The organism is Pseudomonas sp. 2024-210, assembly GCF_045062345.1.
Taxonomy (GTDB): domain Bacteria; phylum Pseudomonadota; class Gammaproteobacteria; order Pseudomonadales; family Pseudomonadaceae; genus Aquipseudomonas.
Genome location: NZ_JBJGEJ010000018.1, coordinates 1 through 57,671 on the forward strand (window position 1 = coordinate 1; position 57,671 = coordinate 57,671).

Here is a 57,671-nt window from a genome sequence, read left to right on the forward strand (position 1 = left end):
ACTACTGGGACACCGACGCCCACCTGTTTGACGACCTCAAGGCAGGTCGCGACAAGGGCTTCGGCCCTTGGCAAGACATCTCGATGAAGGTCACCGGCCCGGTACTGGTCGACCTGAGCCACAACTTTGCACAAGCCTGGGACCTCGAAAACCCTTGGTACACACGCTGGTTTGCCGCTACATCGCTGCGAAAAGAACGCGACGCCCTGCCCATCCCCGACGTAGTCACCACCACCGCCCACAGCGTGGCGCAGGTGTGCCGCACACAGCCGCAGTACGGCGAAAAGTCCATTCTTGAGCACTACATCAAGGCCATTGGCAACGCCCGCGACTACGTGTACATGGAAAACCAGTATCTCCGTTACAGCGACTTTGCCAAGCGCTTGAGCACCATCGCCAAAACCCGCAAAAACCGGGGCGCAAAGGGCGACATCTACCTGTTCGTAGTCACCAACACACCCGACACAAAAACCGCCTCGGGCACTACCTACGAAATGCTTCAGGCGCTGGGCCAGGAACAGCTCATGCCCCAAGTTCAACGGGATCTGGCTCAAGGCCTGACGGAGCATCTGGAAGACATTGAGTACTTTAAAAACAACCCGCCTTTTCAGCCCTACCAGCTTCCCGCCCACCAGGAGAAAATCCAGAAACTGCAAGCCAAGGTCGATACCTTGCTTGAGCAGGGCATCACCCCTGAAGTGGGTGAACGACTGGACGGCCTGACCCCGGAACAGATCGCCGAACTGGCCGCGAAAACGGATGCGGACAAAAAGCCGTACGAACTCAGGGAAATCCCCGGCCTGAAAATCATCATTGCGACCCTCGCCACCAGCGACCCGGCTCCGGGCAGTGCACCGCCTCAGCCCATGTCGGCCGAGACTGAAGTACAGCTCAACGCACCAGTAACTAAAGTCCGATATAAAAACATCTACGTGCATTCAAAACTGCTGTTGGTGGATGACGTTTATACCTTGCTCAGCTCCGCCAATATCAATATCCGCAGTATGCACAGCGACTCGGAATTGGGGATTGCGCACCCACATCCGGTGTTGGCGAAGTCGTTGCGGGAAAAGTTGTGGGGGATGCATGCGGGCGAGGTTAAATCGACAAGTGAACTAAATTTTTCACTATGGAATAAGCAGATGGATAAAAATTGGAAAGCTCGGATAAAAGGCATCCCCCTTGAGTCACATCTACAGCGTTTCTGGGACATAACCACACCCTACAGCCCTGCATTTACGGTGGACTGATGCGATTATTAAATAATATCGCCCTGATTATTTTATTGACTTGCGGAGTTCAAGTGATGGCTGATTCCAAACCTTTTGTGTGCGCCCATGAAAAGGACTACTTGCCTTCACTGGACCCTTTAGCCGACGCTTGGTACAGAGAAGCCGCACTACTGGCGAAGCCGGACACTTTGCGACCATGGGATCGCATCGTTGAGTTGTATAGCAAAGCTGTAGAGCGAGATCACTGGAAAGCCATGCATAACTTGGCCGCCCTCTATCGAACAGGTTGGCCCGGAGGTGTTGAAAAAAACACTCAAAAAGCCATCGACCTGTATCAGCGCATGATTGATCTTAATATCCCACAAGGTTTTTATAATATGGGGGCAATCATTGGGAATAGGGCTGGCGTTAAAAATCCATCCACAGATGGTCTTACATTTCTGGACAAGGCCGCGAGAATGGGCAATCCTGCTGCCCTCACAGAACTCGGCAAGCAGTACATATATATAGGCAATAAAGACGCACTCGGAATGCAGTATACGCAGTGCGCTGCCGACCAAGGATATGGCCAAGCCAATTATGAGCTTGCTACCTACCACCAACTAATTAGACATAACTTTCCACTCGCATTAAAGCATTACCAAATAGCACTTTCACAAGGAAATAAATACAGTGCACTTCAAATGACGACGACCTTTGAGAAAACTAGCGCTCGACATAATGCGATGTGGTACGAACCAAATGATCAACTCGCTGAAATCTACAATGACTTATTGAATAAACTCTTCGCCGACCCCGACTTACGCTTTCCCACTTTAATGAAAGACTACCCGCTCCCACCCCATCCAACCCAAGGTTATGACGCAGAGAGACCAGACTGGAAGCCCGATCAATAAGCACCCTTTTTTATACATCCAGGCACTGGAAATATCATGACCTCCCTCGTTACAAGCAACCCGATTTCCGGCAGCGTACGGCGCATATAGGTGTCTGCCGAGACTGAAGCCTCATTCGTATGTTCGTTCAGTTGGAATGAGTAATGCCCATCAGAAAAACTAGTCGGGACGTAAACACCAACCCAGTACATCCAGCAAGTCGCAGCCATCACGCAGCAGAATCATTGCAACGATGGCGACTTGTTTGAGGCCGGCCGTATCGGCCAGTCCAAGATCACGATGGGCCAGGGTTTTCATCAACTGAGTCGCAGCCAGTATGCGGGCTGCCGCATTGGCATGGAGGACATCAACCGGGGCAATGCGGTCAATTAATAAAGCGGGATAAGCGGAGATTATTCCAAGTCGCCTAACCCGGTCGCCCTAAAGCGAGGGCTGAACATAAGGGCAGCCAAGACTGCCCTGCAATTGGCAAACACGTACGAAACATCCCGAATTCATATGTCAGGCTCTACGAAACCGCAAAACCCACTGCCTCTTATCAGTCCACCCGTTTAAAAACAGGCGACTGCAACAAAAAGGAGTAACCTGCCGTCCGGCTTTATTTCCCCGCCCCATGGAACCCCTATGTTTCCCAACGCTGAGCGCTACAACCACTCCACCGAATACGCCAACAAACTGGTCGACCGTATCGGCCAAACCCCCGCCTGGATTGCCCAGCGCATCGGCGTCACCGAGAAACGCATGCGCTATATCCTCGCCGGCGAGCGCATTATCAAAGGTGAGAGCACCGAAATCTTGATGAGCTACGCCGAGCAGTTTTGCATGGAGTGCCTGGCCGCCGAAGCCAAAGCTGCCAAAGACCGCGCCCGCTCAAAGGCCGCTACTCAGGATTAAAACAACCCCATCTGGCCGCCCACCAAGGCGCTGAAGTCGTCGTCAACGAACACCAGAATGGCATCCGCCACCGGTTGCAATTGACGCGTCAGATAGTGGTCGTAGTCCAGTTCAGCAGTACGATTTTCCAGCGGCTGCGGCCCGGCCAGGGTGATCACGTAGCTGATATACCCACCCCTCTGGTATTGGCGCGGACGCTTTTGCTGGTCGTTGAATTCATCGGCCAACCGCGCCGCACGCACGTGGGGCGGCACATTGCGCTCGTAGTCACTGAGCGGACGTCGCAGGCGTTTGCGATAGATCAGCAATTCGTCGTGTGCGCCCGCCAAGGTATCGCGCACAAACTCGCGCACGTAGTCTTGATACGGCTCGCGGTTGAAGATGCGCAGGTATAACGCCTGCTGAAACTGCTGGGCCAGCGGCGACCAGTCGCTGCGCACGGTTTCAAGCCCTTTGTAGACCATCTCGCGCTGCCCGTCCGGGCGCACGACCATGCCTGCGTAGCGTTTTTTACTGCCCTCCTCGGCGCCCCTAATGGTAGGCATCAAAAAACGGCGGTAGTGGGTTTCAAACTGCAGTTCCAACGCACTGGTCAATCCGTACTCGTCACGCACGTGGGCTTGCCACCACTGGTTGACATGTTGCACCAGTTCGCGACCAATACGCGCAGCGTCGGCTTCGCTGTGTTCGCTGCGCAGCCAGACGAAGGTAGAGTCGGTGTCGCCGTAGATCACGCTGTAGCCCTGCGCTTCGATCAGGGCACGGGTCTTGAGCATGATTTCATGCCCGCGCAAGGTGATGGACGACGCCAGACGGGTGTCGAAAAAACGGCAGCCGCTGGAACCTAACACCCCGTAAAAGGCATTCATGATGATTTTCAGGGCTTGCGACAACGGCGCATTTTTTTCGCGCTTGGCCACTTCACGGCCGTTGGCGACGCGCTCGATGATCGCAGGCAAACAATGCCGAGTGCGCGAAAAACGCGCCCCGCGAAAACCCGGTACCGAGGTTTCATCGCCCGGCTCACGCAGCCCTTCAACTAATCCCAGCGGGTCGATCAGGAAGGTGCGAATGATCGACGGGTAGAGGCTCTTGTAATCGAGCACCAGCACCGACTCGTACAAACCCGGCGCCGATTCCATGACAAAGCCACCGGGGCTGGCCTGCGGCGGGTTGGCGCCGACGTTCGGCGCGACGAACCCCTGACGGTGCATCAGCGGCATGTACAAATGGTAAAACGCCGCCACCGAACCGCCGCTGCGATCAACCTCCAGCCCCGTCACTGAGGCGCGTTCGAGTAAAAAGGTCAGCAGTTGGGTTTTCTCGAAGATGCGCGTCACCAATTCGCAATCCTTGAGGTTGTAACGCGCCAACGCGGGTTTGTCCTCGGCGAACATACGGTTGATTTCATCCATGCGCTGGTACGGCGTGCTGATGTCCTTGCCCTCGCCCAGCAGTGTTTGGGCGACGTTTTCGAGACTGAAAGAGGGAAACGACCAGGTCGCTGAACGCAAGGATTCAATGCCGTCGATAATCAGGCGGCCCGGGGCACTGGCAAAGAAGTGATTGTTGCGCGTGCCGTGTTCGCGCCACTGCATCTCGCTGCCACCACGCCCCAGCAGAAGCGGGATGCCCAAGCGTCGTGCATGCTCGTGCAGGACGCGCATGTCGAACTGCACCACGTTCCAGCCAATGATGGCGTCGGGATCATATTCGGCCATCCACTGGTTCAGCTTGAGCAGCAAGTCACCGCGGGTGGCGCAGAATTCAAGGTCGAAATCGACCGCTGTGTCGGTATCAAGGGCTTTGCCCAGCATGTACACCTGACGCTGACCGCAACCTTCCAGCGCAATGGAGTACAGGTCGCCGTGGGCGCTGGTCTCGATGTCCAGTGACACCAGTTTCAACCGCGGCCGGTAGTCGGGATGTGGTTTTATCCGGGTGTTGAGTAATACGCCATCGGCCTCAGAGCCCGCGCCAAAGCTGACAGGCGCGGTGATAAAGCGCTCCATCAGGAAACGCTCCGGTGGGCGCACGTCGGCTTCGTAGACGTCGACACCGGCGCGGCGTAGACGTTGGGCAATATCGAGCAGTTGGGCGTATTGACGGCAATAGACGCCGACCACGGGCCGCGACTGAAAATCACACAGCGCCAGCTCACGCAGCTCGATATCACGCTCATCGCTGAGCAGCGCGCGTGCCTGATCACGCTGCGCCAGCGGAATAAACGCATTGCAGGTTTGATAAGGCAGCCGCACATGTTGCGGCCCGGCATCGGTGGCAAGCCAGAATTCAACCTCGATGCCTGACGGGGTATCGCGCCAGTGCCGGGTCAGTACAAAGCCGTGTCTCAGGCCCATTGCACAGCGATTACAGGCATGTGGCCAACATCGCCAGACGGCGCATGGCGAAACTGTCGTCAGGTTGTTTAGCGTAATAACTGACCGCCGTGCCCGTGCCTTGTGGCAGCAGGTCGGCAAAGGATTCGGCGTTACGGGTATAGACCGTCAACTGACCCGATTTTTCAGTGTTGATGTAGGCGCTGGCGTCCACGCCGAAGACGTTTTCGTCCTGCCATGAAAACTTGATGCATTCGGCGACCAGTGGCGTGGGTTTGGCAGACGCCAAGACCCGCGTTGCAGGCTTGGCACGTGCATCATCCATTGCCGGTGAAACACAGCCGGCCAGCAAGGCCAGGCTCATCACGCCCATCAGCATTCGCATTGAAAATCCCCCTGAAAAAAGGTGAGCACGATAGCACGCGCATGTGTCGGATTATTCGAACGCGCCCGCCACGCACACATACCGTTTGTCATTAAACAGTGATATAGCCCACAGAACTCGTCTGCGATGAATTGCTTCGGCACGCCCATCGGCCCTACCTGGCTGGAGATCAATACCTGGGTGTCATTATTCGGTGACAACGACACCTATCAGGGCGACAGCAAGCTTGAGCAAAAGCCGTTGTATGCCATTGAGGGTCATTGAAGTGACCGCCGCCCTCACCCCATCCCTCTCCCAGAGGGAGAGGGAGCTGATGGGTGGCGTTGCGCAAATCTGCTTTTGCCTTTAATCCCCTCTCCCTCTGGGAGAGGGTTAGGGTGAGGGGCTTTTGATCGAGCATTCCTGCGCACTCATGCGCTCAAGGCTGTTGCTCAGGTGCAGCAGCATGGCCGCTCGGGCCGCATCGGGGTCTTGCCGGCGGATCGCCTGCAAAATGGCTTCATGCTCGATTACGGCCATCTGCCCCAGTTGCGTCAAATCGACATCCCCCCGCTCATCGGCATCGATGCGGGTACGCGGAATAACCGAGCGGCCCAGCTGACCGATGATGTCGGTGAAGTAGGTATTGCCGGTAGCTTGGGCAATCAGCGTGTGAAAGCGTATATCCGCCTCGACACTGCTGTCGTTGTTGGCCAGCGATCGCTGGTAATCATCCAGCGCCTCACGCATGTGCATCAATTGCACCTCTGTGCGCCGCCGGGCCGCCAGTGCCGCCGCCTGGGTCTCAAGCCCCATACGCAACTCAAGGATCCCGCGCACGCTGTCTGCGGTATCGCGCTTGAGGTGCAAGCCCTGACGCGGATCGCGTGCCAGTACAAAGGTGCCAATCCCGTGCCGGGTTTCAACCAGTCCCGAGGCCTGCATTCTGGAAATAGCTTCACGCACCACCGTTCGGCTGACGCCATGCTCGCGCACGATGGCCGATTCGGAGGGCAGTTTCTCTCCTGCCGCCAACTGACCCAACAAAATACGTTGCGTCAACTCAGCCACGATGTCATGGGCAAGGCCTTGCGGGCGTTTGCGAATCAAGGCGTCGTCCATAGAGGTTCCCTGTCTGTGATACAGGCCATTCAAACCCGCCCTAACATGTATGACAAGTAAAAATAACTTAACCCCTGCGGCACCTTTTTAGTCAGCGCACAGCCCTGAATAGAGCAAAAAAGCCTATCAAGCGCTTTAAAAGGGCATTGCTTGGCTAAAAACCAAGTCGTATGATGTCCGTCAACTGAGGGCTTGACCCTCAGCACATACCAACCCGCATAAAAATAATCAGTGGGGTTAAGCTCTGTGAATACTGCCGAAAACGTGTCTGCTGCGCCCGCCAACGACCCCGTTCTGGCGCGCGCGATCCACAAGGTGAAGCGCCATATCCTGCCGCTTTTCGTCATCATGTTTATCGTTAACTACATCGACCGGGTCAACATCGGCTTTGTGCGCACGCACATGGAGCATGATCTGGGGATTGGCGCAGCGGCCTATGGCTTTGGTGCCGGGTTGTTTTTTATTGGCTACGCACTGTTTGAAGTGCCCTCCAATATGCTGCTGCAAAAGGTCGGCGCGCGCATCTGGCTGACCCGCATCATGTTCACCTGGGGTATCACGGCCACGCTGATGGCCTTTATCCAGAACGAAACCCACTTCTATATCCTGCGTTTTTTACTCGGTGTGGCCGAGGCCGGGTTTTTCCCGGGGGTGATTTATTACTTCACCCGTTGGCTGCCCGGTGCTGAACGCGGCAAGGCGATTGCGATTTTCCTCAGCGGTTCTGCGCTGGCCTCGCTGATCTCTGGCCCGCTGTCTGGCCTGTTGCTGCAAATCACCGGCATGGGCCTGCACGGCTGGCAGTGGATGTACATCATTGAGGGCATGGCTTCGGTGCTGCTGTGTGGCTTTGTCTGGTATTGGCTGGACTCCAAACCCCACGACGCCAAGTGGCTCAGCCGCGCCGAGCAAGATGCGCTGGTCAATGAAATTGACCGCGAACAGCGCGAGCGCGATGCCGTGAACACGGTCAAGCCGGGCGTGCTCAAGTTGCTCAAAGACCGCCAGATCCTGCTGTTCTGCGCGATCTATTTCTGCATTCAGTTGACCATCTACGCCGCGACTTTCTGGCTGCCGAGCATCATCAAGAAAATGGGCGACCTGAGCGATATGCAGGTCGGTCTTTTCAACTCGATACCGTGGTTGATTTCAATCCTTGCCATGTACGCATTCGCGTCGCTGGCCAGCCGCTTTAAATACCAGCAGGCGTGGATTGCCGCGGCCTTGCTGATTGCCGCGCTGGGCATGTTCCTGTCGACCACCGGCGGGCCGATCTTTGCCTTTATCGCGATTTGCTTCGCCGCCATCGGTTTCAAATCGGCTTCGGCGCTGTTCTGGCCAATTCCACAGGCTTATCTGGATGCGCGCATCGCTGCGGCGGTGATCGCGCTAATCAATTCGGTGGGCAATCTGGGCGGATTTGTGGCCCCCACCACGTTCGGCTTTCTGGAACAGACCACCGGTTCAATTCAAGGCGGTCTTTACGGGTTGGCCGGTACGTCTATTCTGGCGGCAATCATTGTGTTCTTTGCCAAGACCAAACCCAAGCCTGCGGACGATGTTCGCGCCGTCTTGCAACCCGCTTAGCACCTGACTCTAATAAAAAATTCAAGGAACACGCCATGAATGCCGAACATCAGCACCACGCCAGCCATGCACCCGTGATAACTAGCCTGCAAGTGATTCCAGTGGCCGGGCATGACAGCATGCTGCTCAACCTCAGCGGCGCCCACGGGCCGTTTTTCACCCGCAACATTGTTATTCTTAAAGACAGCAGCGGCCGTACCGGGGTGGGCGAAGTGCCGGGCGGCGAGCGCATTCGCGAAACCCTGGAAGATGCCCGCAGCCTGGTCGTGGGCCAGCCAATTGGTAACTACCAAAGCATTCTCAACGCCATGCGCCGCACCTTTGCAGCACGGGATTCGGCGGGCCGGGGCCTGCAAACCTTCGACCTGCGCATCACCATCCACGCCGTCACGGCCATGGAAGCCGCCCTGCTCGACCTGCTCGGTCAATTTCTGGAGGTGCCAGTGGCCGCCCTGCTCGGTGAAGGCCAGCAACGCGATGCGGTGAAGATGCTCGGCTATCTGTTTTATATCGGTGACCGTCAACAGACCGATCTGGCCTATCGCACTGAAGCGGATGGCGATGACTGGTTTCGCCTGCGCCATGAGCAGGCGATGACCCCGCAAGCCGTGGTCCGCCTGGCCGAAGCGGCACACGCCCAATACGGGTTTAACGACTTCAAGCTCAAGGGCGGCGTGTTGCGCGGTGCGGAAGAAATCGAAGCCGTAACCGCGCTGGCTGAACGCTTCCCCGAGGCCCGCATCACCCTGGACCCCAATGGCGCCTGGTCACTCAAAGAGGCCGTGGCCCTGTGCCGCGACCAGCATCATGTACTGGCCTATGCCGAAGACCCCTGCGGCGCCGAAAACGGTTACTCGGGGCGTGAGGTCATGGCCGAGTTCAGGCGCGCCACCGGCCTGCCGACCGCTACCAACATGATCGCCACCGACTGGCGCGAAATGGGCCACGCCATTCAATCGCAAGCCGTGGACATTCCACTGGCCGACCCGCATTTCTGGACGATGCAAGGCTCGGTACGCGTCGCGCAGATGTGCCATGAGTGGGGCCTGACCTGGGGCTCGCACTCCAACAATCACTTTGATATTTCCCTGGCCATGTTCACTCAGGTCGCCGCCGCCGCACCGGGCGACATCACTGCCATTGATACCCACTGGATCTGGCAGGACGGCCAGCGCCTGACCCGTGAACCGCTGAAAATCGTCGACGGCCATATCAAGGTACCGGCCCGCCCCGGCCTGGGCGTGGACATCGATATGGACGCCGTGGCCAAGGCCCACGAACTGTACAAAGGCATGGGACTGGGCGCGCGGGACGACAGCGTCGCCATGCAGTACATTGTTCCGGGCTGGAAATACGACAACAAAAAACCCTGTCTTGTGCGCTGATCCCCCCATGCGCGCTTTAAGCCTATCTAGCGAGGATTGAAACCATGTCGACCGTAACCGGCCACAACTTTATCGGCGGCCGCCGCAGCGCTGCTGGTACCACAACCCTTGAAAGCCTTGACGCCAGCACCGGCCAGGCGCTGCCTTATCGCTTTTATCAGGCCACCCCCGAAGAAGTGAATGACGCCGCCAATGCTGCCGACCAAGCGTTCGTTGCCTTTCGCCAGTTGAGCCCTGAACGTCGCGCTGAATTTCTGGATGCCGTCGCGGACGAAATCGACCAGTTGGGCGATGACTTTGTTGCCATTGTCTGCGCTGAGACGGCGTTGCCGGCCGGGCGTATTCAAGGTGAGCGCGGCCGTACCAGCGGGCAGATGCGTCTGTTCGCCAAGGTGCTGCGACGCGGCGACTTTTTGGGGGCGCGTATTGACCTGGCCCTGCCGGATCGCAAACCGCTGCCTCGGGTTGATTTGCGCCAATACCGCATCGGCGTCGGCGCTGTGGCGGTATTTGGCGCCAGCAACTTCCCGCTGGCCTTCTCAACGGCCGGTGGCGACACTGCTGCCGCCTTCGCCGCCGGCTGCCCGGTGGTGTTCAAGGCGCACAGCGGCCATATGGCCACGGCCGATCTGGTGGGCTGCGCGATTATCCGCGCGGCGGAAAAAACAGGCATGCCTCAAGGCGTGTTCAACATGATCTTCGGCGCAGGCGTGGGCGAAGCGCTGGTCAAGCACCCGGCCATTCAAGCGGTCGGCTTTACCGGCTCGCTGAACGGCGGCAATGCCTTGAGCAAAATGGCCGCTGAACGCGAACAGCCAATCCCGGTATTCGCCGAAATGTCGAGCATCAACCCGGTGATTCTCCTGCCTCAAGCACTGGCAGCGCGCGGCACTCAAGTGGCCAGCGAACTGGCGGCCTCGGTGACCATGGGCGCAGGGCAGTTCTGCACCAACCCCGGCCTCGTCATCGGCCTGCGCTCCCCTGAACTGACCGGGTTTATCGAACAACTGACGCAGAACATGGCCGCACAGGCCCCTCAGACCTTGCTCAATGCGGGCGGTCTGCGCAGCTACGCCAAAGGCGTCGAGCACCTGATCAATCATGCGGGCATCACCCATCTGGCAGGCCATGCGCAATCGGGCCAGCAAGCCCAACCGCAACTGTTCAAGGCTGACGTCAGCCTGCTGCTGAACAAAGACCCGCTGCTGCAAGAAGAAGTGTTCGGCCCGGCGACCATCGTCATCGAGGTGGAGGATGACGCACAGCTCAAAGCCGCCTTGCTGGCCTTGCGCGGACAACTCACCGCCACCCTGATCGGTGAACCGGCTGATCTGGAGCAGCACCAATGGCTGGTGCCGATTCTTGAGCAAAAGGTCGGGCGCATTCTGGTTAACGGCTACCCGACCGGTGTCGAAGTGTGCGACGCCATGGTTCACGGCGGCCCGTACCCTGCTACGTCGGATGCTCGCGGCACGTCGGTGGGCTCGCTGGCCATCGACCGCTTCCTGCGCCCGGTGTGCTACCAGAACTACCCCGATGCCTTACTGCCGCCAGCCCTGCAAAACAGCAACCCGCTGGGCTTGCAGCGTCTGGTTAACGGCGAGTGGAGCGCGAACGCGATTGCTTGAAACACGCTGAGTGAATGAATAACGGCGCCTGCAAATGGCGCCGTTTTCGTTTCTGCGCCGCCCTGCACAGGGGGCCACCTCAAATTTCAGGCAAAAAAAATCCCAAGTAGCTGATGGAAACTTGGGATTTAAAAATGCATTAACCGTGGTAGGTGAACGCCGGGCGATAATATCCCATTGTCATAACCAGTAACAACCCATTGTGAGGGGTTTGTCACGGTGCGGTACTGACCCACGTCAGTGAATCAAGCACTCACCATGGGACTGCCGACCTATTGCGGATTACTCCGGAAAATTGGCTTTCAAGGCTTGCAATCCCCCCTCGTACACACCTTTGAACAAGGCATGGGCCTCGTCGTCGCTGACGCCCACCGGCGTGAAGCTGCCCGACCAAGTGACCCGCGCGCCCTCACCGTGGACTTCGACTTTCAAGGTCGCCAAGTAATCGGCCACCGGAAACGGCGACTCTACGATCGAGTAGCTGTAGGTTCGGGCTGTGTTGTCGAAGGTTTGCAGGCGCTCGACGATGGCGGCGTCTGCGGTCTTGAGGTGGCGCAAGCGCCCGCCTTCACCCGCCTCGCTGCTGACAATGAACGGCAGCCAGTCGGGCAGCGAGTTGAAACCACCCACCAATTGCCACACCTGATCGGCTGTAACGGGAATATCGATAAACGCTGATGCAGTTGCCATGTGATGTGTGCCTCTGGATTTTGAAAATTAAGCGACCGGCAGTTTACTCCAGAGGATCACTGACCGATCAATCCGGCCTGGATTTTACCCACGACCTCGTGCATCGCTGGCAGAAAACGCCGCGCGGCTTCTTCAACCGGCATGGCTTTGGCGATATACACCAGGTTCAGGCAGCCCATGACCCGCGCCTCGTGCATCACCGGGATGGCAATGGCCGCGATTTTGCGCTCTTCGCCCCAATGGGCGTTGTTTTCGCCATAGCCTTTGCTGCGCGTGTGTTCAATCAGGCGCTCGACAAAACGGCTGTCTGCCGCCAGCGCAGATTGCGCATCGCCACGGCTGATCATCAGGTCTACCAACTCCTGGCGCTCGGCAGGCGGGCAAAACGCAAAGTAGACACGCCCGGTCGCAGTCATCAGCAACGGCAATCGTCGCCCAACCATCGAGCGGTGAAATGACAGGCGACTGAAGCGATGGGTGGTTTCACGGATCACCATAGCGTCGCCATCCAGGGTGCAGAGGTCAGTGGGCCACGCCACTTGTTGCAGTAACTGGCCGAGCAAAGGTGCGCCAATGGCAGAAATCCACTGTTCATCGCGGTAGCCTTCGCTGAGTTCGCGCACTTTGAGCGTCAGCCGGTAACTGTCATCCGATTCACTGCGCCGCACATAGCCTTCAGCCTGCAATGTTTCCAGCAAACGGCGCACGGTGGTGCGGTGCAAGCCGCTCTGCTCAGCCAGTTGCGCCGTGCTGGCACCCCCATCAAAACGGTTCAGACCGTTGATCAATGCCAGCCCCCGGATCAAGCCACGCACGGCTTTGTATTCGGTTTCGCTCATGTGTCTTCCGTTATTTTTATTGGTAAATCAACGATGTGCACTCTGTGCACCCTAACAAGGGTTGTCGTTGTTCACCAGCCTTGCGATTTCCATACTGCGCGCAACAAGAAATCCAAAAAGCGCTGTACGGAGATACCCATGAGTTCTGCCCACCTGTCTTGCCCTGTGGAGCTGTCCACTGATGTCGCCATTGTTGGCGCCGGCCCTGTCGGACTGATGATCGCCAACTACCTGGGCCAATGTGGTGTAAACGTCACACTGGTAGAAAAACTCGACAGCCTGATCGACTACCCCCGCGCTATTGGTCTGGATGACGAAAGCCTGCGTACCTTTCAGGCAGTCGGTCTGGCCGAGAACGTGTTGCCGCACACCACCCCCTGGCATGCCATGCGTTTTATGACACCCAAGGGTCGCTGTTTTGCCGACATTCAGCCCAAGACCGATGAGTTTGGCTGGTCGCGCCGCAACGCCTTTATCCAGCCGCTGGCCGATCGTGTGCTGTTTGAGGGGTTGGCTCGTTTTGACAACGTCAAGGTGCTGTTCGGTCGCGAACTCGAAGGCTTTGAGCAAAGCGAAAGTGGTGTGCAACTGACGTTGAAAAGCGCTGACGGTCGCCGTGAATGCTTAAAGGCCCAGTACCTGATTGGTTGCGACGGTGGCAACAGCCTGGTGCGCCGCAGCCTCAATATCAGCTTTGAAGGCAAGACCGCGCCCAACCAGTGGATTGTGGTGGACATTGCTAATGACCCGTTGAGCACGCCGCATGTGTACCTGTGCTGCGACCCGGTACGCCCGTATGTGTCCGCCGCCCTGCCCCACGGCGTGCGCCGCTTCGAATTCATGGTCATGCCCGGCGAGACCGAGGCCGAACTGAGCCAGCCCGAAAACATGCGCAAGCTGCTCGCCAAGGTGCTGCCCGACCCGGACCGCATCGAGTTGATCCGCAGCCGCGTTTACACCCACAACGCGCGACTGGCAGGACGGTTCCGTGAGGGCCGCGTGCTGCTGGCCGGTGATGCTGCGCACATCATGCCGGTCTGGCAGGGGCAGGGTTATAACAGCGGCATGCGCGACGCCTCCAATCTGGCCTGGAAATTATCCCGGGTGGTCAAAGGGCTGGCCCACGACAGCTTGCTGGATAGCTATGAACTGGAACGGCGCGACCACGCCAAGGCGATGATCGACTTGTCGGTCATGGCCGGGCATGTATTGGCGCCACCCAAGCGCTGGCAAGGCACCTTGCGGGATGGTGTGTCATGGCTGCTCAACTATGTGCCACCGATCAAACGCTACTTCGTTGAAATGCGCTTCAAGCCGATGCCGCAATACACCCGAGGCGCGTTGATCGTACCCAGTGAAAAAGGCTCGCCGGTGGGCAAAATGTTTATTCAGCCACAGGTGCTCACCGACGCCGGGGCCACGGTGCTGCTCGATGAAGTGATCGGTGAAAACTTCGCGATTATCGCGTGGGGTTGCGACCCTACCTGGGGGTTGAGCGCCGCGCAAATCGCCCACTGGCAAGCGCTGGGTACGTGCTTCATTCAAGTACTGCCGGATGTTCAGCTCAGAGCGCCGAGCGACGCGGGCCACGAGGTGATTCGTGTGGGTGATAGCACCGGTCGCTTGCGCGAATGGTTCGCTCGCGGTGCATCTTCCATCGCCCTGCTGCGCCCTGACCGTTTTCTTGCCGGGCTGGCCACCCCGCAAACGCTGGGTCGTACCTGCGATGAGTTGACGCTGGCACTCAACGCCCAGCCGCTCGCCAGCGTGACACCTGTCGTCAGCAAGGTGGCTTGAGATGAGCGCTTATCTGCATTGCTTGTCGCATACCCCGCTGGTGGGTTTCGTTGATCCGGCCCCTGAGGTGCTGGCCGAAGTCGACGCCATGATCGGTGAGGCCCGCGAGCGTATCGCCCGTTTTGATCCACAACTGATCGTGCTGTTCGGCCCGGATCACTACAACGGTTTTTTTTACGACGTGATGCCGCCGTTTTGCATTGGCATGGCCGCCGAGGCCATCGGTGATTTCGACACCGCCGCCGGGCCGCTGGACGTGCCCAAAGCGCTGGCCCAAGACTGCGCACAGGCGGTCATGGACGCGGGTATTGATACCGCCGTGTCCTACCGCATGCAGGTCGACCACGCCTTTGCGCAACCGCTGGAGTTGCTGCTGGGCGGGTTGCGCCAGTGCCCGGTGATTCCGGTCTTTATCAACTCGGTGGCAGTGCCGTTGCCGGGTTTCAAGCGGGCGCGATTGCTCGGTGAGGCCATTGGCCAATGGGCCAAATCGCTGAACCTGCGCGTGCTGTTTCTGGCCTCCGGCGGCCTGTCCCATCAGCCCCCCGTGCCGGAGTTGGCCAAGGTCGATGCGCGCATGGCCGACCGTTTGATGGGCAGCGGCCGCCAGTTGCCCGCCGATGAACGTCAGGCACGCCAGCAACGGGTGATTCAGGCGGCACGCCACTTTGTCGAAGACCAGAACAGCTTGCACCCGCTGAACCCTGTGTGGGACCAGCACTTTCTCGACACCCTGGAACAAGGCCGGTTGAGCGACTTCGATGGTTTGGGCAATGACGAACTGTCGGCGCTGGCTGGTAAATCGACCCACGAAGTGAAGACTTGGGTGGCCGCCTTCGCCGCCTTGTCAGCTTTTGGCCCTTACCAGGCCGAAGGCCGTTACTACCGCCCGATTCCCGAGTGGATCGCAGGCTTCGGCGCTTTGGGCGCGAAGCCGCTGCACACCTCCCTTTGAATTCAAGGAACACTGCCATGACTGCCACTGCATTCACTGAAGCGTCCACCAGCCGGTTCGCCCGCATCAAAGAAGGCGATCTGGACTTACACCTGCATTACAACGATGTCGGCCAAGGCCGCGAAACCGTGATCATGCTTCACGGCTCAGGCCCCGGCGCCAGCGGCTGGGCCAACTTCAACCGCAATATCGAACCCTTGGTCAACGCCGGATACCGAGTGATCCTGCTCGACTGCCCCGGCTGGAGCAAAAGCGACCCGGTTGTCAGCCAAGGCTCGCGCTCGAACCTCAATGCCACCGCGCTCAAGGGGTTGCTGGATGTGCTGGATCTGGACCGCGTGCACATTATTGGCAACTCAATGGGGGCCCACAGCACCGTGGCCTTTGCTCTGGAAAACCCGGAGCGCATCGGCAAGCTGATCCTGATGGGCGGCGGCACCGGCGGCCCGAGCGCGTTTGTGCCGCAACCCACGGAAGGCATCAAGCTGATCGGCGCGCTGTACCGCGATCCGACCATCGACAACCTGAAGAAGATGATGAGCGTCTTCGTGTTCGACGCCAGCAGCTTGACCGAAGAACTGTTTCAGACCCGCCTCGACAACATTCTGTCGCGCCGCGACCATCTGGAAAACTTCGTCAAAAGCAGCACCCTCAACCCCAAGCAATTCCCTGACTTTAGCCATCGCCTGCACGAAATCACCGCCGAGACTTTGCTGGTCTGGGGCCGTGATGACCGTTTTGTGCCGATGGACACCGGCCTGCGCCTGCTGGCCGGCCTGCCCAACGCCCGACTGCACGTATTCAACCGTTGCGGGCACTGGGCGCAGTGGGAACACGCTGATGCGTTCAACCGCATGGTGCTGGACTTCCTCACCCATTGATGACTGAGACCCTTATGAATGTGACCCCAGAAACATTGTCGCAACTGGCCGCCGACCTGCGCCAGGCTGAAATCAGCGGTGAAGCCATTGGGCCGCTGCGCGAGCAGATCGGTGAAGACAACGCCAGCGCTGCGTACGCCATTCAACAACTAAACGTCGCCCACGGCGTGGCCAATGGCCGCCGTGTGGTCGGCCGTAAAATTGGCCTGACCAACCCCAAGGTGCAAGCGCAACTGGGCGTCGACCAACCGGACTTCGGCACCCTGTTTGCCGACATGTGCTATGGCGACAACCAGACCGTGCCGCTGGAGCGCGTGCTGCAACCCAAAATCGAGGCAGAAATCGCCTTGATCCTGCAACACGATCTGCCCCACGCCGACACCACCTTTGACGAAGTCATGAGCGCGACGGGCTGGGTTGTGCCCGCGCTGGAGATCGTCGGCAGTCGGGTGCAGCAATGGAATATCCGTTTCGTCGACACCGTGGCCGATAACGCGTCCAGCGGCTGCTATGTGTTGGGCGGCCCGGCTCAGCGCATTCAAGGGCTGGATTTGCGCAACGCCGTTATGCGCATGACCCGCAACGATAAAGAAGTGTCCACCGGCAGCGGCGCGCAATGCCTGGGCCATCCGATCAATGCAGCGGTGTGGCTGGCCCGCACCATGGCGCGACTGGGCAATCCGCTCAAGGCCGGCGACATCATTTTGACCGGCGCACTGGGGCCGATGGTGGCCGTGGCCGCCGGGGATCGTTTTGAAGCGCACATCGAAGGCATTGGCCAGGTCGGCGTGGATTTCTCGTAAGACAGGCACCGCCGGGCAACCGGCAACCTGCGTGCACATGAGGCAACAATAATGAACAAGAAACTTAAAGTCGCGATCATCGGTTCCGGCAATATCGGCACCGATTTGATGATCAAGATTCTGCGCAACGGCAAGCACCTGGAAATGGCCGTCATGGTCGGCATCGACCCCGCTTCTGACGGTCTGGCTCGCGCCGAACGCATGGGCGTGGCCATTACCCACGAAGGCGTCGAGGGCTTGACCCGCATGGACGTGTTCAAGGACATCGACTTCGTGTTCGATGCCACGTCAGCCGGAGCTCACATCAAGAACGACGCCTTTTTGCGCTCGGTCAAACCGGGTATCCGCCTGATTGACCTGACACCTGCGGCCATTGGCCCGTACTGCGTCCCCGTGGTCAATCTGGAACAGAACCTCAATCAGCTCAACGTCAACATGGTCACCTGTGGCGGGCAGGCGACCATTCCGATGGTGGCGGCCGTGTCCCGTGTGGCCAAGGTTCACTACGCCGAAATCGTCGCCTCGATTGCCAGCAAATCCGCCGGCCCCGGCACCCGCGCCAATATCGACGAATTCACCGAAACCACCTCCAAGGCCATCGAAGTGATCGGCGGCGCGACCAAGGGCAAGGCCATCATCGTGATGAACCCGGCCGAGCCGCCGTTGATGATGCGCGACACGGTGTTTGTGCTGTCCGAAGCGGCCGACCTCGGGCTGGTAGAAGCCTCAATCGTCGAAATGGCGGCCGCGGTGCAGGCCTATGTGCCGGGTTATCGCTTGAAGCAAAGCGTGCAATTTGACCTGATTACACACGATAACCCGGTGAAGATTCCCGGCTTGGGTACGTTTACCGGCCTCAAGACCTCAGTGTTTCTCGAAGTCGAAGGGGCTGCCCATTACCTGCCCGCGTACGCCGGCAATCTCGACATCATGACCTCCGCTGCCTTGGCCACCGCCGAGCGCATGGCGTTGTCGATGCTTAACGCCTGAGGAGAAAACCATGAACGGTAAAAAGATCTACATCAGCGACGTGACCCTGCGCGACGGCAGCCACGCGGTGCGTCATCAGTACTCGATCAAGAACGTGCAAGACATTGCCCGCGCGCTGGACAACGCCCGTGTCGATGCCATCGAAGTGGCCCACGGCGACGGCCTGCAAGGCTCCAGCTTCAACTATGGTTTTGCCTCTCACACCGATCTGGAATGGATTGAAGCAGCAGCGGACGTGATCAGCCACGCCAAAATCACCACCTTGCTGCTGCCCGGCATCGGCACCGTGCATGACCTCAAGGCCGCGTATAACGCCGGGGCGCGGGTGGTGCGTATTGCCACCCACTGCACCGAAGCCGACGTGTCGAAACAGCACATTGAATACGCCCGTGAACTGGGCATGGACACGGTGGGCTTTCTGATGATGAGCCACATGATTCCAGCCGAGCAGTTGGCCGCGCAGGCCAAGCTGATGGAAAGCTACGGCGCCACCTGCGTGTACATGGCCGACTCGGGCGGAGCGATGAACATGCAGGATATTCGTGATCGCTTTCGGGCGTTTAAAGCGGTGCTCAAGCCTGAAACCGAAACCGGCATGCATGCCCACCACAACCTCTCGCTGGGCGTGGCCAACTCGATCACGGCGGTTGAAGAAGGCTGTGACCGGATCGACGCCAGCCTTGCGGGCATGGGCGCCGGGGCCGGTAATGCGCCGCTGGAAGTGTTCATTGCGGCTGCTGAGCGCATGGGCTGGAACCACGGCACTGACCTGTACACCTTGATGGATGCGGCGGATGACATCGTGCGGCCATTGCAGGACCGGCCAGTGCGGGTCGACCGCGAAACCTTGGCGCTGGGCTATGCGGGTGTGTATTCGAGCTTCTTGCGCCACGCCGAAATCGCCGCGCAGAAGTACGGTTTGAAGACCTTGGACATTCTGGTCGAGCTGGGTAAACGGCGCATGGTCGGCGGTCAGGAAGACATGATCGTCGACGTGGCGCTGGATTTGCTTAAACGCTGAGTCTTGCTCCCTTACCCCCGTAGCAGCTGCCGAAGGCTGCGTTCGGCGACGCAGTCGTCGTCAATCCGGCTCACGCGGTTCACCTGCATTACCGCGTGCTCTGAATGGACGATCGCTGCGCAATCGAACGCCGCCTCCGGCAGCTGCTACGGGGCGTACTACAACAATAAAACGGGTACAGCCCATGACATCGCTCAACGTCACCACCACTTTGCCGGTGGTGCGCACTATCGCTTTGTGTTTCCTCGTGGCCCTAATGGAAGGCCTCGATCTACAAGCCGCCGGGATCGCGGCCCAAGGCATGGCCGCCGCTTTTGAACTGGATAAATTGCAGATGAGCTGGGTGTTCAGCGCCGGGATCTTCGGCCTGCTGCCCGGCGCGCTCGCAGGTGGTCGGCTGGCGGATCGCATCGGCCGTAAACGCGTGCTGATGGCGTCCGTGGCCCTGTTCGGGGTGTTCTCACTGGTCACGGCCCTGGCCTGGGATTTCAATAGCCTGTTGATTGCCCGGTGCCTGACCGGGGTGGGCCTGGGCGCCGCCCTGCCCAACTTGATTGCGTTGACCAGCGAGGTGGCCGGCCCGCGCTTGCGGGGCATGGCGGTCAGCCTGATGTACTGCGGCGTGCCGCTGGGCGCCGGGCTGGCAGCGATTATCGGCATCGCCGATCTGGGCGGCAGCTGGCACAGCGTGTTTTACGTGGGCGGTGTTGTGCCGCTGTTAATCGTGCCATTGCTGGCCCTGTACTTGCCCGAGTCGCTACAGTTTCGCACTGCTCAGGAGGCGGTGCCGGTGGGCGTAGTGCAGGGTCTGTTCCGCGAAGGCGCAGCCCTGCCCACGATGCTGATCTGGGTCAGCTATTTCTTCACCCTGATGGTGGTGTACATCCTGATCAACTGGTTGCCGAGTCTGGTCATCGGTCAGGGTTTCAGCGGGCGCCAGGCCAGCTGGGTGATGCTCGCCCTGCAAGTGGGCGCCGCCGTCGGCACGCTGTTTCTGGGCTGGGTGATGGATCGGCTGCCGGCCTGGGCACTGTCGGCGCTGATCTACGTGGGCATTCTGCTGTCACTGATCGCACTGGGACTGGCCACTGACCTGCAAAGCATGCTGCTGGCAGGCTTTGTCGCCGGTTTTTTTGCGACCGGAGGCCAGTGCGTGCTGTATGCGCTGGCGCCGCACTTCTATCGTCCGTCCATTCGCGCCACAGGCGTGGGCAGCGCGGTGGCCATCGGCAGGCTAGGCGCCATGAGCGGCCCATTGGTGGCCGGCAAAATGCTCGCACTGGGCACCGGCACCGCCGGCGTCATGCTGGCGTCGGCACCGGGCATCGTCATCGCCGCCGTGGCGATGTTTTACCTGTCGCTTCGGCGCAACGTAACGCCCCCGGATTGACCCCGGACTGCACCCTGCGCGTCGACACGGCGCGCAGTGCTTGCCATGCTCAAACCTGTGCTTGCAGCGCTCCGCGTCTGCATCCGGGGGCCTGCCGATACCGATCAGGGTGAAAAAACGCGCGCTAACGGTCACATGGGCTGGCCCAGCAGGCCGAAGTTTCGCTAAGCTCTGCCACCCCCATCAGCCACCAGCGGTAAGCGCATGATTGAAGTCACCGAGGTTTCCATTGCCCACCTGCGCGCGGCGCTTGAGTCCGGCCAGACCACAGCCGTGGAGCTGGTGCAGGCCTATCTCGCGCGCATCGACGCCTATGACGCCCTCAACACCCCCACCGCGCTGAACGCGGTAGTGGTGCGCAACCCTGACGTGCTGACCGAAGCGCAGGCTTCTGACGAACGCCGGGCCAACGGCCAAACCCTCGGCCCGCTGGACGGCATTCCCTATACCGCCAAGGACAGCTATCTGGTCAAAGGCCTGACGGCGGCTTCTGGCAGCCCGGCCTTCAAGGACCTGATTGCCTACCGTGATGCATTCACCATCGAACGATTGCGCGGTGCCGGAGCCATCTGCCTGGGCAAGACCAATATGCCCCCGATGGCTAACGGTGGCATGCAGCGCGGTGTGTATGGCCGTGCTGAAAGCCCGTACAACCCAGACTATTTGACGGCACCTTTTGCGTCGGGTTCGTCCAACGGCGCAGGCACCGCCACCGCCGCCAGTTTTTCGGCCTTTGGTCTGGCCGAAGAAACCTGGTCGAGCGGCCGGGGCCCGGCTTCCAACAATGGCCTGTGCGCCTACACGCCCTCACGCGGCGTGATTTCCGTGCGCGGCAACTGGCCGTTGACCCCGACAATGGACGTGGTAGTGCCCTTTGCCCGCACCATGGCCGATTTGCTGGAAGTGCTGGAAGTGGTGGTCGCCGCCGACCCGGACACCCGTGGCGACCTGTGGCGCCTGCAACCCTGGGTGCCGATTCCGAGTGTCGCCGGTGTGCGCCCTTCATCTTATGCAACCCTTGCGGTCAAGGCTGATGCGCTGGCGGGCAAGCGTTTCGGCGTACCGCGCATGTACATCAATGCCGACCCCGAGGCCGGTACGTCGGAAGCGCCGGGCATCGGTGGCCCGACCGGCCAACGCATCATCACCCGCGCCTCGGTGATTGATCTGTGGCAAGCCGCACGTGCGGCCATCGAAGCCCAAGGCGGTGTGGTGATCGAGGTGGATTTCCCGCTGGTGTCCAATTGCGAAGGCGACCGCCCTGGCGCGCCGACCGTGTTTAACCGCGGTTTGGTGTCCAAGGAGTTCTTGCGCGACGAATTGTGGGAGCTGTCGGCCTGGGCGTTCGATGACTTTTTGCGCGCCAATGGCGATCCCAAGCTCAACTGCCTGGCGGACGTCGACGGCGCACAGATCTTCCCCCACGACCCCGGCACGTTGCCCAATCGTGAAGATGATCTGGGCGCGGGCATGGACGAATACGTGCGCATGGCCCAGCGCGGGATCACCCCGTGGGACCAGATCAGTTCCTTGCCGGACGGTTTGCGTGGCCTGGAGCAGACCCGTCGCCTCGACCTGGAAGACTGGATGGACCGGCTCGAACTGGATGCGGTGGTGTTTCCAACCGTCGCCGATGTGGCCCCGGCTGATGCCGATGTGAACCCGGTGTCGGCGGACATTGCCTGGAGCAACGGCGTGTGGGTGGCCAACGGCAATTTGGCTATTCGCCATCTGGGCGTGCCGACTGTCACCGTGCCGATGGGCGTGATGGCCGACATTGGCATGCCGGTGGGGCTGACGTTTGCGGGCCGTGCGTACGATGACTCCTCGCTGCTGCGACTGGCCTCAGCGTTTGAAGCGACCGGCAGCAAGCGCATGATTCCACCGCGCACCCCGCCGTTGAGCTGATGCCTAGCCCGTAGCAGCTGCCGAAGGCTGCGTCCGATTGCGCAGCGATCGTAAAACCAGAGCATGGGGGGTGTACAGGCAAACCCCATTCACTCAATTTACGACGACTGCGTCGCCGGACGTCGCCTGCGGCAACTGCTACGCATTGCTGGGTCAGAATGTGTATTTACCGTTGAACGACACGTAGTCGCGGTCAGACAGCGTTCGCCCTTGGGCGATGTTGGCCGAACTCAAGTACGCCACATAGGTCAGCCCCAACTGGAAGTTGCCCAGGTATTTGAAGTCGCCGCCCACGGTCAAGCGTTTCTCGGCGCGGCCCAAGCCCGAATAGGCACTGCCATCAATGTTTTGCGTCCATGTCGCCTTGGTGGTCAAGTCCCAGCCATTGAATACGCTGGGGTGATCGAAGTACGCGCCCACGCCCAACAGGCTCGACCCTCGCGTCTGGCCGTCATACACAAATTTGTTGAATGTGCCGTCAGTTCCAGCACCGCCGCCGGTGATGGTGAGGTCATCAACGCCTTGAATTCGCTGATGCACCACCTCGGTCATCAAGGTGGTCTGCTGAGCCATAAACGTCGGCCCGATGATGTACACGGCATTCAAGTTGCCTTGCCACACTTGCCCACGGGCCGGAGCGCCATTGCTCAGGTACACCGCTGCACCGTCGCGATAGCTCAGGTCACCGGCAAACTGCACCGAATCGCCCACCTTGGTGGTAAAGCTCACGCCGGTCAGTTTGATGTTGTCGAAGTAGCCCAACTGATAACTCGGGCCATTGCCGTTGCCGCCGACCTTGCCCAGCGATGAATAGTGCGTCTGCCCTGTGAAGTCAAAAAACAGCGCGGGCACGCGGTCGTGATAGCGGTAATGAAATAAACCGATCTCGGTGTTTTGCGTCAACCGGTAACGGGTGCCCAGCCCCCACTCGCCGCTGTTGCCGGGCTTGACTGACCCGCCATAGCCCACAGCGCGAAACTGCGGGTCGGGCAAATTTTGGATAACTCCCGGGGCCAACCGATAGAACTCGGCGCCGGGGCCAAAGGTGTCACTGCCAAAATAGTCCCCCACCGGGTTAAGCAGGGTTTCTTCCCATTTGTATTGGTAAAAACCGAGCAAGGCCAAGTCTTCGTTGACCGACCAGGAGCCGGACACTTGCCCGACCGGCAAGTAGGCGTCTTTGGCTTCAGTGCCCGGCACGTTGAATTTGGTCGAGTCCACCGGTGCCTGCCCCTGGCTGATGTTGGGCCAGAACAGGCTTTCGCCCCACGCCACCAGATGTCGCCCGGCCTTGAGCGATACATACTGATCATCATTGACGGTGAAATCGCCATACACGTAAGCATCCAGCAGGCGCGCCTTGCTGCCGCTGAGTTTGCGCGTATCACTGATGAATTCGTCATAACGCCCGGTTTTGTTGACCGTGTCGGGCGAGTCGTTGGCGTTTCTCTGGTGGTACACCTCATCGTAGAAATGGCTACCACGCAGCACCGCACCCAGGTTTTCATGCTTGAGCATCAACTCGCCAAACACACTGACGCGGTTGTTGATCAGCGAGCCACGTTTGAAGTTGCGCGTGGCGTCGTCGTAATTGAGGTTGTTGAGGTATTCGCTGTCAGGTTTGACGGTACGCATCGAGGCGGTGTAGTTGACCGTCAGGTTGGAGTCCAGGGTGGTATTTTCACCCAGCTCCAGCGTCGGCAAAGCGAATGCAAAGGTGCTCAACCCGCTCAGAAAACCGGCCCCCAGCACACGGCTGACAGGCTTGATGCGTGTGTACTGCGTAAACATGCGATGCTCCTTTTTATTGTTTTTGTGCCCATGTCCAGCGGTGCGCCGCCGACTGCGCACAGGCGGACCTGTGGCAGTCATGTCGGTGCGCAGTGTGGGTTATTTGCCGGCGCGGCGGGCGGCTTCAGGGCCGAAGTCACCGGCAGCAAACCCGCCTTTGTTGAGGATGTAGCCGTCACGCTGTTCGTTGATCAGGTTGAAGGCCAAGTAGCTGCCAGCGTTCAAGTCGTGATACAGGCCAACCCCGGCTTGCCAGGTCTGGGTTTCGGGGGCGTAAAAGTAGTTGACCATCGAGGTGCGCCACAGCTCGCCACGGTTGTCGTAGTTGTCACCCATGATCGGGAACCAGGTGTCTTCGTCGATGTACATCGTGCGCTTGCCATATAGGTGGCGGTTACCCGGTTTGAGCACACCTTCCAGAACCCAGACGCGGTGCAGCTCGTAGCGCATGTTGTCGGGGTTGATATGGTTGGGCGTGAGCATGTTCGCGTACTTCAGGTTGTTGGCATGCAGGCGCGCAGTGTTGTACGGGATGTACAGCTCTTTTTTGCCGACAATGTTCCAGTTGTAGCGCTGAGCCGAACCGTTGAAGATCCGCACTTCATCGACCGTGATCGAACCGCCCGATCCTGGGAATGCCATGTCGAAGCCATAGCCCGGTGATTGGCGAACGCGGCGTGTGCCGGGGTCGTAGCGCCAGCTTTGGCGAGGCTCGGTCTTGTCGTTCCAGAACTCGGTGCCGGTGTTGATTTCACCTTTGTCGCGTTGCGGCAGCAAGGTTTCGTTCAGGTAATAGGCAGAGTTGCCGGTGGTGTCACCGATCTTGCCCGGCGCAAGGCCCGGCGCCAGGTTGCGCGAGTGCACGCGGCCCCAGTTGATATTGCCGCCCTTGAGCACGTAGGCGTTGTCGGAGGTGTATTCCTCGGTCCAGGCCCGCACGGTGAACAACGAGGCATTTTTCAGCAGCTCGATTCCGCTTTGCGGGATGGGAAACGCCACGCCGCCTGTACGTGCCACGACCCCTTCGCCATCGTCCACCAACTTGGCCACCGAAGCGTTTTCCAGAGTGGCTTTGCACACGCTGTCGGCGAAACGGAAGTCGCGGTGCGTGGGGTAAACCGGCATGCGGAACGTTGCCGGGTAGAGCTTGAACAAGGCTTTTTGGCCTTCGGACAAATGTGCGCCGTATTGGTCGAGGTTTTGCGCGGTGATTACAAACAGCGGTTTTTCGTTGGGGTACGGGTCAATCGGGTGTTTGCCTGTGCCTTCAAACTTGATGCCGGGCGGCGCGCCCAGCCATTGGCCACTGTAGGCCGGGATGGTGCCCTCGGCATTGCCTTCTTTTTGCGCACCGACGCAGGTCAGATCCTTGCCCAACCGGGCAATCTGGTCAGCGGGTGCCTGGGCGAGCGTCAGCGCGCTGTAACTGTGTAAGGCCAGAGCGACTGAGAGCCAGCCGCCCATCTGAGAGAGTCGTCGCATGGGGGTCTCCTTGTTGTTTTTGTCGGTAAGCAAAACCCCGTAGCAGCTGCCGAAGGCTGCGTTGGAGCGCGAAGCGGTCCTGATGCGAACCACTCAATCTGTCGATATGGATGCGTTAAGCGCTTCACGGCCGCTGCGCGCCCGAACGCCGCCTGCGGCAGCTGCTACGGGTGATTTGTCTACCACCAGCGGCTTGCCGAGGTTGAACCACGCGGCCAGCGCCGGTAGCAGGAAGATCGCGCCCAGAACGTTGACCATGAACATAAAGGCCAGCAGTACGCCCATGTCGGCCTGAAATTTGAGCGGGGCAAACACCCAAGTGCACACCCCCAGCGACATCGTCAACGCAGTGAACACTGCCGCCGTTCCGCGTTGGCACATGGCCCGGTAGAAGGCTTCGCGCAGGTTCTGACCCTCGGCCATTTCATGCTCGATGCGCTCATAGAGATAGATGCCGTAATCCACACCCACGCCGACACCCAAGGCCATGACCGGCAAGGTGGCGACTTTCAGGCCGATGCCCAGCAGCGCCATCAAGGCATTGCACAGCACCGCGACAATCGCCAGTGGTACCAGAATGCACAGCACCGCGCGCAGTGAGCGGAAGGTCAGCAGGCAGAACAGCGCCACCGAAATAAACAAGGCAGCCAGCATCACCACTTCGGCTTGCTTGACGGCCTCATTGGACGCGGCCATCACCCCGATATTGCCGCCCGCCAATTTGAAACTCACACCCGGTACTTGAATACCGTTGATGATGCGTTTGGCTTCGCTGAGCACGTGAGCCACGATGGCGCCTTCATGGTCAGCCAAAAACACCAGAATCTGCATCTGCTGGCAACCATCGGTGACCAGCCCCGAATCCGGCGAATAGGCGTAGGCGCCCTGCTGCAAGCCTTGGGATGAGCCCGGTATGGCGGCCCAGCGCGGGTTGCCTTCATTGTTGCCGGCAATCACCTCTTTACCCATGCCCGCCACGCTTTGCACCGACTGCACGCCGGGCACCTCGCGCATCTTGAAATCGAAGGTTTCAACCGCGCGCATCACAGCCGGATCAAGGCAGGCCTCGCTACGATCGCTGATGGTCAGGAACACCGACAGCACATCCAGACCGATGGAGTAGCTGCTGATGATCGAGTGATTGTCCTGGTTGTAGCGCGAGTCTGCGCGCAACTCGGGGGCACCGGCGCCGATGTCACCGGTGGCCAGATCCCGGGCTTTGTAAGCCCCCGCTGCCAGCAATAACAGGCTGATAGCAAACACCCACAGGGCCGGGCCGGGCGTGGCCAGTGCCGATAAACGCCACCACAACGGGTGACGCTGCTCGTTGAGACGTGCACGGGCAGTCATCAGGCGAGGCTCAAGGCGCAAGTGCGCGATGATCAGCGGCAGCATGATTTTATTGGTGATGATCATCAGCATCACACCGATGCAGGCGGTGATGCCCAACTCATGGACGATAGGAATGTCGATCAGCATGATCACCCCGAACCCCAGTGCGTTCATCAGCAGCGCCAATGCGCCGGGGATAAATATCGTGCTGAATGCTGCCTTGGCGGCGGTCACCGAATCACTGCCCGCCAGCACTTGCTGCTTCCAGGCATTGGTCATTTGCACGGCATGGGATACGCCAATCGAGAAAATCAGAAACGGCACCAGAATCGACATCGGGTCGATCCCCAAGCCCAGCAAAGGCAGCAGGCCGAGCAGCCATATAACCGGCAACAAGGCGACAAATAACGCCACCACCGTCAAGCGTAACGAGCGTGAGTACACCCACAGCAACACGCCGGTAATCACAAAGGCGATGGCGAAAAAGCCGATCACGGTGTTCAGGCCTTCGACGACATCCCCGACCAGCTTGGCAAAACCGACAATATTAATGTCAATGTCAGCGCTGCTGTATTTGCTTCGAATGTCCTCAAGGCGCTGGGCAATTTGCACATAGTCCACCGGCTGACCGGTCTTGGGATCAACGTCTTGAAGGTCGGCCCGCACCATTGCCGATTTCAGGTCATTGGCCAGCAGACGGCCTATTTGCCCGGAGCGGGCGGCGTTGCTGCGCACTTGTTGCAAGTCCTCAAGCGTCGCAGCATATTGCGGCGGCACCACCAGATCGCCGACATAGCCTTCTTCGGTAATTTCGATATAGCGCACGTTGGGGGTAAACAGCGACGTCACACTGGGACGACTGACGCCCGAGATATAGAACACGTCGTCGGTGACCTGTTGCAGGGTTTGCAGGAATTCGGGGTTATAGATATCGCCCTCGCCCTTCCAGTGCACGCTGACCAGTAGACGATTGGCGCCAGTAAAAATCCGGCTGAAATCCAGGAAGTTGAGCATGTAGGCATGGCGCACCGGGATCTGTTTGTTGAAGCCGGGGTCGAGCCGTACCTGGGTGGCGCTATAGCCAAGCGCCAAGGTGATCAGCAGAAACAATCCAAGCAGGGGTTTGCGGTGGGCGAGTAGTCGCTCGGCACACTGATTGACCAGACGCTGGGTGGTGGTGAGCTCAGGCGCAATTTTCATCGCAGCCTCGCACAGCAAATGAACAGACGATGGCGCCCATGCACACGATCCCTCGCAAATTTTTATTGTTTTTTGCTTGCGGCTTGATCAACCACCCCGCATTGAGTGGGAGTGATCATCAGGTGCAGCTGTGCCTGGAACATCGTCCATAAGGCTTAGGCTGTTTGGAGGGGATAAACATGGACCTCGTACCCGCTGACGAGGAACGAAGGCTGCGCTCGAGCGCGAAGCGCTCGCAAAACGGGACAACTCGGTGTAGCCGAAACCCGCCAACCGGCCATCGCAGCAGGGCTGAGGTCTTGGCTGGAAGGGTTTTACGACGGCTGCGCCGCCAATCGCAGCCGTCGTCCCTCGTCAGCGACTAGGCGCGCAGGGTTATTCTTTGCTGGGTTTGAACTTGAGCACACCTTTGGGCCAGGTAGCAGCCTTCTTGGTGATCGCCTTCAGGGTTTTGGTCAACCCGCCTTCAAGCTGCTGGTTGGCCGCAAATACCAGCATGACCGTCTGACCTTCTTTGAAGACCACGCCTTCACCCTCAGGCGAAGTGACATAGGCATAGTCGCCAATACCATAAACCGTCATTTTGATTTCACGAAACTTGATGTCGAATTTACCGCCTTCGCGACTGGGCAAAACGGCGGCGCTGAAATGATCACCGACTTTAAGCTTAAGACCCGGTTTGTCATCTACAACCAGCGCTGTTTCAGTGTCGATTTCGGCGATGTAAATACCTTCCGCCGTTTGCTCGGTGACATAAACAAAACGGGAGTGGAACAGCTTTACCAGCCGAGCCCGCAAGTCACCCAAAACGAATAACGCATGCATCTCCAAATTGCTGACTGCCAACGAAAAACCCTCGAAACCTGAAGTGGAACTGCCGGAATAAAAAGGCAGCAAAAAAAGGCATCAGCCACGTAATGAAAAAAAACGAGTACAGCAATGGCTCCGGACTGCTGGAGTCGGGAGACAAGAACCATCAAGACTAGAGGATCCGCACTCTGATTTCCCCGGCGAACGATGCGCCAATGACTGAAGAAAATCAGCCAGAACCAGAACGAATACAACAGATAAACAAATCAGTCGGGACGGCATTCTACCGGCCATGCCCGGCGTTGGGTATAAACATCCTCATGGGTATCAAGGATTTCTAACTTTTTTAACGTAATAGCGCCGCAAATGGCGAGGCTTTCGTTACACCGGTCAGTTATCTGCGCCACTCTTCATCAACTACTGCCATACTCGCCAAAAAATCGACTTGGCCCATGAAGCCGGGTTCGCCGGGCTCCATTACCTTTAAGGGAACGTGACACGTGACGGAATTTGATATTGGCGAGTTTTTCATCCACGGAGACGTCAGAGAAGTCGAAGGCGAGTTTCAGGCCGTGATCGTGATGCGGGCCAAGCCGCCGCTCTCCACGGTTACTTATCATCAGGTCGAAAAGGATCGCTGGTTCAAGACCGCCGAAGGCGCCAAAGCTGCGGGCCTGGAGTCGGCCCAGGCGTTGAAAAACGCAGTCGATGCAGGCGCCTTCAACGCTTGACCCCCGCCGGGACGAGCTGGCTCAGGCGTGCCGGGCATTACCCGCACAAGCCCTGTGCTGGCTTCCCAGCTGCGCAAGCCATGCTGCGCGGCACTCTTCGGCTTCAAGGCGAGTAGAAAAAGCCGTACCACGCTGCTCCCCGTTGACCAAAACCACCCAGCAGGCTTTTTGCCCGACCTCGCGCAAGGTTTTGGGAACACCGCTGCCAATCATGACGGCTACATCAACCTGATAAGGCATGATGAATTCTCCAGCAATTAGTTAGTCACCTAACGATGTCGGCCATTTTAGTGACTAACGATCACGGGAAAAAGCTATCTGAGGCATAGCTCAATTGCATGATCGGTAACAATCCTCGCCTTAGACCCATTCATCCAGCGGCATTTGCTGATCGAACACCGAGCGCCCGCCTTCGCGCGGCCGGTTGAAAAAAGCTTGATCCATCACGCCCGTCCCCATGCCTACGCCCGCATTCCAGTGGGCTGAGCGATGAACATAGCGTTGGCGCAACAGACGCTCCTGCTCAGCGCTGAGTTCAATAACGCCCGTACGCACTTGCGCCTCCAGGCTGACGGCAATCGCTGACAGTTCGTCGGGTACTTCGATCACGGCGGCGGGCAATGCGCACAGAGGCACACCCTGATCGCACGCCAGTCGGTGCATGATCCGCAAGTACACACGCGACAAGTGCCCAAACACCCTGCGCTGCATGAATACGGCCGCCTGCACACGCTGCATCGGGTCTTGGCGAGAGCCTGTGGGGTGTGACTCGCTGCGGATCTCCAGCAGTCGACTCGGGTCTTGTGGGTCCAACAAGTCTTGACGCTGCCACTCGACCAGGTCTTGCTCGGCGACCGCCCACGCACGGGTCAACTTGAGCGGTGTGGACGGGCTAACCAGATTAGTTTGCCAACGCGTCAGGTACACCTGCTCCTCCATCTCCAGCGGGTAGCCACCACCCACGTCGGCGTGCACGCCCGGCAGGGCTATATCCAGCGGCCACTGCGGAGCAATACGGCTCAGGGCGAAATTTCTACGGTGCTCGTCTCTGGCACTGAGTTGCACCACCTGACGCGCACACTCAGGGCCCAGAAAAAGGTTAAGCCCCGGATTGATGTCGTCGCCGATATCGCCCAAATCGGCCAACCCACCCATGGCCGCCACGGTATCGAACAGCCCGATAAAACAAATCTCACACGTAAAATCATCCGCCAGCACAAAGTGTTCAGCGAAATCAGTCGCGTTGATTAGATTCGTAAAATGCCGGGCCGCGGCTGCGCCACGACTGAAACCAAATATATCCAGTTGCAAGCGGCTCAGGGTGTGAGGCGCCAGCGCTTGCACGAACGTTGTCAGGCACCGATTGAGTTGCGCCTGAGCCTCTTCTGCCTTGCCCAGCACACCCGTGTTGCCGCGCCCATAGGTCTGCGCCGGAAAGCGCGTATCCGCCTGGCCGGTGGTCGTGCCTATGCCGGTGACATACAGCGAAGTGACGGCCTTGCCCGTGGCATCAAAGCTTGATTGCACCGGGTAGCACTGATACAGCCGGGCAACATTAGTGGCAACACCGTCATAGCTGCTGCCCGCGTCAACCCTCAGGCCCTGTGCTTGACGTTCCTGCCCCAACAGGCTGTTGAACGTGTTGTTTGCCGTCCCGTCAAAAAAAACACCGACACGCAACACAGGTCCTGTGTCGCTGGAATTGCTCATGAATGCTGCCATCTCCTTATTAGGTTGCACGCGGAAATGCGCGGCCAAATATAAGGGTGCTCAGCAGCAGCGACCAGCTCAAGACCCTGAGATTGTATGTGCACGGATTACAGCGGGGCGGCTGAACAACAGTGCGAATGCCTGTTGCGTGGGGCAAAAAATTGAATCAATGCGGCCGACAACGTCGCAGGTGTTCTCACTCAGTTTGCACGCGGCGCAAAACCCGTGAGGACACCTGCGCAGGCGCTTAGGCTTGACGCTGGTGCTTGTCGATTTGCTCGTGACGCTCTTGTGCTTCGATGCAGTACTTGGTCGTCGGGCTGATCAGCAGGCGCTTAAGGCCAATGGCCTCGCCACTGTCATCACACCAGCCGAAGCTGTCTTCTTTAATGCGCTCCAGCGCTTGCTCCAATTGAGGCAGCATACGTTGATCACGATCGATGGAGTTCACCAGCCAGGTGCGCTCTTCTTCTACCGAAGCAGCGTCCGCAGGGTCGGCCGGGGTATCCAGACTTTCAATCGCGATACGGTTCTGCTCGATACGCTCGTGGGTTTCAACCTTCATGTTTTGCAACAGCTCGCTGAAAAAAGCATGTTGCTCGGCATTCATGTAGTCATCCGCCGGCATGGCCAGCAACTTATCCTTTGTCATTGATTTCTCTATAAAAAATACGTGCATTAAGGCGAACTGGGGAGCGTTCTGACCGATATTCGCCCCAACCCGTCAGGTGCCATCTGTTTCAAGCGCCACCCGGCACTCAATTTACGAGGGGCGGCAGTCTAAGGCCGAGTTATCGACTCAGCAACTGAAATGACATCTATTTGTCCAGCAAAACCTGAAAAGCGATAAAAAGGGCCCTAATGGAGTGCGATTGCTGCAAGAAACTCCCTCAGCGAACCTATTCATGCCTGAACCCCATCGGATTCTGCTGAAGAGGGTGTCAACATGCCATCTTTCATTTTCCCAAGGCCGCCGCTGAAAGGGCCCGTTCCTGCCAATGGTTTCGCACTATAAGTAGGCATTGGCGACAAGAGCCGATTGACTGAGCGCCATTACGCCAGCGAAAAATACTTCACTTTATTACCTGAGCGTTCCTGGACGTAAAAAATGTCACCCCTACAAAGGGCGACATCGCCTTTGCCGCTGTACGAATTAAGCCCTTCAAAACTCCTCCTTTACACGCTGAACAATCCCACGAATATCTCCGTAAATCTTATTGATAGTTACGCATTGACTGACAAGACTGAGGGGGCTAGGCACTTTACAATCGTTCGCACAAATCCCAGATCCCAAGCCAAGTAAATGCCCTTAATGTCACTGTTTGTATCGCGATAAATGGCATTCACGAACTCTGCCCCCATTCAGTTGAGAAACCAGATCTGAACCATCCCCTCAGATAGCCCAAATACCGTTCAGCCCATGAAAATTGCCTAACGAAGCACTGAGTGCTTGGTTGGCACTTTTCAACAAGACACTGCCCGGTATTGTCCAAATAGCCTTACTTAGGGAGCACGACACGATGAGTTATTCCTTGTTTGCCCAGACTAAGCCTGCACCTGAACCCGACTTGTGTGCCACAGCCCCGACGGCAGACTGCCCGGATCCGGTAGACGTGCCGGAACTGAGCAGGCTGGTCAAGCTGCGCGATGCGCTGTTGATGCTCAAGATCCCCATGGCCAATAACGAAAGTTTGCGCGGCGTTATCGAAGGGCGACTGTTAAACAATGAGGTCTATGAGCGCGTTCTGGGAAAATTGGCGTCTGACAATCCCAATCACGTGTCGGCAACGCCTCCCTAATTACACCTGCATCTCGTCATCGTGAACCGATGAAAGGGGCTTAATCTCAAAAATAATGCAGTTAACACTCATTATTATGAATTTGCAGATTGGCTGGGCATTAGGCAGACTTCACGCGTTCCTCCCCCACATGAAGGGACATTTTCAAGGGCTTGCCGGGACTCCCGCCAAGCCCTTTTTTAATCTTCACACTCATCGAAACCGGATTGTCATCGCCATGCAAACCCGCTGGATCAGCAGGCTGTTACCTGCTTCTACCCATACCCGACCTACCGAATGGAGCCGTGCCGCCATCGGCGTCTCGCTGGGCACCCTGCTGAGTGTCTGGGTCTGCAGCCTTTTTTTCGGGCTGCCGGTCGCCATGCACCTGATCGGTCCATTGGGCGCATCAGCCGTATTGTTGTTTGCCGTCTCTTCAGGCGCTCTGGCGCAACCCTGGTCGATTCTGGGCGGCTATTTCTGCGCCACGCTGGTCTCATTGGTCGTGGTGTACTTTTTGGGCCGCAACCTGAACAGCGCGTGCCTGGCCGTGGGCGTGAGCCTGATTGCCATGTGCCTGTTGCGTTGCCTGCACCCCCCGGCCGGGGCGCTGAGCCTGCTGGTCGTGCTGGCAGACCCGGCCAGTGCCCGTCTGGGCTGGGCCGTGCTGGAACCGGTAATGTTGGCGGCGGCGTGCATGCTGGTATCGGCGATGGCCTATAACAACCTGACACGGGTGCGCTACCCGAAAAAATCGGAAACCGCTGCCGTCACTGCGGCCCCGGCCGCTGCCGGCGATCCGGGAATTACTGCACAGGACTTGCAAAAAGCACTGGAGCAGATGGAAGCCTTCATCGATGTAACCCCTGAAGACCTTGAAGCCTTGATCAAAGCCAGCGAACAGAATGCGCGTCGGCGAAGTGTCACAGAGGTCTTCACTCAAGGCTCAAACTGAAAAACCGCCTCTGCGATCAGGGGTCGCTTAAATCAGGCGCTGTATTTGCTTGTGCCTCCAGACCAGCCGGTAATACGCGGTTTGCAGAACCAGCATAGCGATATAGGTCACAGGGAACGCCATCCACACCCCTTGAAGACCAAAATGGGCATCCAGGGCATAGGCCACGGGTAACTCAATGCACAGCACACAAAACAAGGTGATACCCATGGGCACCACTACCACGCCGCTGGCCCGCATGATCCCGCCGATGACGGCTTGAAAGCCAAACACCAGAACGCTCCAGAGCATGATGTGCAAAAGGTGCTCTGCCCTGATCAGCGCTTCTACATCGGTGATGAACAGCCCCAACAGCCAGTTGGACAATCCATAACCCAAGAGCACCAACGCACCGGTCAGGCAAAGATTGATGAGCAGACCGGTGCGCAGGATCGGGCCGATACGCTCTATGTGCCCTCCCCCGATCGCTTGCGCCCCCAGGATCGACGCCGTGATGGCTATCGACAATGCCGGGAACTGCACATAGTTGACGATCTGCGTGACCGCACCGTAGGCAGCCGTGGCGGAGGAGCCATGGCTGTTGACCAATGCCAGAATGACCAACTCGGAAAGCGACAGCACCACCATCTGCACCCCGGTCGGCAAGCCGATGCGCAAGACTTTTTTCAAAATGGCCCAGTCCAGACGCAACGCCGCAAAGAGTTCGCGATCCGGGGCCATTGCACTGCGTTTGTGGCGCAGACGCAGCACCAAAAAACCCATCGCCAGGGCATTGCCCACCAGTCCGGCCAATGCCGCGCTTTGGATGCCCATGGGCGCGATGCCCAACCAGCCGAGGATCAACGCCGGGGTCAGCAACAGGCCTACGGCCGTTGACACGATCAACGCCAGCAAAGGCGAAACCGTGTCACTGATGCCCCTCAACAGTTGCGTGAACAGAATAAAGACCAGCAAGAGCGGCATGATCAGCATCATCACCCGCGCATAGGCCACGGCGTCTTCCAGCACGTCGATCGGAGTGCCCAGCCCCTGCAGTGCAGGGCGAGCCAAAAAGCTGCCCAGTACCGCTGCCACCAGTCCAATGATCGCCCCCAGGGTCAACGTGGCGCCGGTGACTTTCTTCACCAGCGACGTTTCGCCCGCCCCCCATGCCTGACCGATCAACACCGACGCCCCGGCGCCAAGACCAATCACCAGCGCGATAAAGAAAAACACGATAGGGAACATCCCCGACACGGCCGCCAGCGCCTGAGTGCCGAGCAATTGCCCGACATAAATCCCATTAAGCGTGCCTGAAAAGCTTTGCAGGAAGTTGGACAGCACCATCGGCGCCAGGAAGATCAGATAGATCTTCCACAGCGGCCGTTGTGACGGGTTCTGCATAACGGATCGCCCTTAGAAAAAACGTATGGGCCGTTATACCGTAAAAGGTTGAAATAAATCTCTTCAGCGTCCCGCGATGACCACGGCCACCTTCTCAACTCAACTCAAACAACCCCGCCGCGCCCATGCCGCCACCAATGCACATGGCCACCACCACAAACCGCGCGCCCCGGCGCCGTCCTTCCAACAGGCTGTGGCCGACCATTCGCGCCCCGGACATACCGAACGGATGGCCAATGGAAATCGCCCCGCCGTTGACGTTCAGGCGGTCATTGGGAATCTGCAAAAAGTCGCGGCAGTAAACCACTTGGCAGGCGAACGCTTCGTTGATCTCCCACAAGTCGATATCCGACACCGTCAGGCCGAAGCGCTTAAGCAATTTGGGAATGGCAAACACCGGGCCAATGCCCATTTCTTCCGGTGCACAACCACTGACCGCGATCCCGCGATAAATGCCCAGCGCTTCGATCCCGCGCTGTTTGGCCTCGGCGCGGCTCATCAACAAGACGGCGGCAGCGCCGTCGGAGAATTGCGAAGCGTTGCCAGCGGTAATGAACTCGCCCTGCTGCACCCATTGGCCGTCTTTCCACACGGGTTTCAACGCGGCCAGGTCTTCAAGGGTGGTCGAGGGGCGATTGCATTCGTCACGGTCGGCCACGACTTCTTGATGGCCACTGGGCTTGCCTTCCTTGTCAAAGCACAGCTTGCGCGCGGCCAAGGGCACAATCTCTTCGGCAAACAGCCCGGCGACCTGTGCGGCTGCCGTTCGCTGCTGGCTTTGCAAGGAGTACTGGTCCTGCACTTCGCGGCTGATGTTGTAACGCCGAGCCACGATCTCGGCGGTTTCGAGCATCGGAATATACGCCGTGGGCATGCACGCCAGTACCGCTTCGGACTGCGCCCGGTAGGTGTTTTTGTATTTATTTTGAGTCAATGACAGCGACTCGACACCGCCCGCGACCGCAATCGACATTTCGCCGGTCATGATGCCTTTGGCTGCCACCCCGATACTCATCAACCCCGAGGCGCACATACGGTCAATGGCCATGCCCGGCACAGTGTTCGGCAAACCACCGGTATTGGCGCACAAGCGACCAATGTTGTAGCCCTGGGTGCCTTGTTGCGCCGCAGCGCCCATGATCACGTCCTCGACAGAACCCGGCTCGATGCCGGCGCGCTCAACCACCGCACGCACCACATGGCCACCGAGCACCGGGGCTTCAGTGTCGTTGAACGAGCCACGGAAGGACTTGGTCAGGGCCGTACGGGCCGTGGAGACGATCACTACGTCATTCAGGTTCATGTTCATCACTCACTGTTCAATAGAGTTGAAGGTGTAACGACTGATGGTGTCCACCACACAGCCGGGACGCTCGCTGCCTTCGATTTCGACACTGATGCGCACCACCGCCTGCAAGGCCGCTCCGAGCGCCTCGACCTGAATGATCTGGCCGTGCCCGCGCACCCGCGAGCCGACTTTGACCACCGCCGGAAAGCGCAAGCGGTCACTGCCGTAATTGACCCCCATGGCCAGATTGGCGAACTGCATCAATTGCGGCATAAACAGATTGGCCAGTGCCAGCGTCAGGTAGCCGTGGGCAATGCAGGCACCAAACGGGCCGCTGGCCGCTCGCTCAGGGTCGACATGAATCCACTGGTGATCGCCCGTGGCTTCGGCGAACAGGTTGACCCGCTCCTGTGTCAGTTCAAGCCAGTCGGTACGGCCCAAATCCTGCCCCTGGGCGTCAAGCAATTGCGCGGCACTGCTGAAGAGTGTGCTCATGGGTTCACCTCACGCCTGCTGCGAACTGACCGGCAACACTTCACCGACCATATAAGAGGCGTAATCGCTGGCCAAAAACACCATGACGTTGGCCACTTCCCACACTTCTGCCGCGCGACCAAAGGCTTCGCGGCTGGTCAGTTGTTCGAGCAGCTCGCTGCTTGAGGCTTTTTTCAGAAAGTCATGCAATGCAATCGACGGCGCGACGGCATTGATCCGCACGCCGCTCTCGGCAGCTTCCAACGCGCTGCAACGGGTCAGCGCCATCACGCCGGCCTTGGCCGCAGCGTAATGGGCCTGTTCTTTTTGCGCCCGCCAGCCCAGTACCGAGGCGTTATTGACGATGGCCCCGGCGCCACGACGCTCCATATGCGGCAGCATGGCGCGGGTCATGCGCATAGTGCCGGTGAGGGTGATGTCGAGCACTGAAGACCACTGTTGATCGGTCATCTCGGTGAGGCGCACCTGGCCGCCCAGCCCGGCGTTGTTGATCAGTACATCGACGCCGCCCAAGGCGTCTTCGGCGGCGGCAACCAGGGCTTGTACGTCGGTTTCAACCGTGACGTTGCACAGTTGGCCGTAGACGGCTTGCAGGCCGGTTTCGGCCTTTAGGCGCTCAACGGCTTCTTCGAGGCGACGCGGGTGAATATCGGAAATCATCAAGGCGCGACAGCCTTCTTCGGCGCAGCGTTTGGCGGCGGCATAGCCGATACCGGCACCGGCTGCGGCGGTGATCAGGATCGACTTGCCGGCCAAAAGCTGGTGGCCGGGGACGTAGGGAGGTGCTTGTCTCATGGTTGAATTCTCTTATTGTGATGGCAAACAAAAGCCCCTCACCCTAGCCCTCTCCCAGAGGGAGAGGGGACTAAAGGCAAAAGCAGATCCGCTTTTAGCCCCCTCTCCCTCTGGGAGAGGGCTGGGGTGAGGGCCAGGGTTCAGCCGTCTCAGCTGCCCCAAACCCTTTGCGGCTTGGGCGCTTCAGCTAATATCTGGCTCATGGCCACGCCCACTTCTTCAGGCTGCCACTGCGCGCCCTTGTCACGGGTCACGCCCGTACGCCAGCCATCGCCCAGCGACAGCCGCCCGCCCTGACTCTCAATGATTTGCCCGGTCACATCCCGCGACAGGCTGCTGCCCAGCCACACCACCAACGGCGCGACGTTTTCTGGCGCCCAGGCATCAAACCCGCCGTCATCCGGCTTTTTCACAACGTCCGGCATCGCACTTTCAGTCATCGAGGTGCGCGCCGCCGGGGCCAACGCATTAGCCGTGACGCCATAACGCGCCAGCTCGGCCGCTTGCACCAACGTCAACGCGGCAATCCCACCTTTGGCCGCACTGTAATTGGACTGTCCCACCGAGCCCTGCAAACCCGCACCGGAGCTGGTATTGATAATCCGCGCGTCCACGGGGTGCCCGGCCTTGGCCTGATCGCGCCATCGCTTGCCCAGAATATTGGCCAGACAAAAATGCCCCTTGAGGTGCACGCGCATCACCGCATCCCAATCGTCTTCGCCGAGGCTGATAAACATCCGGTCGCGCAAGATCCCGGCGTTGTTAACCACGACATGGACTTCACCAAACGCGGCCAGTGCGGCATCGACAATCAACTGCGCCGTCGCAACCGTGGTGATGTCGTCGGCATTGGCAATCGCCTGCCCGCCGCGCTGGCGAATCTCGCCCACCACCTCTTCGGCCGCTTCACGGCGAATGTCATTGACCACCACATTGGCGCCCTGTTCGGCAAACGCCAGCGCATAGGCGCGGCCCAAGCCCCCCCCCGCGCCGGTGATAATCACGGTACGTCCTTCACAAATGGCCATCTCGTTACTCCTAAAGACGCTCAATGATGGTTACGTTGGCTTGCCCGCCGCCTTCGCACATGGTCTGCAAACCATAACGGCCGCCAGTGCGCTCCAACTGATTGAGCAAGCTGGTCATCAACCGGGCACCACTGGCGCCCAACGGGTGCCCCAGCGCAATGGCGCCGCCATTGGCATTGGTGCGAGCCGGGTCGTAATCCAGCTCCTTGGCCCATGCCATCACCACGGAGGCAAAGGCTTCGTTAATTTCCACGAGGTCGATGTCTTGCATGCGCATGCCGGCCTTTTTCAAGGCCATGCGCGTGGCCGCAATGGGTGCAGTGAGGTGCCAGATCGGATCGTCGCCCATCACGCACAGGTGGTGGATGCGGGCTCTGGGCGTCAGGTTATAGCGCTTGAGCGCCGCCTCGGAGACCACCAGTAAAGCGGCCGAGGCGTCACAGGTCTGACTGGAAACAGCCGCGGTGATCGACGGGAACTCAGCGGACACTGGCTCCAGTTCAGCCATTTTGGCCAGACTGGTCTGACGCGGTGTTTCATCGTCCCAAACGCCTTCGCAGGGCACGATTTCATTGACAAAGCGGCGCCCGGCAATCGCGTCCAGCGCGCGACGATGACTTTCCAGCGCATAGGCTTCCATCTGTTGGCGACTGATCTGCCAGTGATCGGCGATGCGCTGCGCTGCGTAAAACTGATTGACCGGCTGGTTGCCAAATCGCGCCTGCCAGCCCTTGCTGCCGGAAAACGGATCACTGAACCCCAGCGGCTGCCCCGCCAACATCGCTGATGAAATCGGGATCTGGGTCATGGTTTGCACCCCACCCACCGCAATCACATCCTGGGTCCCGCTCATCACGGCTTGCGCGGCAAAGTGCAGCGCTTGCTGCGATGAACCGCACTGTCGGTCAATGGTGGTGCCCGGTACGTTGAGCGCCAGGCCCGCCGCCAGCCAACTGGTGCGGGCAATGTCCCCGGCCTGCGAGCCAATGGTGTCAACGCAACCAAAAATCACATCGTCGTATTCGTCGGCAGGGATCTGATTGCGTTCCACCAGTGCTTTAAGCACATGGGCGCCCAGGTCTATCGCATGCACATGGGCCAACCCGCCTTTACGCTTGCCGGTCGGGCTGCGCAAGGCATCAACAATATAGGCTTGGGGCATCATCAATCCTCGAAGGTGTGGCCTGGGCCCAGAGGCGCAGCACCGCTGAGTACGTGGTCAGCCACGCGTCTTTTATGCAGGGCACGATCGCCCCAGGCGTTGTCCAGCGCCCACGCGCGCTTCATGAACATTTGCAGGTCAACTTCCCAGGTGTAACCCATGGCGCCGTGCACCTGAATGCCTTGGCGGGCCGCCAGCCAGCTGGCCTCACAGCACGCCAGACGTGCTTGCGAGACCCACACACTGGCATATTGCTCACCGTGAGCCAGCGCGTAAGCAGCGCGATACAACACCGGCTTGGCAAACTCGATCTGCGTGGCCACATCGGCCAAGTGATGTTTGACCGCTTGAAAACTGCCTATCGGCTTGCCGAACTGTTTGCGCTGCGCGGCGTAATCCACCGAGAGGTCAAGCATGCGCTGAGCCAGACCAAGCAATTGCCCCGCCACCGACAGCGCCCCCCGGTTCAGGGTTTGCGCCCATAAATGGCGACCCGAAGGGCCGTCGGCCACCAGCGATGACGTGCTCGACTGCCAACTGACGCGGGCCAGACGCCGTGAGGCATCCAGGCTGCTGAGGGGATGCACATCGACCTCGCTGCGAGGCACCACGTGGACTTCGTCGCCCTGAGCCAACAGCAGCAAATCCGCGTGAGCCGCATCGGCCACCAGCGGGTTCACCGGGTGACCAATCGCAATGCGCAGGCTGCCATCAGCAATGCCGCTCAGCCATTCGGTGCGAGTGGCGGTGTCCTGTGACAAACCGGCAATCATCGCGCTGGCCACGTACGCGGTGTCGCTGAGTGAATCGGGAATGGCGTAGTAGCCCAGTTCCTGGGTCATCAACGCCCACGCCACATCATCCATGCCCAAACCGCCGTAGGCTTCGGGCACGGAAAGCGCAGTCAAACCCTGCGCTGCAATCTTGTTGCGCAAGTTCGGCGAACGACCGAGATCGGTTTCCCAGATTTCGCGGAGCATTTCGGGGGCGGCTTCAGTCATCAAAAAACGGCTGATGGCTTCGCGAAACGTTTGCTGGTCTTCGGTAAAGGTAAAGTCCATTCCCGGCCTCACTTCGGCAGACCGAGCATGCGCTCGGCGATGATGTTGCGCTGGATCTCGTTAGTGCCCGCGTAAATAGGCCCTGCCTGAGCAAACAAAAAGCCTTCGAGCCAGTTGTACCCACCGTCCAATTGCCCGGTCAGTTCGCCGTGGGCACCGAGAATGCGCATGGCGGTTTCGTGCATGCGCAGGTCAAGTTCCGACCAGATGATTTTATTGATGCTCGACTCGGCACCAATCTGCGCACCCCGGTTCAGGCGCCCCACCGTGTGATAGGCGGACAAGGCATAGGCCTGAGCGTCCGACCACGCCTTGCACACCGCCTCGCTCAACGTCGGGTCACGATCGGCACTGGCGCGATGGCTTTGATACAACTCAACCAACTTGCGTGCGGTGTACTGAAAGCGGGCGGGCGAACGCAACAGCAAGCCCCGTTCAAACCCCGCTGTGGCCATCGCGACGTGCCAGCCCTGCCCTTCATCGCCAATACGGTTTTGCAGCGGGATGCGCACGTCATCAAAAAACACTTCGGCAAAGGCATCTTTACCGTTCAGTGCCTTGATCGGACGCACCGTCACGCCCGGCGCATTGAGCGGCACCATGACAAACGACAAACCATGATGGCGGCTGGACGCCGGATCGCTGCGGAACAAGCCAAACAGCCAGTCGGCAAAAATCGCCCGGGTCGACCAGGTTTTCTGTCCATTGAGCACGTACTCGTCACCCACACGAGTGGCTTTACTGGTGATGGCAGCCATGTCAGAACCGGCGTTCGGCTCAGACCAGCCTTGAGCCCACATATCAGCACTGGCAGCCATGCGCGGCAGAAAGCGCTTTTTTTGCTCCTCAGTGCCGAACTCCATCAAGGTCGTGCCGAGCAGCAACTGACCGTTCTGGTTAACCCGCATGGGTGCACCGGCACCGTAATATTCTTCCTCGAAAATTAACCACTCAATCAGATCGCAGCCACGCCCACCCAGATCGGTGGGCCACATGACCATCGACAGGCGGTTCTCAAAGAGCTTGGCTTCCCACTGACGGTGCTGCTCAAAGCCTTCGCGGGTGTCATAACTGGCTAATGGGCGAGTAGGCAGATTAGCGGCCAGCCATTGACGCACTTCCTGTCGGAACGCCTTTTGTTTCGGGGAGTAAGTCAGGTCCATCGTCAGCTCCTCAGAACGCAGCGTCGCGTTTTTCAACAAAAGCGCGGCGGGTTTCAGCGGAGTCCGCACAGGTGTAGGCCTGTAACGTAAAACCCTGCTCCCAGCGGTATTTATCTTCCAGGTTGCCGTCTTCGATACCGTTGAGCGCCTCTTTGGCGATGCGGATCATGGCCGGGCTTTTGCTGGCGATTTTGTGGGCGATTTGCAACGCGGTTTCGCGTAATTGCTCACGGGGCACGACGCGCTCGATAAAGCCGTATTGCTGGGCTTGCACGGCACCGATCTTGTCGCCGGTGAAGAACAGATAACGGACTTTTTGCACCGGAAACAGGCGCTGCAAGTGCGCCCCGCCGCCCATGGCGCCGCGGTCAACTTCGGGCAAGGCGAAGGTGGCGCAATCGGAGGCCACGACGATGTCGGCTGCCCCGGTAATGCCAATTCCGCCGCCCAGTACAAAGCCGTGGACGGCCACAATCACCGGCACCGGATTACGATGCACCGCCTTGAAAGTGGCGTAGTTACCGGCATTGACCTGTACGATCAGTTCGGGGTTGGCGTCCAGTTCCTTGATATCGACGCCTGCGCAGAAACCCCGGCCCTCGGCCCGGATCACGATAACGCGTACTTGCGGGTTGGCGCCCAAGGCCTCAATCGTTTGCGCAAGGTCAAGCCATTGCTGGCTATTAAGCGCATTGACGGGGGGCCGATCAATCACCAACTCAGCGACGCCGGCGTCGATGGCGGTGTGAAATGCAGTGTGGGTTGCGCTGATCACAGGTGCTCCTGAAATGGCCTAAGGCATGGGAGCAGTATGGGAATGCGCAGTGAGGGGATCATCGTCCATTGAGACTAAGCACAACGTCTGGCCCGGACGTGTCAGGAGGGTCTTGCCTGCGGTGCCGGGCCTTTGTTTAAAGACCGCTGAGCACACCTCGCAGGCCACCCGTTTCGGGTCATGTATGGACTGTCAAGACTCACTCCCCTGTGAACACGTTGTGTGGCTCCTGCGGCCCATCCGCAATGGCCTTGGCTGTGTTGTTGAGCAAGTTATGCACCCGCTTGATTTCCGCAGGGCTCCAATGCCCCGGATGCAGTTGCAAGGCATGGCGCAGGTTGTGGACGGCTTCGTGTATTTCCGCCGGCCGATCTTGTGTGCGCAAAGATCGCCGGCTGACTTCAATGCGCATGCGCACACCTTCCAGCGCCACCTCCTGACGATTTAAGGTGCGAAGTCCGGCTTCAGTGATGCTGTAGCATTTTTTTTCACCGTCCACGTTGATGTGTACCCACTGCTTGGCTTCCAGAAAAGACAAGGTCGGATAAATCACACCAGGACTTGGACTGTAAGCCCCCTCAAACAATGCCTCGATGTATTGAATCAAGTCATACCCGTGACGGGGGTGCTCGGCAATCAGTGCCAATAACAAAAGTTTCAAATCCCCCGCCGCAAACACTCTCGGGCTACGACTGCTGCGTTCACGCCCGGCCCGGTTCTCGAGTCCATCCTTTAATTCCTTTTCATTAAGATAATGATGTGGGCTCTGCATGATTATATCTTCCACGGCAAATAAGACTGAACTTTAAACACAGCTGAAGTTCCAACTCAAGCCCCATTCAGCCGATACTTTAAAGATGTGATGCAGTCTTCACCAAGGCGCAAACACGTCTTTTATAACGCGCTATAACACAAAAATAATACTGCGATATAACGTAAATATAATTACATAAAGAAACATTTTTACAACTTATTAATTCCAAACTTTACTTGCGCAGACTAACTTTACTCGCCATCGCAACCCCTTGTTTTAATTGAATTATTATTTACACGCTAGACATTTAAACTGTGTTCTGGGAATTTTCTTTCGCTATAAGCAAGATAATTCCTACACTGAATGACGACTCTTACTACACCGCTTTTACTGGTCACAACAATAATCCTGCGATACTTTTGAGGCATTGAAAGAACAACTAATACTTGAGCGCCGCACTCATTGTGTTGCGCACTTGTTCTTTCAATGACCCCTAACTCAACACCCTTTCAACTATCACGATTACTCATCTCTCTGACAGGACGACATCATGCTTACTAAAACCGCCCCTCATGTTTCACGTTCACTGTTGGCGTTATTGATTGTCACGCCCGCTGCCTGGGCAGAACGTGACGCCAGCAGCGTAATAAATATCAAGGCACAGATACCGACCCAATCATTCCATGTCTTGCCCGCCAATCCGGAGTTCGGCCGGGATGAAACACTTAACTACAACCCTTTGTCTGGCTCATTGAGCAGCTTGCGTCAGATGTACAGCGTGAAAAATACAGACGGTTCCGTGCATGCCTACATAGAAGGAGGCCCAATCCCGTTGTTCAACGGCAATATGGATCAGAATATTGCGCTGACAACGAGCTTTAACGGTGTAGTTCTGACGGGGACACCGAAGGAAGTCGTCACCGACGATGCTTCAACCGTCGGTATCCACGCCAATATGGATATTGTCCCCGCCACGCCGGGCGCTGACGTGTCCGGACTGTATACCGCTTCGTACACTGTCATTTTTGACAATGTGCCCCGCGTGCCATGAATCCCTGAACCCGAACCGTTTGTGGTTCATCACTGAGTACGATGCGTTTGGTCACCGCTCACGTGGCCAAACGTTTCTGTCGCACTCACCGCCAGATACTGAAAACCTGAGTACTGCCTGCATGGTCACGATGACTCACATCGCGGCGACACTTGTATTTTTTTGGAGTGCTTCCGCATGGGCTGCCAGTGCCGTCAAAGGTACATCGCCGAGCAATGTGCTGGCCCAAACCAAAGGCTTACCCGCTGATTTCGAGGAGCACTTGTTTGACGTGCCCTTGGCCGTGATGGTTGAACGCGATCAACAACGAGTGGGCGAAGCCTCTATTGTGCTGACGCGCGATAACCAACTGACGCTCCTTGAATTCACCGATCAAGATGCCAGCCAGGTCTCGGACGACGAGCGTGATACGTGGGCGCACTACTTGAAAAAAGGTGTCCAGTTGGGTGCGTGTCTCAAGGACTGCCCTGAACAATTGCTGGAGGTGCATTACAACCTGAGTAATTCGTTGGTGTCGTTGCTGACCCGACAGGCCGAACGCGACGATCAGACCCCGCGCTATTACGACTTGCCGCTCAACGGCAGTAGCGGGTTAATCGTACGTCATCAACTGAACCTGGCGGGCGGTCAAGAAGAAAGCCTGAGCGGTCGCTACGCAGTGGAAGCCAGCAGCAGCGTGGGCAAATGGACTCAAGGGTTGAATCTGCAACTCTCGCGTCAGGGCGGCCCCGACGACAGCAGGCTGCAGCATGCCATCCATGAAGCCTTTACCCAGCGTGAGCTGGAAGGTCATTTTGTACGCTTGGGGTATTTCACACCGAGCGCCGAGGGACTGACACGGCAGATACGCACTTTCGGGGCCAATCCCGACACGGCAGTGGGCGTGATGGTGGGAAGCTCGGACAGCCTGGCGATTTTCAACCCCCAGCCGAGTATTTATCCACTGTCCATCACGGCCAATCGCCAAGGCACCGTGGAGATCTTGCGCAATGGTTTACTGATCAATACCCAGCGCGTGGCGCCCGGTTTGCAAAGTTTGGACACGCGCCCCTTGCCGGGTGGCATCTATGAGGTCGAGGTACGACTGATCGAAGACGGTCAGATCACCAGCGCCACTCCCGAACTGGTGTACAAGCCCAACAACTGGCGCAACCACGATCAGCGCTGGCGCTATAACGTATTTGCCGGGCGTGAAAGCAAGCTGTTCAGTAACTGGGAACACCAAGCCAGCGGCTCGCTCACAACAGGGGCATCACTTAACTATCTGGCGCACCCCCGCGTGGTCTTGGGACTGTCCTCCAGGCAGGTCAAAAACACGCTGCAAGTGGGAACCTCCATAGACTGGACACTGGGCACCAACGCCAGTGTCTTTGCCAATGTTTATGAGACCCAGGACTACGGCACCGGCGTTGATCTGAACGGGCTTTACAGCTACGGCAATGGCAGCGTGGTGTTCAGCCACACCCGTAGCTGGCTCGATACGCGCAATACTTATGAAACATTGCCCGATGGCACCTGGTTTCGCCAACGTGCCGTGTTTATTGGCCAGACCAGCAACGCCTCACTCTCACTGAATCACCGTCTTAACCCCAAGAGCAGCGTCAATGCCCGTGTCTCCCATAGTGATGGCTACACCCTGGGCTACGGGCTTGATCTAGGCTGGACCCAGCGCACGCGTTTATTTGGCAGCGACGGTAACTGGCGGTTATCGCTATTCGACCGTCCCGCCAGCCTGAGCTCGAACGATGACCGCAACCGTGGCTTCGATTTGAGTATCAGCCTGGCATTGGGCAGCCCCGGCGAAAGCTGGTCAGCCAGCATCGGCTCACGTATTGACCGCGAAGGTGGCCGTGACAACAACGCAACCCTCACTTATAGCCGTGAACTTGCGGGGCACATTCTGCAAAACGTCGCAGCCACCGCCACGGTGGACACCTATGGTGTGGGCATCTCGGGGCGCAGCGCCTTCGCCACCGAACAGGTCAATGGCGATGGTTTTATTCAGCAGTCCTCTTACAACGGCAATCTGAGCGGCGGCTTGAACCTGGACAGCACCGTAGCCGTGGGCGCGGAAAAAATGGTCATGACCAGCCAGTACCAGGGTCGCGGCGCGGGCATGATTATCGATGTTGAATCGGATATTGAAGGCATCGCCTTGCGCGCCGATGACATGAGCGGTGGCAGTACCCTGCTGCATGCCGGGCGCAATTTCATTCCCGTGACGGCTTATAAAAACAGCGCAGTGAGTTTTGATTTTGACGGCACAGACGCCCCCGCTGCGGCTATCCAGCCTTCCAGAACTCGTTATCACCTGAATAAAGGCGGCGTGGACTACCGCAAGATCAAGGTGGCATTCACCGTCACTGTCCTGGGACGTTTGATTGACCCCCAAGGCAACCCGCTCAAGGGCCATCACATCATCAATCACGCCAGCCGCGGGGTCAGCGAAGTGGACGGGTTTTTCTCGATGGAAATGAATGCCAATGCGCCCACCCTGCAAGTACGCAAGGGTGATCAACTGTTATGCCAAATGCGGATAGAACCGGATAAAGGCCGCCTGCAAAACAACGTGCTGGAAATAGGTGACGTGCTCTGCCATCCCGACACGGTTGCGCAAGCCACCAATGAGCAAGGGGTGGCGGGATGAACATTCTCAGCGCTGCACGGTTCAATGGCTCAGCCCTGCTAAACCGGCCCCGCTTCCATCGATTGTTATGCTCGGCATTGACCGCGCTGGTCGCGGCGACAGCCCTCAGCCATATGACGGCCGTGCACAGTTATGAAGTGGACATTCAAGCCTTGTTCAGGCCCGATCCCGCGCGCCCTCAACATAACGTTTTTACCATCACAACGCCTGACACGGGGTACTGCCGGGATTACACCAGGGATTGCACGGCCAACAACATGTCAAGCCACAGGGTTCGCATGCGAATCACTGCAAATCAGCCCATCGCGGCCCATCACACCGACCCTCGGCAAGGCCCAATGTTTAGTGTGCCTACGCAGTGGCGGGACTTTCAGGTCACCCACAGACAAACGCTTGAGCAAAAAACCGTTCAGATCAGAATTAAAGGGGTGGGAGGACAATATGAGACATCGAACGTTGTTCCATTAGTTGGGGGAGGCGTCAGCGCATACGATGCTCACGGGAAATTATGGGGTAAACAGTGGCAGTATGCTCCGGCGCCCTGCACCTACACTGGATCAGGGGGATACAACAACTATGTATATGGCTTTTTCTGGAAGACCCCGGAACAAGGCGTTTGCGCAAAGCAAGCTCAATACGACATTCCAACGTTCCGTTATAACTACCTGGATTTTGCCTATGAACTTAAGACGCCAGCCCCCTTGGATATGTCATCGGGTGAATATGTCGGCAGCCTAAGTTACGGGTTAGGGCCACAACAGGATTTTGATATGGGCGACCTCATGTTTCCTGCCGAACCCACTCTGAGACTCAACGTTGTATTAACCGTTGAGCACACACTGAAAGTTGAAGTTCCCCCCGGCGGCAATCACATTGAACTAGTCCCCAAGGACGGCTGGCAACGATGGGTACAAACGGGCAGGATGGCCGAAAAGTTATTTCGCAATCAGACGTTTCTTATCTCTGCAAGCGCCCCTTTTAAAATGCAGTTGCACTGCGAACGGGTGATAGGGGACACCTGCGCTCTGCTCGACAATAAATCCCTGCACGAAGTCCCGCTGGACCTCTACGTCACGCTGCCAAATGGCCTGGGACGAGAAGACGGTTCACCCGTCAATCGCCAGCCACTGTTGTTAAGCGGCGTGGGCACTCAACGTTTCATACCCGTCCGTTATTTGGACAGGCGCGAAGGCACTTTGCACTTTGAAATTCAAAAGCACCACGTGCAGGACATGCTTTCCAGATCGGAAGGTAAATATAGCGGTAGCGTGGTCGTTATTTGGGATTCGCAAGTGTAAGCCTTGTTGGCGCGCAGACTTTAATCACGAGGTTACTCATGAAAACTATGTACACGGTCATTGCCCTATGGCTTGCATCATGCAGTGCACTTGCTGGCCCGAACATTCATGTCGGGTTGGTCTATGACTATTTGGACGGTGATAAAAGTACCTATTTAAAAAGAGTCTTCAACGGTGGCACCAGCACGGCGTTTGTGCGCATTCAAGTCAAGGAAATGCTATTGAAAGCCGATGGCAGTTTTGAAGAAGTGGCGCTTGAAACGCAACCATCAACCTCGACCCGCAACGGGTTGATGGCCAGTCCATCGCGCCTGATCATTCCGGCCAATGGCACACAGGCTACGCGCATGCTGTTTATGGGCACTCGCGACTCAGAGCGTTATTTCCGCGTCAGATTTGTGCCTGTCGTACCCGAAAAGGAGGACGAATTCGGGCAAACCGACGAAGACAGTCAAACCTACAAAAAAACCCTGACAGCCGGCATCAGCGTGCTCGCCGGTTATGGCACCGTATTCTTTGTTCGCCCTGAAGACACCCAATTCGGCACCCGTATTGAAAACACCGACACACGCTACAGCCTTCGCAATACCGGAAACACCGTGATTGTCATGGACGAGTTCAAAGACTGCGCCAGCGATGCCCCCCTCGAGTGCCGACCTACCACCAAAAACCATATCTTGCCAGGCCGCACCCATGGCTTTGACAAACAACCCGGTCGTTTATACCGCTTCAATCTGGTCGAAGGCAGTGCAACACAACCCATTGAGATCAAAAGCTGATGCGTACTTTCAGCTGCAAGGCTTCATTGCTGATCGGTGTACTGATGCTGATCCCATGGGCGCCCGGGGTATTCGCCGCGCGCGAAGAACAGACCTTTGAAGTGTCGGTGGACGTCCCGACCTATTGGCTATTTGTGATACCCGTCGACCCACGTTTTTTAGAACAGGAACAACTGATGAGCTGGGACGTGATGACCGAGAGCCTGAGGCCAATACGCACGGAGTTTGATGTGGTCAGTACGCGCGGGACGGTGACCGCCCGCCTGGGTTACGAGCCCGTCCTGTCCAACGGTCGGGATCTGATCGCCCTGGATGTCACGTTCAACCGTCAGCCGCTCAACCTGTCCGATACGCCCGTTGTCGTGGCAAGCGATTCTTTTCCCGGTAAACGGGTGCAATTGCTGATCGAAGCCGTGAAACCAGCGACTGGCTTTGTGCCGGGACAGTATTACGGCAGCGTGCAAATCATTTTCGATGCCCCGCCGATCTGACGTTCACGGCCAAATGGACTAGTCCACCCAAAGGTTTTCAACCCCCTGCGCCACTTCCATGCTTGCGCCTCAGGGTCTGTACAACCTGTTTTCGAGCGAAGGTTAGGCACGGCAAAAACAGGCGAGCAACGGCCGGGGTCGCGCACGAGCTTGTTTTCAACGCCGCACAACCGAGCGCAGATACATTTCGTACAGACCCTAATCCGTATTCATTGATGAGAGCCACCGTATGGAGTTAGCCCTGACTGACGAGCAACGCATGATTGTGCAGTCTGCCGAACGCTTTTTGGCTCAGGTGGCCGACAGCACGGCGGTGCGCACGGCAATGGCCAGCGAGCGCGGGCATGACGCTGACACATGGGGGCGCATTGCTCGCGAGCTGTACTGGCCGGCGCTGGCCATTCCTGAGACCTATGGCGGGCTGGGCCTGGGCTTTGTCGAAGTCAGCCTGTTGCAGGAGCAACTCGGCCGTCGCCTGCTGCCCTCGCCTTTCTTCGCGACCTGTTGCCTGGCCACGCCTGCTCTGCTGCTGAGCCAGAATCAGGCGCTCAAGGAGCGCTGGTTGCCACTGATTGCAGCGGGCGAACTCAGCGCCAGTCTGGCTTACACCAGTTCCTCGCGCTGGGATGACGGCGGCGTGCAAGTTTACGCGCAGAGCCACGGCGGCGGTTATCGCCTCAATGGTCACTACCTGTACGTCATCGATGGCGCTGACTGTGGCCTGCTGATCATTGCCGCACGCACACCGGGCAGTGTCGGAGAAGCCGGTATACGTCTGTTCGCAGTGCCTGCCGACACGCCAGGCATTAGCCGCCAGCGACAACCGACCCTTGATCAAACCCGCAGCCTGGCGACCATCACCCTTAAAGACGTTGCCCTGTCCGATGAACATTTACTCAGCGAACCCGGACAAGGCTGGCCCCTGTTGCGCAATGTTTTGCATATTGCCGCCATCGGACTGGCCGCCGAGCAAACCGGAGGCGCTCAGCAGTCACTGGACCTGACCCTGGAATACATAAAAGGCCGCGAGCAATTTGGCCGCAGCATTGCCAGTTTTCAGGCCGTCAAACACCGTTGCGCCGACCTGATGCTCGCAGTTGAATGCGCACGCTCAGCCAGTTACTACGCCGCCTGCATTGCCGATGAATGCGTGAAAGTCGATGGCGACCCCATCGCCCGACGGGAACTGGCCGAGGCCGCCAGCGCAGCCAAAATCCACGCCAGCGAAGGCTTTTACCAGTGTGCGGCTGAGTCGATCCAGTTACACGGCGGCGTCGGCTTTACCTGGGAATACGACCCGCACCTGTATTTCAAACGTGCCCGCGCCAGTGAACAGCTGTTGGGCAGTCCGGACTTTCACCGCGAGCAACTGGCCAAACTGATTTTTGGAGAATGCGCATGAATACCGGTTTTAGCGCAGCAGATGAACAGTTTCGCCAGCAAGTGGCCGCGTGGATGCAGCAGCACTTGCGCGGCGAATTCGAGGCCCTGCGTTTTCGCGGCGGGCCGGGCGATGAGGACTTCGCGCCTGAGCAGCGCAAAGCGTGGGAACAGGTCGTGGCCAGTGGCGGCTGGATCGGTGCCGGCTGGAGCATCGAGCACGGCGGTCGGGGTTTGAGCATCAACCAGCAAGTGATCTTTTATGAAGAATACGCCCGCGCCGGTGGCCCCGGTCGCATGGGCCACATTGGTGAAGGGTTGGTCGGCCCGACGATCGCCGCCTTCGGTACCCCTGAACAACAGCAGCGCTTTTTGCCGCCGATTCTGGCTGGTCAGCATTTTTGGTGTCAGGGCTACTCCGAGCCCGGTGCCGGGTCTGATTTAGCCAATATCAAAACCCGCGCCAGCCTCGATACGGGCAGCGGCCAATGGCTGATTAGCGGCCAAAAGGTCTGGACGTCACTGGCTCATGAGTCTGACTGGTGCTTTGTGCTGGCCCGTACTGAAGCCGGGAGCGTGGGGCATCGCGGCTTGTCGTTTTTTCTGGTGCCGATGGCTCAACCCGGCATTCGGGTGCAGCCCATTCGCCAGATGACCGGCACCAGCGAATTCAATGAAGTGTTTTTTGATCAAGCGCACACCTCAGCAGACAACCTGATTGGACAGCCCGGTGACGGCTGGAAAATCGCCATGGCCTTGCTGGGGTTTGAACGTGGCGTATCAACGCTGGGCCAGCAGATGCAGTTTCAAAATGAACTGGATGAAGTGGTGCGCATTGCCAAGAACAACGGTGCCGCCCTAGACCCGATGCTGCGCCAACGCATCGCCCGCGCCTGGAGCGGCTTGCGGGTGTTGCGCTATAACTCGCTGCGCATGCTGTCGGGGGTGCAGGACGGCAGCCTGCGGCCCGAGGCGACCATCTACAAATTGGCGTGGTCCAGCTGGCACCTGGAATTGGGCAAACTGGCCATGGACGTGCTGGGGCCTGAAGCTGAGTTGCTCGAGGCAGGCCCTTACCAACTGACGCGCCTGCAAGCCCTGTTTTTGTTCACCCGTGCTGACACCATTTATGGCGGCAGCAGTGAAATACAGCGCAACATTATTGCCGAGCGCGCCTTGGGCATGCCGCGCGAAGCCAGATAACTCGCAGGCACGCTTGAGCAGTGACGCTGACCCGCAAGGGCTTCAGCGCCACGCCCCGGATACCCGCTTATCGCGCCCGGTCAGCCGCAAAAAAGCAATACCTTATGTTTCGCCGACTTGCTTAACGTAAAACTGTCCCCACCTGACAGTTCTGTCATCTTGCCCTCAGTTACCTGACAGGCCGCGAGGTGCAAAATTTATATTTACGTTAAGAGGAAACCCATGAAAACCCCACTGCGTCTTGTGGCTCTTTCGGCCTTGTTGCTGACTTCAATGGCTCAAGCCGCCGAGTCACTCACCATCGACGTACACCGCGATGCCAACTGCGGATGCTGTAAATCCTGGATTACTCACCTGCAAGCCAATGGCTTCAAGGTCAATGACCATGTAGAAGCCGACATGAGCAGCTTCAAACAACAGGCCGGGGTCGAACCCCGTCTGGCTTCTTGTCACACCGGGATCATCAACGGCAAGTTCGTTGAAGGGCACGTACCCGCCGATCAAGTGATTGCGCTGACTCAACGTGATGACCTCAAGGGCGTCGCCGTACCCGGTATGCCGATGGGCTCACCGGGGATGGAAATGGGCGATCACAAGGATGCCTATCAAGTGATTGGCTTGCGTAATGATGGTCGCGAAGAAGTCATCGCCGAATACGCAGGCAATTAAACACCGCAAACACTAAATGCACTGCAACGGTGCATTTAGTGGTTTTACACCCTTGAGTAGCGCGTCCGCCCCGCCCGTCCGTCGTGCACGTTTCTTGCCCATTTACACCGGGCATCTTCATGATTCATATTTTTGTCCTACAAGAATCAAACATCACTCCTACACTCCAGTCTGTAGTACTTCGGCGTTTTGTTTTCGTGGTTAAAAAAACGAACCTTCTGCCTCACAGGCAGGTCAAGTGAATAGGAGGGCACCCTGCTTGGTGCAATCCTTGCTACTACCTGTTTACGACAGTCGTTCATGCCATCGGTCATTCACGTCATTCGATGGTGTGCACCACCCAAATGGAAAAGGGTGATTGGCTGCCGGAAGGAAAGCGTTAGCCAACAACTATAAAGGGAGAGAGTCATGATCAGTGCTGCTGCGCCCAATCAAGATGAGCGGCTGGGTATACCTGCCGTGGACCGAATTTCGTTGTCCGAGCTCGCTCCTGCCAGCAAGGCTGTGCTACCGGCAGGGAGCGCCAACCCCAATAAAAAGAAAGTCTTGTTTGTGACCTCTGAATTGGCCGATCTGGTCAAGACCGGAGGCTTGGGCGATGTTTCAGCCGCCTTGCCCAGGGCGATGCGTCACCTGCATGACGTGCGCGTACTGATTCCCGGCTACACCCAGGTGCTGCACAGCGATAACCCGATTCACATCATCGGCGAGCTGGGGGGCCACGCCGCCTTGCCTGCCTGCAAAATCGGGCGCATGGACATGAAAGATGGCCTGGTTATTTATGTGCTCATTTGCCCGGAGCTTTATGAGCGCGATGGCAGCCCTTACGGTGCCAACAACGGCCGTGACTGGCCGGATAACCACATCCGCTTTGCCCGTCTGGGGCTGGCAGCGGCGGACATCGCCGCCAATCTCGCGCAGATTCACTGGCAGCCTGATCTGGTGCACGCTCACGACTGGCCAGCGGGCCTGACACCGGCCTATATGCATTGGCGCGGTCAGCGCACGCCGACCTTGTTTACGATCCATAACCTCGCCTACCAAGGCGTATTCAGCCGCGCCAGCTGCCCGGAATTGGGCATCCCGCACCATGCCCTGCAACAGGACGGCATGGAGTTTTACGGCAAACTGTCCTACCTCAAAGCGGGCATGGCCTATTCCAGCCATATCACCACCGTGAGTGCCACCTACGCGCAAGAAATCACCACCCCGGAATTCGGCTGTGGGCTGGACGGTTTTCTCTCCAGCAAAACCCAGCAAGGCTTGCTCAGCGGCATTCCCAACGGGATTGATGAAAGCTGGGAGGCTTCCACCGATCCGCATTTGGTAGCGCCCTTCAGCATCGGCGACTGGGAAGGTAAAGCCCGCAATACCGACCATGTACGCGAGCTGTTTGGCTTAAAACCCTGCAAAGGGCCATTGTTCGCGGTGGTCTCCCGATTGGTGTATCAGAAAGGTCTGGACCTGACGGAAGCGGTTGCGGCGTTCATCGTGGCCTCCGGCGGGCAGATGTGCATCATCGGCCGAGGCGAGCCTGAGGAAGAACAGGCCATGCGTGAGCTTGCCCTGCGCCATCCCGGACAAGTGGGGGTGAATATCGGTTTCAACGAAACCGACGCCCGGCGCATCTTCGCCGGCAGTGACTTTTTGTTGATGCCTTCACGTTATGAACCCTGCGGCTTGAGCCAGATGTACGCGCAACGCTTCGGCTCCCTGCCGGTGGCGCGCAACACCGGCGGTCTGGCAGACACCATTGAAGATGGCGTGACGGGCTTTCTGTTTAATGAGTCCACCGTTCACAGCTATGAAGGCGCCCTGCGTCGGGCTTTTAAAGTGTTTGCTTATCCCGAACTGCTCAACGCCATGCGTTGCCGCGCCATGTCTGCACCCTTTAACTGGTGCCAGGCCGTGGAACCGTACGCCGAACTGTATGAGCAACTGGTGGCCCAATCATTGAGCAGAGTTACACACACCTGACGCCCTAAAGAGGCCTTTATCGATGCCTTCACAGACATTGGCTACATGGCCCCACGGCGCCCACGTTCTGGATGCACACCACACCCGCTTTGCTTTGTGGGCACCTGACGCACACAGCGTCAGCGTGACCTTGCAAGACGGGCAATCAGTGGCCCTCTCCCCTGAGCCTGATGGCTGGTTTGTGGGTGAGGTCGAGTGCCCCAAAGGCACTCGTTATCGCTACTGCATCAATGGTCAAACCCAAGTGCCTGACCCGGCTTCTCGGGCCCAGGATGGCGGGATCGACGGTTACAGCGTGGTCATAGACCCGCAAGATTTCATTTGGCGCCACCGTGACTGGAAAGGCCGGCCTTGGCATGAAGCCATCATTTATGAACTGCATGTCGGTGTCCTTGGCGGTTATGCCGAGGTTGCCAAAGAGCTACCGCGCCTGGCGCAATTGGGCGTGACAGCCATTGAGCTGATGCCATTGGCGCAATTCAGCGGTGAGCGCAACTGGGGTTATGACAGCGCGCTGCCGTATGCGCCCCATGACACGTATGGGTCGCCCGCCGCCCTTAAAGCGCTGATCGATGAGGCGCATGGCCTGGGCCTGATGGTGATAGTCGATGTGGTCTACAACCACTTTGGCCCGCAGGGAAATTACTTGCCGACCTATGCCAAAGCGTTTCTCAATCAACAGCACCACACGCCGTGGGGGGCCGGGATCAATTTCGAGCGCCGTGAAGTCCGCAATTTCTTTATTGAAAATGCCTTGATGTGGCTGCTCGACTACCGTATCGACGGGCTACGGCTGGATGCGGTGCACGCCATTAACCATCCCGGATTCATGCAGGAACTGGCGCATCGCGTGCACCAAAGCGTCGATCCGGGCCGGCATGTGTGGTTGACACTTGAAAATGAGTTCAATCAGGCCTTTTTGCTGGAAAAAGACTTCAACGCACAGTGGAATGACGACGGCCATAACGTCCTTCACGTGTTGCTGACCGGGGAAACCGACGCCTACTACGCCGAGTTTGCCCGTCACACCAGCCAGCAACTGGCGCGCTGCTTGAGTCAGGGCTTTGTTTTCCAGGGCGAAACTGACCGTCACGGTCACGCCCGTGGTGAACCCAGCGGTCAGTTACCCCCCAGCGCCTTCGTGCTGTTTTTGCAAAACCATGATCAGGTCGGCAATCGCGCCTTTGGCGAACGCTTGCACCAACTATGCCCGCCTCAAGCGTTGCGCGCAGCCACGGCGCTGTTGCTGTTGTCGCCCATGATTCCGTTAATGTTTATGGGCGACGAAAGTGCCGCGCCCGAACCGTTCACCTTTTTTACCGACTACACCGGCGAGCTGGCAGAGGCCGTCTGCGAGGGGCGACGCAGGGAGTTTTCCGCCTTCACTCATTTTTCTTCAGGTGAGCATGCCCCACTGATCCCTGATCCCAATCTTCGCTCAACCTTTGAGCAGGCCCGCCCCTCTTTGCCAAACAGCGATGACGAAGCACGTCAAAGCATGCTTGCCCTGTATCAACAGCTGCTGCGCATTCGCCATCACGCCATCATTCCCCGTTTGGACGGTGCTCAGGCATTGGGCGCTCGGGTGCTGGCGACTGGCGCTGTCGCGGCCCGCTGGCGCATGGGCGATCACAGCGTGTTGCATATCGCCCTCAACCTGAGCGATCAACCGGTGCCCTATAACGCCCCGACCCAAGGCGAAATGGTGTTTGAAACCCCGCCACAGTTGGTCACGCACCTGAGCGAACATGGCCTGTTAGCG

49 protein-coding genes and 2 pseudogenes (1 of these 51 running past the window's edge) are annotated in these 57,671 nt (G+C 58.3%); 28 read left to right on the forward strand and 23 right to left on the reverse strand.

The features are described from left to right. Both ACI7MX_RS19735 and ACI7MX_RS19740 read left to right on the forward strand, forming a co-directional pair. Nucleotides 1-1,250 (forward strand): annotated as a pseudogene (locus ACI7MX_RS19735) (hypothetical protein); the annotation flags it as partial. Beyond that, complete coding sequence (locus ACI7MX_RS19740) at nt 1,247-2,128, forward strand: tetratricopeptide repeat protein (protein ID WP_405591001.1); 882 nt, start codon at nt 1,247-1,249, stop codon at nt 2,126-2,128. The pseudogene ACI7MX_RS19735 and the gene ACI7MX_RS19740, both read left to right, overlap by 4 nt. 159 nt (nt 2,129-2,287) lie before the next feature. On the opposite strand, the gene ACI7MX_RS19745 is transcribed toward ACI7MX_RS19740, so the two are convergent. Then, on the reverse strand, nt 2,288-2,425 hold the full coding sequence (locus ACI7MX_RS19745) for a hypothetical protein (RefSeq protein ID WP_314483418.1): 138 nt from the start codon (nt 2,423-2,425) through the stop codon (nt 2,288-2,290). A 327-nt stretch (nt 2,426-2,752) separates the two neighbouring features. Here ACI7MX_RS19745 and ACI7MX_RS19750 point away from each other — a divergent pair, with 327 nt between their 5' ends. Then, nucleotides 2,753-3,022 (forward strand): hypothetical protein, encoded by a 270-nt coding sequence (locus ACI7MX_RS19750; protein ID WP_122783618.1) that lies wholly within the window; start codon nt 2,753-2,755, stop codon nt 3,020-3,022. Here ACI7MX_RS19750 and ACI7MX_RS19755 read toward each other — a convergent pair. After that, nucleotides 3,019-5,382, reverse strand: a complete 2,364-nt coding sequence (locus ACI7MX_RS19755) for a DNA polymerase II (RefSeq protein ID WP_405590997.1) — start codon at nt 5,380-5,382, stop codon at nt 3,019-3,021. The two genes, ACI7MX_RS19750 and ACI7MX_RS19755, sit on opposite strands and share 4 nt — an antisense overlap. Nucleotides 5,383-5,392: 10 nt before the next feature. Then, nucleotides 5,393-5,746, reverse strand: coding sequence for a hypothetical protein (locus ACI7MX_RS19760; protein WP_405590994.1), 354 nt, complete (start codon nt 5,744-5,746; stop codon nt 5,393-5,395). Between the two features lie 135 nt (nt 5,747-5,881). Between ACI7MX_RS19760 and ACI7MX_RS19765 the strand changes: the two are divergent. Next, nucleotides 5,882-6,007 (forward strand): annotated as a pseudogene (locus tag ACI7MX_RS19765) (transporter); the annotation flags it as partial. A 111-nt stretch (nt 6,008-6,118) separates the two neighbouring features. Here ACI7MX_RS19765 and ACI7MX_RS19770 read toward each other — a convergent pair. Then, nucleotides 6,119-6,847 (reverse strand): FadR/GntR family transcriptional regulator, encoded by a 729-nt coding sequence (locus ACI7MX_RS19770; protein WP_405590991.1) that lies wholly within the window; start codon nt 6,845-6,847, stop codon nt 6,119-6,121. 246 nt (nt 6,848-7,093) lie between these two features. On the opposite strand from ACI7MX_RS19770, the gene ACI7MX_RS19775 reads away from it, so the two are divergent. The 3 genes from ACI7MX_RS19775 to ACI7MX_RS19785 are packed head-to-tail and all read left to right on the forward strand — an operon-like array spanning nt 7,094 to nt 11,447. Next, on the forward strand, nt 7,094-8,434 hold the full coding sequence (locus tag ACI7MX_RS19775; RefSeq protein ID WP_405590988.1) for an MFS transporter: 1,341 nt from the start codon (nt 7,094-7,096) through the stop codon (nt 8,432-8,434). Between the two features lie 35 nt (nt 8,435-8,469). Next, on the forward strand, nt 8,470-9,819 hold the full coding sequence (gudD, locus tag ACI7MX_RS19780) for a glucarate dehydratase (RefSeq protein WP_314483408.1): 1,350 nt from the start codon (nt 8,470-8,472) through the stop codon (nt 9,817-9,819). Nucleotides 9,820-9,863: 44 nt separating this feature from the next. Next, complete coding sequence (locus ACI7MX_RS19785) at nt 9,864-11,447, forward strand: aldehyde dehydrogenase (NADP(+)) (protein ID WP_405590984.1); 1,584 nt, start codon at nt 9,864-9,866, stop codon at nt 11,445-11,447. Nucleotides 11,448-11,729: 282 nt separating this feature from the next. Here ACI7MX_RS19785 and ACI7MX_RS19790 read toward each other — a convergent pair whose 3' ends face one another. Both ACI7MX_RS19790 and ACI7MX_RS19795 read right to left on the reverse strand, forming a co-directional pair. Continuing rightward, nucleotides 11,730-12,137, reverse strand: coding sequence for an SRPBCC family protein (locus ACI7MX_RS19790; RefSeq protein WP_405590981.1), 408 nt, complete (start codon nt 12,135-12,137; stop codon nt 11,730-11,732). Nucleotides 12,138-12,193: 56 nt separating this feature from the next. Further along, nucleotides 12,194-12,976 carry a DNA-binding transcriptional regulator gene (locus tag ACI7MX_RS19795; protein WP_405590978.1) on the reverse strand — a complete coding sequence of 261 codons (783 nt, stop codon included), beginning with the start codon at nt 12,974-12,976 and terminating at the stop codon, nt 12,194-12,196. Nucleotides 12,977-13,114: 138 nt separating this feature from the next. Between ACI7MX_RS19795 and ACI7MX_RS19800 the strand changes: the two genes are divergently transcribed. From ACI7MX_RS19800 to ACI7MX_RS19835, 8 genes are all read left to right on the forward strand, one after another. Then, nucleotides 13,115-14,773: a bifunctional 3-(3-hydroxy-phenyl)propionate/3-hydroxycinnamic acid hydroxylase gene (locus ACI7MX_RS19800; protein ID WP_405590975.1), complete on the forward strand. Its 1,659-nt coding sequence runs from the start codon at nt 13,115-13,117 to the stop codon at nt 14,771-14,773. A gap of 1 nt (nt 14,774) precedes the next feature. Continuing rightward, nucleotides 14,775-15,728 carry a 3-carboxyethylcatechol 2,3-dioxygenase gene (gene mhpB / locus ACI7MX_RS19805; protein ID WP_405590972.1) on the forward strand — a complete coding sequence of 318 codons (954 nt, stop codon included), beginning with the start codon at nt 14,775-14,777 and terminating at the stop codon, nt 15,726-15,728. Between the two features lie 17 nt (nt 15,729-15,745). After that, nucleotides 15,746-16,609 carry an alpha/beta fold hydrolase gene (locus tag ACI7MX_RS19810; protein ID WP_405590969.1) on the forward strand — a complete coding sequence of 288 codons (864 nt, stop codon included), beginning with the start codon at nt 15,746-15,748 and terminating at the stop codon, nt 16,607-16,609. Nucleotides 16,610-16,623: 14 nt separating this feature from the next. Continuing rightward, entirely contained in the window at nt 16,624-17,412 is a 789-nt protein-coding gene (gene mhpD, locus ACI7MX_RS19815; RefSeq protein ID WP_405590966.1) for a 2-keto-4-pentenoate hydratase, read from the forward strand. A gap of 51 nt (nt 17,413-17,463) precedes the next feature. Next, nucleotides 17,464-18,402: an acetaldehyde dehydrogenase (acetylating) gene (locus tag ACI7MX_RS19820; protein WP_405590963.1), complete on the forward strand. Its 939-nt coding sequence runs from the start codon at nt 17,464-17,466 to the stop codon at nt 18,400-18,402. Nucleotides 18,403-18,412: 10 nt separating this feature from the next. Further along, on the forward strand, nt 18,413-19,423 hold the full coding sequence (gene dmpG, locus ACI7MX_RS19825; RefSeq protein ID WP_314483391.1) for a 4-hydroxy-2-oxovalerate aldolase: 1,011 nt from the start codon (nt 18,413-18,415) through the stop codon (nt 19,421-19,423). 184 nt (nt 19,424-19,607) lie between these two features. Further along, nucleotides 19,608-20,813 carry a 3-(3-hydroxy-phenyl)propionate transporter MhpT gene (mhpT, locus tag ACI7MX_RS19830; protein WP_405590960.1) on the forward strand — a complete coding sequence of 402 codons (1,206 nt, stop codon included), beginning with the start codon at nt 19,608-19,610 and terminating at the stop codon, nt 20,811-20,813. 204 nt (nt 20,814-21,017) lie between these two features. After that, nucleotides 21,018-22,721: an amidase gene (locus ACI7MX_RS19835; protein WP_314483387.1), complete on the forward strand. Its 1,704-nt coding sequence runs from the start codon at nt 21,018-21,020 to the stop codon at nt 22,719-22,721. Between the two features lie 153 nt (nt 22,722-22,874). Here the strand turns inward: ACI7MX_RS19835 and ACI7MX_RS19840 are convergent, their stop codons facing one another. The 4 genes from ACI7MX_RS19840 to ACI7MX_RS19855 all read right to left on the reverse strand — a co-directional run bounded on the left by ACI7MX_RS19840 (nt 22,875) and on the right by ACI7MX_RS19855 (nt 29,372). Continuing rightward, entirely contained in the window at nt 22,875-24,512 is a 1,638-nt protein-coding gene (locus tag ACI7MX_RS19840; protein ID WP_405590957.1) for a DUF1302 domain-containing protein, read from the reverse strand. Nucleotides 24,513-24,611: 99 nt separating this feature from the next. Next, nucleotides 24,612-25,994 (reverse strand): DUF1329 domain-containing protein, encoded by a 1,383-nt coding sequence (locus ACI7MX_RS19845; RefSeq protein ID WP_405590954.1) that lies wholly within the window; start codon nt 25,992-25,994, stop codon nt 24,612-24,614. Nucleotides 25,995-26,087: 93 nt separating this feature from the next. Continuing rightward, nucleotides 26,088-28,526 carry an RND family transporter gene (locus tag ACI7MX_RS19850; RefSeq protein ID WP_405590951.1) on the reverse strand — a complete coding sequence of 813 codons (2,439 nt, stop codon included), beginning with the start codon at nt 28,524-28,526 and terminating at the stop codon, nt 26,088-26,090. A gap of 375 nt (nt 28,527-28,901) precedes the next feature. Next, nucleotides 28,902-29,372 (reverse strand): hypothetical protein, encoded by a 471-nt coding sequence (locus tag ACI7MX_RS19855; RefSeq protein ID WP_199750909.1) that lies wholly within the window; start codon nt 29,370-29,372, stop codon nt 28,902-28,904. A gap of 464 nt (nt 29,373-29,836) precedes the next feature. Here ACI7MX_RS19855 and ACI7MX_RS19860 point away from each other — a divergent pair, with 464 nt between their 5' ends. Further along, nucleotides 29,837-30,067 carry a hypothetical protein gene (locus ACI7MX_RS19860; RefSeq protein ID WP_405590948.1) on the forward strand — a complete coding sequence of 77 codons (231 nt, stop codon included), beginning with the start codon at nt 29,837-29,839 and terminating at the stop codon, nt 30,065-30,067. Between the two features lie 21 nt (nt 30,068-30,088). Here the strand turns inward: ACI7MX_RS19860 and ACI7MX_RS19865 are convergent, their stop codons facing one another. The 3 genes from ACI7MX_RS19865 to ACI7MX_RS19875 form a co-directional block, all read right to left on the reverse strand. Continuing rightward, on the reverse strand, nt 30,089-30,307 hold the full coding sequence (locus ACI7MX_RS19865; RefSeq protein ID WP_314483376.1) for a hypothetical protein: 219 nt from the start codon (nt 30,305-30,307) through the stop codon (nt 30,089-30,091). A 120-nt stretch (nt 30,308-30,427) separates the two neighbouring features. Further along, entirely contained in the window at nt 30,428-31,777 is a 1,350-nt protein-coding gene (locus ACI7MX_RS19870; protein WP_405590945.1) for a phospholipase effector Tle1 domain-containing protein, read from the reverse strand. 247 nt (nt 31,778-32,024) lie between these two features. Then, nucleotides 32,025-32,429 carry a TraR/DksA C4-type zinc finger protein gene (locus tag ACI7MX_RS19875; RefSeq protein WP_122783642.1) on the reverse strand — a complete coding sequence of 135 codons (405 nt, stop codon included), beginning with the start codon at nt 32,427-32,429 and terminating at the stop codon, nt 32,025-32,027. A gap of 868 nt (nt 32,430-33,297) precedes the next feature. Between ACI7MX_RS19875 and ACI7MX_RS19880 the strand changes: the two genes are divergently transcribed. Next, the gene (locus tag ACI7MX_RS19880; protein WP_314483369.1) at nt 33,298-33,576 is read left to right on the forward strand and encodes a hypothetical protein; all 279 of its coding nucleotides are present in this window, start codon (nt 33,298-33,300) and stop codon (nt 33,574-33,576) included. 217 nt (nt 33,577-33,793) lie between these two features. Continuing rightward, entirely contained in the window at nt 33,794-34,510 is a 717-nt protein-coding gene (locus ACI7MX_RS19885) for an HPP family protein (RefSeq protein ID WP_405590941.1), read from the forward strand. Nucleotides 34,511-34,537: 27 nt separating this feature from the next. Here ACI7MX_RS19885 and ACI7MX_RS19890 read toward each other — a convergent pair whose 3' ends face one another. From ACI7MX_RS19890 to ACI7MX_RS19935, 10 genes are all read right to left on the reverse strand, one after another. Next, nucleotides 34,538-35,893 carry an MATE family efflux transporter gene (locus tag ACI7MX_RS19890; protein WP_314483365.1) on the reverse strand — a complete coding sequence of 452 codons (1,356 nt, stop codon included), beginning with the start codon at nt 35,891-35,893 and terminating at the stop codon, nt 34,538-34,540. A 94-nt stretch (nt 35,894-35,987) separates the two neighbouring features. Continuing rightward, a complete protein-coding gene (locus ACI7MX_RS19895; protein ID WP_314483363.1) occupies nt 35,988-37,196 on the reverse strand; it encodes an acetyl-CoA C-acyltransferase in 1,209 nt (402 codons plus the stop codon). A gap of 9 nt (nt 37,197-37,205) precedes the next feature. Next, complete coding sequence (locus ACI7MX_RS19900) at nt 37,206-37,676, reverse strand: MaoC family dehydratase (RefSeq protein ID WP_405590937.1); 471 nt, start codon at nt 37,674-37,676, stop codon at nt 37,206-37,208. Nucleotides 37,677-37,685: 9 nt separating this feature from the next. Beyond that, the gene (locus ACI7MX_RS19905) at nt 37,686-38,471 is read right to left on the reverse strand and encodes an SDR family oxidoreductase (protein WP_405590934.1); all 786 of its coding nucleotides are present in this window, start codon (nt 38,469-38,471) and stop codon (nt 37,686-37,688) included. A 149-nt stretch (nt 38,472-38,620) separates the two neighbouring features. Continuing rightward, nucleotides 38,621-39,499 carry an SDR family oxidoreductase gene (locus tag ACI7MX_RS19910; RefSeq protein ID WP_405590931.1) on the reverse strand — a complete coding sequence of 293 codons (879 nt, stop codon included), beginning with the start codon at nt 39,497-39,499 and terminating at the stop codon, nt 38,621-38,623. Between the two features lie 10 nt (nt 39,500-39,509). Next, the gene (locus ACI7MX_RS19915) at nt 39,510-40,661 is read right to left on the reverse strand and encodes an acetyl-CoA C-acetyltransferase (protein ID WP_314483355.1); all 1,152 of its coding nucleotides are present in this window, start codon (nt 40,659-40,661) and stop codon (nt 39,510-39,512) included. Between the two features lie 2 nt (nt 40,662-40,663). Beyond that, nucleotides 40,664-41,722 (reverse strand): acyl-CoA dehydrogenase family protein, encoded by a 1,059-nt coding sequence (locus ACI7MX_RS19920; protein WP_405590927.1) that lies wholly within the window; start codon nt 41,720-41,722, stop codon nt 40,664-40,666. Nucleotides 41,723-41,730: 8 nt separating this feature from the next. Beyond that, nucleotides 41,731-42,885, reverse strand: coding sequence for an acyl-CoA dehydrogenase family protein (locus ACI7MX_RS19925; protein ID WP_405590924.1), 1,155 nt, complete (start codon nt 42,883-42,885; stop codon nt 41,731-41,733). Between the two features lie 10 nt (nt 42,886-42,895). Further along, nucleotides 42,896-43,660, reverse strand: a complete 765-nt coding sequence (locus tag ACI7MX_RS19930; RefSeq protein WP_314483350.1) for an enoyl-CoA hydratase family protein — start codon at nt 43,658-43,660, stop codon at nt 42,896-42,898. Nucleotides 43,661-43,859: 199 nt separating this feature from the next. Further along, a complete protein-coding gene (locus ACI7MX_RS19935; RefSeq protein WP_314483348.1) occupies nt 43,860-44,432 on the reverse strand; it encodes a PadR family transcriptional regulator in 573 nt (190 codons plus the stop codon). A 532-nt stretch (nt 44,433-44,964) separates the two neighbouring features. On the opposite strand from ACI7MX_RS19935, the gene ACI7MX_RS19940 reads away from it, so the two are divergent. From ACI7MX_RS19940 to treZ, 10 genes are all read left to right on the forward strand, one after another. Then, nucleotides 44,965-45,465, forward strand: a complete 501-nt coding sequence (locus ACI7MX_RS19940; RefSeq protein ID WP_314483346.1) for a CS1 type fimbrial major subunit — start codon at nt 44,965-44,967, stop codon at nt 45,463-45,465. Between the two features lie 121 nt (nt 45,466-45,586). Continuing rightward, nucleotides 45,587-48,112, forward strand: a complete 2,526-nt coding sequence (locus ACI7MX_RS19945) for a CS1-pili formation C-terminal domain-containing protein (RefSeq protein ID WP_314483344.1) — start codon at nt 45,587-45,589, stop codon at nt 48,110-48,112. Continuing rightward, entirely contained in the window at nt 48,109-49,410 is a 1,302-nt protein-coding gene (locus ACI7MX_RS19950; RefSeq protein ID WP_405590918.1) for a hypothetical protein, read from the forward strand. The genes ACI7MX_RS19945 and ACI7MX_RS19950 overlap by 4 nt, the downstream gene beginning before the upstream one ends. A gap of 38 nt (nt 49,411-49,448) precedes the next feature. Then, complete coding sequence (locus ACI7MX_RS19955; RefSeq protein WP_314483339.1) at nt 49,449-50,189, forward strand: molecular chaperone; 741 nt, start codon at nt 49,449-49,451, stop codon at nt 50,187-50,189. After that, complete coding sequence (locus ACI7MX_RS19960) at nt 50,189-50,680, forward strand: CS1 type fimbrial major subunit (protein WP_314483336.1); 492 nt, start codon at nt 50,189-50,191, stop codon at nt 50,678-50,680. Before ACI7MX_RS19955 ends, ACI7MX_RS19960 begins: the two co-directional genes overlap by 1 nt. Nucleotides 50,681-50,909: 229 nt before the next feature. Next, on the forward strand, nt 50,910-52,082 hold the full coding sequence (locus ACI7MX_RS19965; protein WP_405590914.1) for an acyl-CoA dehydrogenase family protein: 1,173 nt from the start codon (nt 50,910-50,912) through the stop codon (nt 52,080-52,082). After that, entirely contained in the window at nt 52,079-53,263 is a 1,185-nt protein-coding gene (locus tag ACI7MX_RS19970; protein ID WP_314483332.1) for an acyl-CoA dehydrogenase family protein, read from the forward strand. Before ACI7MX_RS19965 ends, ACI7MX_RS19970 begins: the two co-directional genes overlap by 4 nt. Before the next feature lie 222 nt (nt 53,264-53,485). Further along, nucleotides 53,486-53,932 carry a DUF411 domain-containing protein gene (locus ACI7MX_RS19975; RefSeq protein WP_405590910.1) on the forward strand — a complete coding sequence of 149 codons (447 nt, stop codon included), beginning with the start codon at nt 53,486-53,488 and terminating at the stop codon, nt 53,930-53,932. Between the two features lie 408 nt (nt 53,933-54,340). Beyond that, entirely contained in the window at nt 54,341-55,909 is a 1,569-nt protein-coding gene (gene glgA / locus ACI7MX_RS19980) for a glycogen synthase GlgA (protein WP_314483328.1), read from the forward strand. Nucleotides 55,910-55,931: 22 nt separating this feature from the next. Next, on the forward strand, nt 55,932-57,671 hold the 5' portion of the coding sequence (gene treZ / locus ACI7MX_RS19985) for a malto-oligosyltrehalose trehalohydrolase (RefSeq protein WP_405590907.1). 72 nt of this gene lie beyond the right edge of the window; the window shows 1,740 of its 1,812 coding nt (coding positions 1-1,740); its start codon is at nt 55,932-55,934; its stop codon lies off the right edge, out of view.

Excerpts from the sequence above, each read along its gene's own strand:
- ACI7MX_RS19945 (WP_314483344.1), top strand. The coding sequence starts at position 45,587 with ATGGTCACGATGACTCACATCGCGGCGACACTTGTATTTTTTTGGAGT.
- ACI7MX_RS19935 (WP_314483348.1), bottom strand. The coding sequence starts at position 44,432 with ATGCAGAGCCCACATCATTATCTTAATGAAAAGGAATTAAAGGATGGA.
- ACI7MX_RS19745 (WP_314483418.1), bottom strand. The coding sequence starts at position 2,425 with ATGAAAACCCTGGCCCATCGTGATCTTGGACTGGCCGATACGGCCGGC.
- ACI7MX_RS19845 (WP_405590954.1), bottom strand. The coding sequence starts at position 25,994 with ATGCGACGACTCTCTCAGATGGGCGGCTGGCTCTCAGTCGCTCTGGCC.
- ACI7MX_RS19910 (WP_405590931.1), bottom strand. The coding sequence starts at position 39,499 with ATGGCCATTTGTGAAGGACGTACCGTGATTATCACCGGCGCGGGGGGG.
- ACI7MX_RS19895 (WP_314483363.1), bottom strand. The coding sequence starts at position 37,196 with ATGAACCTGAATGACGTAGTGATCGTCTCCACGGCCCGTACGGCCCTG.
- ACI7MX_RS19820 (WP_405590963.1), top strand. The coding sequence starts at position 17,464 with ATGAACAAGAAACTTAAAGTCGCGATCATCGGTTCCGGCAATATCGGC.
- ACI7MX_RS19965 (WP_405590914.1), top strand. The coding sequence starts at position 50,910 with ATGGAGTTAGCCCTGACTGACGAGCAACGCATGATTGTGCAGTCTGCC.
- ACI7MX_RS19865 (WP_314483376.1), bottom strand. The coding sequence starts at position 30,307 with ATGCCTTATCAGGTTGATGTAGCCGTCATGATTGGCAGCGGTGTTCCC.
- ACI7MX_RS19905 (WP_405590934.1), bottom strand. The coding sequence starts at position 38,471 with ATGAGACAAGCACCTCCCTACGTCCCCGGCCACCAGCTTTTGGCCGGC.
- mhpD (WP_405590966.1), top strand. The coding sequence starts at position 16,624 with ATGAATGTGACCCCAGAAACATTGTCGCAACTGGCCGCCGACCTGCGC.
- ACI7MX_RS19810 (WP_405590969.1), top strand. The coding sequence starts at position 15,746 with ATGACTGCCACTGCATTCACTGAAGCGTCCACCAGCCGGTTCGCCCGC.
- ACI7MX_RS19920 (WP_405590927.1), bottom strand. The coding sequence starts at position 41,722 with ATGGACTTTACCTTTACCGAAGACCAGCAAACGTTTCGCGAAGCCATC.
- ACI7MX_RS19885 (WP_405590941.1), top strand. The coding sequence starts at position 33,794 with ATGCAAACCCGCTGGATCAGCAGGCTGTTACCTGCTTCTACCCATACC.
- ACI7MX_RS19900 (WP_405590937.1), bottom strand. The coding sequence starts at position 37,676 with ATGAGCACACTCTTCAGCAGTGCCGCGCAATTGCTTGACGCCCAGGGG.
- glgA (WP_314483328.1), top strand. The coding sequence starts at position 54,341 with ATGATCAGTGCTGCTGCGCCCAATCAAGATGAGCGGCTGGGTATACCT.
- ACI7MX_RS19925 (WP_405590924.1), bottom strand. The coding sequence starts at position 42,885 with ATGGACCTGACTTACTCCCCGAAACAAAAGGCGTTCCGACAGGAAGTG.
- ACI7MX_RS19890 (WP_314483365.1), bottom strand. The coding sequence starts at position 35,893 with ATGCAGAACCCGTCACAACGGCCGCTGTGGAAGATCTATCTGATCTTC.
- ACI7MX_RS19955 (WP_314483339.1), top strand. The coding sequence starts at position 49,449 with ATGAAAACTATGTACACGGTCATTGCCCTATGGCTTGCATCATGCAGT.
- ACI7MX_RS19750 (WP_122783618.1), top strand. The coding sequence starts at position 2,753 with ATGTTTCCCAACGCTGAGCGCTACAACCACTCCACCGAATACGCCAAC.
- ACI7MX_RS19795 (WP_405590978.1), bottom strand. The coding sequence starts at position 12,976 with ATGAGCGAAACCGAATACAAAGCCGTGCGTGGCTTGATCCGGGGGCTG.
- ACI7MX_RS19790 (WP_405590981.1), bottom strand. The coding sequence starts at position 12,137 with ATGGCAACTGCATCAGCGTTTATCGATATTCCCGTTACAGCCGATCAG.
- ACI7MX_RS19870 (WP_405590945.1), bottom strand. The coding sequence starts at position 31,777 with ATGAGCAATTCCAGCGACACAGGACCTGTGTTGCGTGTCGGTGTTTTT.
- ACI7MX_RS19880 (WP_314483369.1), top strand. The coding sequence starts at position 33,298 with ATGAGTTATTCCTTGTTTGCCCAGACTAAGCCTGCACCTGAACCCGAC.
- ACI7MX_RS19940 (WP_314483346.1), top strand. The coding sequence starts at position 44,965 with ATGCTTACTAAAACCGCCCCTCATGTTTCACGTTCACTGTTGGCGTTA.
- ACI7MX_RS19840 (WP_405590957.1), bottom strand. The coding sequence starts at position 24,512 with ATGTTTACGCAGTACACACGCATCAAGCCTGTCAGCCGTGTGCTGGGG.
- ACI7MX_RS19800 (WP_405590975.1), top strand. The coding sequence starts at position 13,115 with ATGAGTTCTGCCCACCTGTCTTGCCCTGTGGAGCTGTCCACTGATGTC.
- ACI7MX_RS19975 (WP_405590910.1), top strand. The coding sequence starts at position 53,486 with ATGAAAACCCCACTGCGTCTTGTGGCTCTTTCGGCCTTGTTGCTGACT.
- dmpG (WP_314483391.1), top strand. The coding sequence starts at position 18,413 with ATGAACGGTAAAAAGATCTACATCAGCGACGTGACCCTGCGCGACGGC.
- ACI7MX_RS19960 (WP_314483336.1), top strand. The coding sequence starts at position 50,189 with ATGCGTACTTTCAGCTGCAAGGCTTCATTGCTGATCGGTGTACTGATG.
- ACI7MX_RS19875 (WP_122783642.1), bottom strand. The coding sequence starts at position 32,429 with ATGACAAAGGATAAGTTGCTGGCCATGCCGGCGGATGACTACATGAAT.
- gudD (WP_314483408.1), top strand. The coding sequence starts at position 8,470 with ATGAATGCCGAACATCAGCACCACGCCAGCCATGCACCCGTGATAACT.
- ACI7MX_RS19970 (WP_314483332.1), top strand. The coding sequence starts at position 52,079 with ATGAATACCGGTTTTAGCGCAGCAGATGAACAGTTTCGCCAGCAAGTG.
- mhpT (WP_405590960.1), top strand. The coding sequence starts at position 19,608 with ATGACATCGCTCAACGTCACCACCACTTTGCCGGTGGTGCGCACTATC.
- ACI7MX_RS19835 (WP_314483387.1), top strand. The coding sequence starts at position 21,018 with ATGATTGAAGTCACCGAGGTTTCCATTGCCCACCTGCGCGCGGCGCTT.
- ACI7MX_RS19915 (WP_314483355.1), bottom strand. The coding sequence starts at position 40,661 with ATGCCCCAAGCCTATATTGTTGATGCCTTGCGCAGCCCGACCGGCAAG.
- mhpB (WP_405590972.1), top strand. The coding sequence starts at position 14,775 with ATGAGCGCTTATCTGCATTGCTTGTCGCATACCCCGCTGGTGGGTTTC.
- ACI7MX_RS19785 (WP_405590984.1), top strand. The coding sequence starts at position 9,864 with ATGTCGACCGTAACCGGCCACAACTTTATCGGCGGCCGCCGCAGCGCT.
- ACI7MX_RS19755 (WP_405590997.1), bottom strand. The coding sequence starts at position 5,382 with ATGGGCCTGAGACACGGCTTTGTACTGACCCGGCACTGGCGCGATACC.
- ACI7MX_RS19850 (WP_405590951.1), bottom strand. The coding sequence starts at position 28,526 with ATGAAAATTGCGCCTGAGCTCACCACCACCCAGCGTCTGGTCAATCAG.
- ACI7MX_RS19950 (WP_405590918.1), top strand. The coding sequence starts at position 48,109 with ATGAACATTCTCAGCGCTGCACGGTTCAATGGCTCAGCCCTGCTAAAC.
- ACI7MX_RS19760 (WP_405590994.1), bottom strand. The coding sequence starts at position 5,746 with ATGCGAATGCTGATGGGCGTGATGAGCCTGGCCTTGCTGGCCGGCTGT.
- ACI7MX_RS19770 (WP_405590991.1), bottom strand. The coding sequence starts at position 6,847 with ATGGACGACGCCTTGATTCGCAAACGCCCGCAAGGCCTTGCCCATGAC.